Genomic DNA, 55,985 nt, shown 5'->3' on the forward strand with positions numbered 1-55,985 from the left:
GCTGACCGGCGCCCCCCACTGTGGCCTTCGGTGCGTTGAACGCACCGAAGGCCACATTGGGTGCGTTGAACGCAACCAAGGCCACATTGGGGCGGTCGGGCTCAGCTCAGCCCCGCACGAACCGCACCACGTGCCCGGCCAGTTCCTCGCCCGCGTCCTCCTGCAGGAAGTGCCCGGCGCCGGCGATCACCGGGTGCTCCAGCCCCTGCGCGCCCGGCATCGAGCGCCGCAGGATCGGCGCCATGCCTGCCGTGATCGGGTCGCCGTCGGAGAACGCCACCAGGAACGGGATGTCCAGCTCCGTCAACGTCTTCCAGGCCGCTCGGTTCGCCTCCGACGCCGGGTCGTCCGGCCGGTACGGCACCAGCGAAGGCATGGCCCGCGGGCCGGCCTTGTACATCTCGTTCGGGAACGGGGCGTCGTACGCGGCCCGCTCGGCAGCCGACAGCGAAGACCGGCAGCCCGACTGCACGAACCGGGCGACGTCCAGCACCGGCGCCTTCTGCACGGCCTCGCGGAACGAGTGCCACACCGGCGGCATGTCGACGTCGCCCGTCGGCAGGCCGGTGTTCGCCGCGACCACCCGCGCGAACCGGGACGGCTCCGCAGCGACCATCCGCAGCCCGATCAGACCGCCCCAGTCCTGGCCGATCAGCGTCACGTCGCGCAGGTCCAGGGCGTCGAACGCGAACCCGCGCATCCACTCGACGTGCCGGGCGTAGCTGTGGTCGGCCAGTGCGCCCGGCTTGTCGGAGCGGCCGAAGCCGACCAGGTCCGGTGCGATCGCGCGCAGTCCGGCCCCGGCCAGCACCGGCAGCATCTTGCGGTACAGGTACGACCAGCTGGGTTCGCCGTGCAGCAGGAGCACGACCGGACCGTCCGCCGGGCCCGCCTCGACGTAGCCGACTCTGATCACACCCCCGTGGGGGTCGGCGAGTTCGGCGTAGCGAGGCTCGAAGGGGAAGTCGGGCAGGTCCGTGAACCGGTCGTCCGGTGTCCTCAGCAGGCGCACGGACCCCACGCTAGTGCGAACGGGCGAACGCAGCCAGGCTCAGGAGATGCCGACCGCCACCACGAGACCCAGGCCGATGTGCGCCGCCGCGACGACGATGCTCACCGGGGCGAACTTCTCGCTCTCGATGGTCGAGGCCACGTCGATGCGGGTCGCCCACTCCAGCAGCCGGACCCCGACCACCTGGACGACGATCCCGAGCAGGCCGTAGACCAGCGACGTGATCAGGCCCTCGGTCAGGTCGCTCGCCGAGTTGAAGATCGCCACGACGACGATGAACGACATCGCGAGGAGCCCGGACGCGGTCACGATCACCGCGTTCGGCAGGCCCTGCGTCACCAGCTTCGACAGCTTGCCGGGCGTGGTCCAGTCGATCGCCCAGAAGCCGGCGAACATCAGCAGCAGGCCGATGACGCCGTACAGCAGGATCGCGCCGATCCCCCGCACGAGGTCGGAGCCGAACGTGTCGGACAGCGCAAGGGTCGTGTTCACGAATTGTCTCCCAGGGAAAAAGAGCTGATCAGCGACGGTGTTGTATCACGACTCGACGATGCGGTGTGGGACGAATGCCGCACCGTCGTCGGTGACCAGGCCGCCGGTTTCGCGGATGCCCAGCCCGGCGGAGCTGTCGCCGACGATCCACGCACCGAGCGCCGGCCGGTAGCCGTCGAACTCGGGCAGCGGGTCGAACGCCTGGTAGACGAAGCCTTCCGCGCCGTAGACGCCGTCGGTCTGGGTCTCGTAGCCGGTCGCGACGATCTGGACGTTCGCGCCCTCGCGGCCCAGCTTCGGCTTGCGGACGTACTCGGTGAGGATGCCGGGGTCGTCGGCGAACGCGGGCAGCAGGTTCGGGTGGCCCGGGTAGTTCTCCCACAGGATCGCCAGCAGCGTCTTGTTGGAGAGGATCATCTTCCACAGCGGCTCGATCCACAGCGTCCGCGGCAGCGACTCGACGGCGTGGCGGCCGAACTCCTCGTCGACCACCCACTCCCACGGGTACAGCTTCAGCACGGTCGCCATCCGCTGCTCTTCGAGGTCGACGAACCGCTTGAGCACCGGGTCCCAGCCGATCTCCTCGATCGCCAGCCCCACGGTGTCCAGGCCGGCTTCGGCCGCGGTCTCCTGCAGGTACGCCGTGGTGACGTTGTCCTCGCCGCTGGGGTCGGCCGCCGACCAGGTGAAGTGCAGCTCGTTGGACGGCAGCTTGTCCCGCAGCTGCGCCCAGCGCTCGACGAGCTTCTCGTGGATGGAGTTCCACTGGTCGTCGTCCGGGAAGACGTCGGTCTTCCAGTGCCACTGCAGCAGCGACGCCTCCAGCAGCGTGGTCGGCGTGTCCGCGTTGTACTCGAGCAGCTTCGCCGGCGACTTGCCGTCGTAGCGCAGGTCGAACCGGCCGTAGACGTGCGGGTCCTGCCGCTTCCACGACTCGGCGATGTGCGGCCAGACCCACTCGGGGATGCCGAACCGCTGGTAGCCCTCGGTGGTCACGACGTTGTCGACGGCTTCGAGGCACATCGAGTGCAGCAGCTCGACGTCGGCCTCGACCGAGAGGACCTCGTCCATGTCGAAGACGTAGTGCACCGACTCGTCCCAGTACGGCCGCACCCGGCCGCTGCTGTCGCGGGCCGGCGTGCCGTAGACGAGCCCCTGCTCCTCGACGATCCGCTGCCAGTCTCGCCGCGGCTCACGCCGGTCCCGGTACACCTACGATCCCCCGCTCTTGCCGCTGCCACCGGTACCCCCGGTGCCGCTGCTCTTGCCGCTGATGCCGAACCCGCCGCGCTGGACGGACTTGCCGGACTTCGTGTTGACGTTGCTGCGCGACGACGGCGGGTCGTAGGAGCCACCGGTCACCCGCTGCCCGACCACGCCGCTGCCGCCGTAGTTGTAGCGGTAGCTGTTGTAGCCGCCGCCCGGGATCGGCAGGAACAGGAAGCCACCGCTGTGGTAGCCGCCGTGGCTGGTCACGTAGTTCTCGTCGCAGTTGTCGTCGTTCTGGACGACGCCACTCGCGTCGGTGCAGACGGCCGTGACGTCGTTCGGCTTCGCGACCGTGTAGAAGGTCGCGACCAGGCCGACGAGCCCGACCGTGACGCCGCTGCCGATCAGGATCTTGCGCCGCGTCGCCGCCTTGGCGTCGGCCTGGCGGGCCAGCTCCTCGTCGCGTTCCTCCTGGACGACGGCCTGCCGCCGCGCCCGCTGTTCGGCCAGCGAAGGCTCGCGGGGCTGCGTGTTCGAGTCCTGGAACCTCATCGAGCCGCGCTTCGGCGGCTCGGGGGGCGGCTGGTCCCCAGTATTGTTGTCCTGCGTCATGTGCGCTCCGTAATCACCGGCCACCGCGAAACCGTGACCACCCTACTGTGCCGATTGTTGCTGATCCGACCACAGTCACGGCCGAACTGCTTCTCGGCCAAAGTTACTTGCCGCCGAGGGGGCCGGCCTGCTTTCGGCCGCATCAGCAACCCCCGGACCGCGCACGTCATGCGCGGCGCGGGCATCATGGACTGCGATGTCTCCCAGCGCCGATCGGTTCCCCACCGCCACGCAGACGTTGCGTACCCGCGTCGTGATGGGCGGGATCTTCGCGGGCGCGCTCATCGCGCTCGCGCTCAGCGCCGTGTTCTCCTGGAGCGGCGGCATCACCGGCGGGGCGGGCGGCGGCGCCGGCAGGCTCTCCGCGGCGGCCCAGGAGGCGTTCCACTCCCCGCCCGGCAGCTGCTTGACCTGGGACAACCCGGACGCGAGCGACGCGCGGAAGGTGGCCTGCACCCAGCCACACCTGTTCGAGGTGACCACGCTCGTGGACATCGGCGCCCAGTACCCGGCGGGCGCGCCGGTCCCGGGGCTGGACCACTGGCAGCAGATCGCGCAGCAGAAGTGCACCGCGGACGTGAAGCCGTACCTCGGGCACAAGCTCGACCCCTACGGCAAGCTCACGACGAACCTGCTCCGCCCGACGCCGTCGCAGTGGGAGGACGGCGACCGCCAGCTGCGGTGCGGCCTGCAGTGGGCGGGCCCCGGCGGCAAGCTGCTGCCGACGACCGGGCCGGCGAAGGACCAGGACCAGTCGCTGGTCTTCGAGCCGGGCACCTGCCTCGCGCTGCTCGGCAAGGGCGTCGGCGATCCGATCGACTGCACGAAACCGCACTCGTACGAGATCGTCGCGACCCTCGACCTCAAGTCGAAGTTCAAGGACGCCTACCCCTCCCAGGACGACCAGAAGGCCTGGCTCGACACCGAGTGCACCAAGGCCGCCGCCGACTACACCGGCGGCGCCGACCTCGACGCGAAGAAACTGATCCTGACCTGGGACCTGCGGGAGCAGGAGAGCTGGGACGCCGGCTCGAGCAAGGTCAACTGCAAGGTCGCGGCGGCCCTGCCCGACAAGAGCGGCCTGCAGGCGGTGACCGGCAGCCTCAAGGCTGCCCCGGCGGGTCCCGACGGCGGCCAGCCGCAGGACGGTGGCCCGCCGTCGGACGGCGGCGGTGGCCCCACCACGGCGAACTCCGCCCCTCCGTCGACGAAGCAGAACGGCTGATGCCCGTCGAAATGAGCCGGACGCGGTTCGAAGAACTGGTCTCGGAAGCCCTGGACGAGGTGCCGCCCGAGTTCGCCCGCGCGATGGACAACGTCGTCGTGCTGGTCGAGGAGTTCAACGACGAGGCGCCGGACATCCTCGGGCTCTACCACGGGATCGCGCTGACCGAGCGGACGTCGTCCTACGGCGGGGTGCTGCCCGATCGGATCTCCATCTACCGGCAGCCGATCCTGGCCATGTGCGAGGACGAGGACGAGGTCGTCGAGGAGGTCCTCATCACCGTCGTGCACGAGCTGGGCCACCACTTCGGCATCGACGACGCCCGGTTGCACGAACTCGGCTGGGGCTGAGCGCGCACCAGTAGTGACACCGTGACCACAATCGGGTGACGACGCCTTTATCCTGTACCCGAAGTCATTGGGTGACTGGGACAAGTGCCGGGGGCCCCGATGCACAACGCGCGAAGACTCACGTGGCTGCTGACCTCGAGCGCGGCGTCGCACCTGGGGGACGGCATCGGCAAGGTGGCCCTGCCCCTGCTGGCCACGACCCTGACCCGCGATCCGGTGCTCATCGCCGGGCTGTCCGCCACCCAGTTCCTGCCCTGGCTGCTGTTCGCCGCGGTGGCCGGCGCGCTGGTCGACCGGATCGACCGGCGGCGCGCGATGATCGTCGCGAACACCGCCCGCGCCGTCGCGGTCGGCGGGCTGGCCGTGCTCGTCGCCGCGGGCGCCATGACGATCTGGCTGGTCTACCTGACCGCCCTGGTCATCGGAACGGCCGAGACGATCGCGGACAGCGCGGCGAACGCGCTGATCCCGGCGGTCGTCGGCGACGGTTCGCTCGACGCGGCCAACAGCAAGCTGCAGGCCTGCGAGATCGTCGGCCAGACGTTCCTCGGCGGCCCGGTCGGCAGCTTGACGTTCGCGCTCTTCGCCTCCTTCCCGTTCATCCTCAACTCCGCGGGCTTCGCGATCGCGGCCGCGGTGCTGCTCGGCCTGGCGGGCACCTACCGCGGGAAGGCGGAGACGCCGGTCCGGCCGGCGAAACTGCGTACCGAGCTCGCCGAGGGCCTGCGCTGGCTGCGCGGGCACCCCCTGCTGCTGCGGCTGGTCGCCGTGGCCGGGCTGCTCAGCCTGGTCAGCGAGCTCGCGCAGGCGCAGCTGGTGCTGTACGCGCTCGAGGACCTCCACCTGTCCGACGCCACGTTCGGGTTCTTCGCGTTCGTCGGCGGGATCGGCGGGCTGCTCGGCGCGGGCGTCGCCCCACGGCTGGTGCGCGCGACCGGCCGGCTCCCGGTCGTCGTCGGCGGGATCGTCTGCTGCGGCCTCGGGTTCGGCGGGATGGGCCTGGTGCGCTCGCCGGTCGCCGGCGCGGCGCTGTTCGGCCTGTTCGCGGCGGCGGTGGTGGCGGTGAACGTCGTGCTCGCGACGGCCCGGCACACGCTCGTGCCCGGCGAGCTGCTCGGCCGGGTGCTCGGGGTGTGGCGCACGGTCGTCTGGGGCGCGATCCCGCTGGGCGCGCTGCTCGGTGGCGTGCTGACCGAGCGGCTCGGCGCGGCCGCGGGGACGTTCGCCGTGTCCGGCGTGGCGATGCTGGCGATCGCCGCCTTCGCGTTCGGCGCGCTGCGGCGCTTCTCCCTCGGTGACAAATCGGACTCAGCCGCGGCGCTGACGCACCACGACCGGTGATTGTGAGCTGAAATATCTGCTCACCCCCGTGGGGAGGAGGCAGCCATGCGCACTGTGGACCAGGGGACCGGCACCGAGGCCGATCCCGACTTCGACGAGTCTTCCGCCGGGTCCTCGCAGCCCGCGCCGTCACGCCGGTTGCCGGTGCTGTGCGCGGTGGCCGGGTTCGTGCTGGGCGGCAGCGTGCTCGGCCTCCTGTGGGGGCTGTCCGGGGTGCACGCCGGCGCACTCGAAGACGCCGTCGCGGCGTGCCAGGCGCTCGACCGCGTGGGCGAGCTGCCCGACACGAGCCGGGACACGCAGCCGGCGCTGACGCCAGGACTCTCCTCCGAGCGGCTGCACCGGATGGTGGCGGCGCGCGAGCTGTCCGCGGCCGCCGCCCAGGTGAACGCGAACTACCAGCCGCTGGCCGACCACATCGACGGGGTCAGCCGGATGGTGCTCAGCCTGCACTTCAACGACATCTCCGGCCAGCGGCACCTGACCGAGGCGAAGGAGATCTGCGCCCGGGTCTGACCAGGCCGGGTCAGGCGGGGTGGACCGTCTTCACCGAGAGCTGGTTGCCCGGGATGTTCGTGCCCGCACAGCCGGTGCCTTCGGTGGGCAGGAAGTTCGACGCGGTTTCCTGCGGCAGGTAGATCCGCAGGCCCTTCACCGGCGTCGGCTGGCAGGTGCCGGGGTCGAAGTTCTGGACGTTGACGAGCCGCAGGTCAGCGGCCGCGGTCTGGCCCGGGTTCAGCTTGACGGCGTTGCCCTTGGTGCCTTCGCGGAAGGCGTCCTTGCCGACCTGGTGCCCGTCCGCACCGGCCACGTAGGACACGCCGGGGAACCCCTGGATCGTGCAGGGCTTCGAGCTGGAGTTCGTGATGAGCAGCGGCCGGTAGACCGAGCCGGCACCCGCATCGCCCTGGCCGAGCGCGAGCTTGACGTCCCCGGACCTGCAGAGCCCGTTGTCGGCGGGCTGGGCGACCGGCGGCGCGGCGGCCGGCGTGCTGCCCGGGGTCGATGCGGTGGTGGTGACCGTGGTGGAGGTCGGCGACGCCGAGGTCGACGGCGTCGAGCTGCTCGCCGCGGGCGTCGTGCCGCCACTGCCGCAGGCGGCCAGCGCGAGAACGCCCGCCGAAGCCGCGACGACCGGGAACAACCGTGAGAGCTTCGTCCGAACCATGTCTATCGCCTCCCTGGTGTGGTGCTACTGGGTAGACGTACCGGATCGCGGGCAGGTTGGCCGGTTCCGAAAATTCCCCACCAGACGTGTTCTAAACGTGACGGAATCACACTTCGGTGATCTTCAGAGCGGGGTGTCGACCCAGGTCAGACACCGCCACTGGCCCTCCGGCCGCGCCACCAGCTCCACGAGACCCGTGTTCGGGATCAGGGCCGCGTTGGCGACGTCCGCGTGGACGTTCGGAGCCAGCCACTCCGCGGCCAGCCGGATCGCCCCGCCGTGGCTGACCAGCGCGATCACGCCGTCCGGGTCGGCCTGCTCGTGCTTGGCGCGCAGCCGGCCGACCGCGTCCAGCATCCGGGTGCGCACGCTCGTGCCGCTCTCGCCGCCGGGCAGCGCCGGGGGCAGCTCGCCGAGCGTCCAGCGCCGGACCGTGCCCATGTAGGTCCGGATCGACGCGTGGTCGGTCGCGCCCTCCAGGTCACCCGCGACGACCTCGTGCACGCCGTCGACGACCTGCACGTCGAGCGCGAACCGCGCGGCCAGCGGGGCCGCCGTCTGCTGGGCGCGCGTCGCCTGCGACGCGTAGACCGCGACGATCGGCTCCCCCGCCAGCCGCGCCGCGAGGTGGCCGGCCTGCGTGCGGCCGAGCTCGGTCAACGGCGGCCCGGGCAGGGCGGTGTCCAGCGCGCCGCGGACGTTCCCTTCGGTCTGACCGTGGCGGATGAGCAGCAGCCTCACGCCAGGTCCCCCTTGCGGACCGCGTCGGCCCACACGGCCGCTTCGATGAAGTCGTCGTTGCCGAAGCTGGGCTCGATCGTGGTGCGCGCTCCGTCGGCGCGCGGGTGTGAGCCGAGGAACCGCAGCTGGCGGCAGTGCCGGCGCAACGCCGTCAGTGCGTCCAGGATCCGCGGCTCGGCCACGTGGCCCTCGAAGTCGATGAAGAAGCGGTACTCGCCGAAGTTGCTGCGCGTCGGCCGGGCGTCGAGCCGGGTCAGGTTGATGCCGCGGGTGGCCAGCTCGGTGAGCAGCTCGGCGAGCGTGCCGGTGCGGTTCGCGGCCGCCGCGACCACGGACGTCCGGTCGGCGCCGGTCGGCTCCGGCAGCTCGCCCGGCGGGCGGACCAGCAGGAACCGCGTCGCCGCGTCGGTGACGTCGGCGACTTCGGTGGCCAGCACCTCGAGGGGGTAGTGCTCGACCGCGACCGGCGCGCAGACCGCCGCGTCGAAGTCGCCCTCCAGCACGCCGACCGCGGCGGCCGACGTCGACGACGACGCCACCGGGTGCGCGTCCGGCAGGTTCGCCTCGAGCCACTCGCGGACCTGGGCCAGCGCGTGCGGGTGGCTGGCGACGGTCCGGATCGCCCCACCTCCCGGCCGGGCCAGCACGCTGAAGTGGACCGGCAGGATGGCCTCGGCGACCGCGACCAGCGGGGTCGACTCGCTGAGCGCGTCCAGCGTGGCGGGCACCACGCCTTCGACCGAGTTCTCGATGGGGACGCACGCCGCGTCCACCTCGCCCGTGCGGACGGCCGTCATCGCCAGCCGGACGGTCTCGACCGGGAGCAGCTCATCGCCGGGGGCGAGCACCCGCGCGGCCTGTTCGGTGAAGGTTCCGCGGGGGCCGAAGTATGCGATCCGTGACACAGCTCCCAGGTTACGGGGCCGCACCGTGGCGACATTCACTCGGACAGCCGGTACGGGAACCGGTTACGCCGGGTGGCATTTTTTGCGATGCTGAGGGCGTGACCGCCGAATCGGGCACGCACGCCGGCCGTGAGGGCACCGGGTCAGCCGGTCTCTCCCCTCGCGCACCGGAGCTGGTGCTGTGCGCCGTCGATGAACCCCTCGCCGCCGCGTGGACGACGGCCACGCAGTCGGTGGCCGGCCGGGTCCGCGTGCACCGCGGGTCGGTGCTCGACGTCGCCGCCCAGGCCGTGGTCAGCCCGGCCAACTCCTACGGCTGGATGCGCGGCGGCATCGACGCCGTCTACGCGCGGGCGTTCCCGGGCGTGGAGCAGAGCGTCCGCAGCGCCGTCCTGGCCTTCCACGGCGGGGAACTGCCGATCGGCGACGCCGTGGTGGTGCCGACCGGCGAAGTTCAGCCGGCCTGGCTGATCAGCGCGCCGACCATGCGCGAACCCGGCGAACGGCTGCCCGCCGACACCGTCCACCCCTACCTCGCCGCCCGCGCGGTGTTCCTGACGTGGCGCGACGGCCGGCTCGACCACGGCCCGGTGCGGGAGTCCGTCGCCACGATCGCGATGCCGGGGCTGGGCACCGGCGTCGGCGGCGTCGACCCCGCGACCTGTGCCCGGCAGGTCGCGGCGGCGTGGGAAGAAGTCTTCCGGGAATCGTGACGCTCGGTGATCCACCCTGGATAGGGGGTGGACTACATCACAGCGCGTTCACGAGCCGTAAGCCCTACCGTTGACCGGGCAGGAGAACGTACGCCAGTGCAGGCGACGGCCGGAGGAGTATGCGATGACCCGGGTCCGCGAACTCAGCCCGTATGTCGAGCTGCACCGGGAACAATGGAAAGAACTACGCAGTTCGACGCCGCTGCCGCTGACCGCGGCCGAACTGCTGCGGCTGCGCGGCCTCGGTGAGCAGGTCGACCTGGCCGAGGTGGCCGACGTCTACCTGCCGCTGTCCCGCCTGATCAACCTGCAGGTCGCCGCGCGCCAGCGGCTCTACGAAGCGACGACGACGTTCCTCGGTGACGACTCCCGCGGCACGAAGGTCCCGTTCGTGATCGGCATCGCCGGGAGTGTGGCGGTCGGCAAGTCGACCACCGCCCGCCTCCTGCGCACGCTGCTCGCCCGCTGGCCGGACCACCCCCGCGTCGACCTGGTCACCACCGACGGCTTCCTGTACCCGCGCGCCGAGCTGATGCGACGCGGGATCATGCACCGCAAGGGCTTCCCGGAGAGCTACGACCGCCGGGCCCTGCTGCGGTTCGTCACGGAGGTCAAGTCGGGCGCCGAGCGCGTCGCCGCGCCGGTGTACTCGCACCTGGCCTACGACATCCTGCCCGGCCAGGAGCAGGTGGTGCAGCAGCCGGACATCCTCATCGTCGAAGGCCTGAACGTGCTGCAGCCCGGGCCGCGGCTGATGGTGTCCGACCTCTTCGACTTCTCCATCTACGTCGACGCGCACACCGACGACATCCAGCGCTGGTACATCGAGCGGTTCCTCGAGCTGCGGCACACGGCGTTCGCGGACCCGGCGTCCCACTTCCACCACTTCGCCGGCCTGCCCGACGACGAGGCCCGCGCCGAGGCCCGGCACCTGTGGCACTCGATCAACGAGCCGAACCTGATGGAGAACATCAAGCCGACGCGGCCGCGGGCGACGCTGGTGCTGCGCAAGGACTGCGACCACGCCATCAACCGGGTCCGCCTGCGCAAGCTCTGATTCGTCGGACCCGTCACACGGCCCGTCACCCACATGCCACGCATTCGCACGCTGAGCGAGTGCGCGGCCACGATTCGTCGCGACCCGGCGACTCTCCGCTCCGGATTCCGGCCGATCGGCCGAGGTGCGGTGTTCAGCCGTAACCGGTTGGCCGATATCCCCGGACGCTTGGGAAAGCGACCCTGAAGAAGCCAGGAAAACGGCTCTGAGCTGGGGAGGAGGCCCACGATGTTCACGATGATCCTCACGTGGGTCGGTGCGGTGCTCGGTTTGGCCTTGCTGCTCGCGATGGCCGCCGGAACGTTCGTCGTCGACTTCGACGACCGGCTGCAGGAGCGCCGGCGCAAGGCGAAGCCCGCCGAACAGGCGGGCCCGCTCCCCTAGCCGTCAGAGCTCGGCCAGCGCCTCGACGTAGGCGTCGGCGTCGTATTCCAGGTCGTCCCCGTCCAGCAGGCTGTTTTCCAGCGCGTCGATCAGCTGCTCGAAGATTTCGCCGCGGTCCAGCTCGCCTTCCTGCAGGCGCTCGACGGCCGGCCAGACCTCGGCGGGTTCGTTGTCCCACAGCTGGTCGACGATCGTCGCGCGCAGGATCAGCCGCTGCTCTTCCTCGTCCTCGTCGGCCTCGGCGATGACGAGCGCGCGGCGCTGGTCGGGGTCGCCCGGGTCGAGGTCGACCTCTTCCTCGTCGATTTCCGTCGTCAGCGACGGCACGGCGAACATCCGGCGCTCGAGCGCGTCGGCCAGTTCGGCCGGCGACAGGTCGCCGGTGTCGGCGAAGTAGCGCTCCAGCGGGGAGTCGTCTTCGTCGGCGTACTCGCTCAGGTAGTCGGCGACGGCCTCGTCGAGCCCGGCGATCGCGGTCTCGGTGAGCCCCGCCCGCTCGCCCGTCCACTGCACCCAGGCCAGCACGACCGGTTCCACGGCGTCCTCGTGGTCGGCGTCGAGGGCGTACTCCTCGCCCAGCAGGCCCTCGAGGAAGCGCGCGATCTTCTCCGGCCCGACGCGCAGCGGGTTGCCGGGGTCGGTGCGCAGGCCGTGCTCGAGCAGCAGGGCACCGAGCGCGCGGGCGGCGCCGGCGTCCTCACCGCTGGCCGCGACGAACTGCTCGACGACAGCGGCGCGTTCGGCGTCGGACCACTCGGCGATCTCGGGCACGAGCGCGGGCTCCGGCAGCGCGCGGCACCAGAGGAGCGCGACCGCGTGGAAGCGCGCGTAGTCCTCGCTGACGTCGGCTTCGTCGAGGTGGTCGGTCGCGGCGAGGCCGTCCGCGATCAGGCGGTGCGCCTCGGCGGGGTCGACCGCCTCGAAGACGACCAGCTCCGGGTCGGCGTCGGACTGCTGCCGCATTTCGGCTATGACATCGGCCGGCCCATCGATCACGACGAGGTCGCGCACCCGGCCGCCCTCGGTGAAGTCGAGCAGCGCGAGCAGGCCGTACGCCTGGTCGCCGTGGGAGAAGACGCAGAGCAGGGACGACTCGTCGCCGTAGACGTCACCGGTCCGCCAGCACTCGCCGGCGGTGATCCGGCCCAGCCCGCCGGCCCAGGCGGGCTCGGGGATGCCGCGGCCGAGGACGACCTGCAGCCCGGCGTCGGCGGCCTTGCGCTCGACGTCGGTCTCGGCGACGACCTTCAGCGCGGCCAGCAGCGCGGCGGCCCCCGGCGTGATCTTGCGCTGCGCGAAGGCGATGAGCTCCAGGCCGAGTGGCTCTTCGCCCTCCTCGACGGGCAGGTCGTGGAACTGGCCGAGCACCTCGGAGGCGAGCAGTTCGACATCGACCGGCGTGGGGTCGGCGCCCAACGCCGAGAAGTCGTTCAGGACGTCCTTGAACAGTCCGGTCACGCTGTGGGTGACGGGCTGCGGCGGCTTCTTGCGGGCGCGACTGACCGGGCTCATGCCTTCATGCTTTCACCTCGCCGGTTGCTCCCGGGGGTCCGGGTGGCACAGCCCCGGTTGTCACCGCGAGCCGGTCGCGGTGGCCCTGGCGCGGGTCCCGTCGCGTGCCGGCGGGGAGGCGCCGAGCGGAGCGACGGAACCGGGCCACCGCGACACTGGGCGCGCTCACGGTGTCCCGGTGCACGTGTAACACCGGTTCACCTGGGTCAACGAGGGGTGCGCGAGGAGGTTACGGCTTTCGGCAAGGCGATCCGAGCGGTCCGGATTTCCGTGATCAGCCGGGTTTTCCGCCGGTGGGTTTCCACCAACGCGGCCAGGTAGGCGGTGAACTCTTCGGCCGTTTCCGCGCGCTTGTGCAAGGTGCGCAACAGCTTCAGCCGGCGAGCGGCTTCCTGGTAGGCCTGCGGGTCCTTGCGCTCGATGAGCTCGTCGACGTGTTCGCGGAAGACCGGGATCGTCTCGGCCGGGTGCTCGGCCGCCCGTTGCTCCGCCAGCTCGAGCTTGAGCTCTCCGGACGCGCCGAACCGCACGCAGGCGCGCCACGCCTCGTCCGGGCGGCCGTCGTCGAGCAGCACGCGGACGAGTTCGCCGGCCTGCTCGACGCTCTCGGCGGCGCGTTCGCGCAGGCAGGCGAGAGCGTCCCGGCGCTGCGCCGTCCACTTCCCGGCGGCCTGCGCGGCTTCACGCAGCGCGGCGTACGTCTCGCGGTCCGGCCGGGCGTCGAACTCCTTGCGACGGCGCGACGTCTCGTCCTCGGGCTCAGGCGGCGGCTGCTTGTCGTGGGTCAGCGCGCGGGCGGCGTGCGCGATGGCCTCGCTGTGCCGCCCCGCGGCCCGCAGCACGCGGACGATCTTGAGGCTGACGTCCACGCGCGGCGGTTTGGCCGACAGGATCGCCACCAGCTCGTCGACGTCGCCGAGCACCTCGGCCAGCTGCTCACGCAGCCGTTCGGCCACGTCGCGGCGGTGCCCCGGCCCGTTCGCGGCGAGCACGTCGTCCACAGTGGACTTGATCCGGCGCAGACCGCGTTCGCCCAGCGCCGTCGCGAACTCGGCGAGGTCGATCACCGGACGGCCGGGCCCGTCGAACTCGACCTCGATGATCCAGTCGGCCAGCTTCTCCGGGTCCGGCGGCCGGGCGGTGCACGCGCGGGCGTACAGCTCCACGGCCCGGTCCAGCCGGTCGGCCAGGTCGCCGGCGTGGTCGCCGCACTGCTCCAGCACCTCGCTGATGTCGTCGACCGTGCGCCGGGCCAGCGGGGCCAGGTCGGCGCGGCTGCCGGCGTCGAGCATCCGCTGCAGCGTGTCCAGGACCGCGCCGACCTTCGCGGTGTACTCGGCGTTCCCGTCGGTCACCGCGGTGTCCAGCAGCCGGTGCGCCTCACTGACATCACCGGATTGGGTGGCGGCGCGCAGTTCGAGGGAATGCCACAGCTCGGGGTCGCGCTCGGCCTGGGCGTGCAGCAGGTCCGCCAGCGTCTCCGCGTCCAAAGTGCGCAGGTAGGGGCGAAGATCCGAGTGGGGACTCACGCGCACCAGTCTGCCTGACAGCCGCGGCCACGCGTGTGGGCCAACCGCGTGCTCTTTTCGGAGTAATCCATGACGTTGAGTGAGCGGCTCATGGAGACCGCAAGTCGTCGAGCACGGCTTTCAGCGGCCACGGTTCCGGGAGCCCCGGCCGTCGTGACCGTGCGTGGCGGGGACGCGGGATGGCCGCGCGGACGGTCGGCACCATGATCGGGACGACCGGAACCGGCACCCGCGCCACCAGCCGACGCACCACCACCATCAGGAGCCCGGCGAACAGCAGGAGCGCCGTCCCCGCCGCGAGGGCGCCGGCGAGCGTGCGGCGGCCGTCGTCGAGGGTCAGCTGCACGGCGTACTGGCTCTGCTGCGTGTACAGCAGGCCGAGCTGCGCGGAGACGGCGTAGGCGGCGCTGCGCCACGCGGACTCGGGCACGGGCAGCGGTTCAGCGGCGGTGAACGCATTCTCCGCGGCGGCCAGCCTGCTCCATTCGGCGCTGCGGGTGAGCGACTCGTACGCCATCCGGCCACTCTCGGTGAGCTGCGGGACGACCCGGGCCAGATCGGCCCGGTAGGAGGCGACGGCGGAGGTGAACGACCCCCGCGTCACGTTGTCGAGCCCGGCCAGAGCGAGGGAATCGGAGCGGTCCATGCCTTCGGCGACGGAAAGCAGTTCGACGGCGGTCGTCTGCTGGTAGGCGGACTCCGCATCCGGGGCGTGGCGCGCGTAGTCGCGCAGGCCGGCGATGACGGCTTCGATCCGCTGGGTGTAACTCGCGTACACGGCGCTCCGCTGGTCGGGCGCGGCCATCGCCGCACTCCGCTCCGCCTCCAGGGTGACCACCGCGCGGGCGGTCCGGTCCGCGACGGCCGCCGTCTCCATCGCCAGGTCGCGGGTCCGAACCGCTTGGTGGACCAGCAAAACCGCGATCACCGCGGCCACCACGACGAGCGCGCCGCCGGGGATGAAGGCGATGCCCAGCATGCGGCCGCGGACGGATCGCAGGTACTTCAAGACGTTCCTTTCCCAGCCTTGGGCCCCGCAAGCATCCCGACAAAGGGCAACCTATTGAGTGAGAGATTCACCGGTCAACGCCAATCCGCCATACGGCCGTTAGCGCACCGTGACCACCGGGACGTCGCTCCGGTCAGCGCCGGGATAATCGCGCCCGTGACCTTCGAAGACGTGACCCGGCGCCTCCGCGGCTTCGCGGCAGCCCGCGCCTGGGAGCCGTTCCACACCCCGAAGAACCTCGTGATGGCCCTTTCCGGCGAGGTCGGCGAGCTGACCTCGCTGTTCCAGTGGCTCACGCCGGAGGAATCCGACGCGTGGCGCGAGGACCCGTCGCTGGAGGGGAAGGTGCTCGACGAGATCGCGGACGTCACGCTGTACCTCCTGCAGCTGGCCGACCGCCTCGGCGTCGACCTGGCGGCCGCGGCGCACGCGAAGATCGACCGCAACGAGGTCCGCTTCCCGCCGCCTGCCTAGCCCCAGAACACGCCGTCCGGGTTGCGGTCGATCTCGGCGAGCAGCGCCGGCGGCGTGCTGGCGACCGGGGCGTCCGGGTAGCTCAGCCACCGCCCGTTCCGGTCGGCCCAGAACACCGACCAGATCCCGAACTCGTCGAGCCGCAGCTGCGCGATCTTCTGTTCGGTCCAGTCCGGCCCGGCCTGCGGCGCGCGGCGTTCGACGATGGTGACCGTGCGGCCCCGGGTCCGGCACTCCACCCGGATCCGGTCGTGCAGGTGCTCGGGGACGCGCCGCGCGCACCAGCGTTCGATCTGGCGCAGGGCGAGCTCCGGAATAGCCATGCCGTCCAGTGAACCGGACCGGCTCAGCCCGCGCGCAGGTGGGCGAGCACGGCTTCGCCGGTTTTCCCGGCCGGACGTCGTCGACGCCTGCGAGCGGTGATTTAACCTGGGCCGATGACCACCGCCGACGAACTGCTCGGCAGGCTCGCGGGCCTGGACAAGGACGCACTGGCGAAGGTGCTGGCCCACCGGCCGGACGTGCTGCAGGAGCCGTGGCCGCGGCGGCTCGACGTCGTCGCCGCGCGGCTGTCGTCGGCCGGGTCCGTCGATGCGGCGCTGGTCGGGTTGCCGATGCCGCTGGTGCAGGTCGTGCGGGCCGTCCAGTTGTTGTATGCACTGGGACGGCGGCCCGCGTCCGTCGGCGAAGTCGCCCGGCTGCTCGGCACGGACACCGGAACCATCGAGTCCTCAGTGGACGAATTGGCCGAGCGCGCCCTGCTGTGGCCGTCCCACGACGGCATCACCCTGCCGGAACTGCTGCACCGCACCGGCTTCCACGCCGAAGGGCTCGGCCAGCCGGTGGCGAACCTGCTCGGGGAGCTCGGTACCACCCGGCTGGCGAAGCTGGCGCGGGCGCTGGGATTGCCCGACACCGCCCGGAAGCCGGAGCTCCTGCTCGGGCTCGTGCGGTTCTTCCGGGACGGCGAGAGCGTCCGCGAACTCTTCGCCACCGCGCCCGAGGAGACGCGGAAGCTGTTGCTGGACATGGCCGACGGCGTTCCCGAGGTCGAGGGCCTCGCCCCGGCGGGCTGGGCGTTCGACCACGGCTTCCTGTTCGGGACCTACTTCGGCACCGTGGCCATGCCGATCGAGGTGTCGCTCGCGCTGCGCGGGCCGGACCACCAGCTGCCGTTCACGCCCGTGGAACCCGAGTACGCCGTCACCCACACCGGGGCGGACGCGGCCGAAGCGGCGTCGTCGGCCGCCGCGCTGCGGCTGCTCGACCGCGTGTCGGCGATCCTCGACCTGGCCGCCGCGGAACCGTTGCCGCTGCTCAAGGACGGCACGATCGGCGCCCGGCTGATCAAGAAGGTCGCCAAGGACACCGGCGGTACCCCCGCGGAGATCGAGCTGGCCATCGACCTCGCCGTGCAGGCCGGGCTGCTGCTCGCCGACGAGCCACCGCCGCCGCGTCGCGGGCAGAAGGCGCCCCCGCCCACGCTCGCGCCGGACCCGGACCTCGCCCGGCCCGCACCGGGATTGCTGTACCGCCTGCTGCTGACGACCTGGTGGGACCCGGAGCCACCGGAGTTCGAGACCGACGTCGAGGCGCTGGTGCGGCGGCTGGTCGTGCGGCTGCTGGCGCGACTCGGTCCCGGCGACGCGATCACCGACACCGCCGCGCTGACCCGGCTCGCCGGGTGGCACGCGCCGATGCTGCCGACCGACGACCTCGCCGGGCGCGTCGGGGACGCACTGTCCGAGGGCGAACTGCTCGGCGTCGTCGCGCACGGCGCGGCGACCGCGGCCGGCCGCGCCCTGCTCACCTCGGAAAGGCTCGTCGAAGTCACCGACGAACTCGTTTCCCGCGCGCGGACGACGGCGCTGTTCGGCACCGACCTGACCGCGATCGTGCCCGGCTCGCCCGACGCCCGGCTCGCCGCGCTGCTGGACCGCGTCGCCGACCGCGAAACCCAGGGCACCGCGACCAGCTGGCGCTTCTCCCCCGCGTCCGTGCGGCGGGCGTTCGACCAGGGCGCGACGGCCGCCGAACTGCTCGAGGACCTGGCCGCCATCGCCGCGGGCGAGCTGCCGCAGCCGCTGGTGTACCTGGTGAACGACGTCGCGCGGCGGCACGGTGAGGCACAGGTGATCGACGTCGCGAGCGTCGTCGTCGGGGACCCCGCCGTGCTGGCCGAACTCGCCGCGCACCGCAAGCTCGCCAAACTCGGCCTGCGCGCGGTGGCCCCGACCGTGTTGACGTCCGCTGTGGATGCTTTGCGCACCCTGGAAGCGTTGCGTGAAGCCGGTTACGCGCCGACCCGCCACACCGCGGACGGCAGCATCGTGCTGCCCGCCCGTGACCAGGCCGAGCCGACGGTGGTCGTCCGCGACCCCGAACCCGGCGAGCTGCCGCCCGATCCCGCCGCCCACGCCGAGCGGCTGCTGGCCGCCCCGGCGAGCGGTCCGGCCCTGCTGCGCGGCCAGCTCGCGCGGGCGATGAGCGACCGCTACTCGGGCCGGCTGACGCCGAAGCAGCAACAGCTCTGCTGGCAGCTGGAAGCCGGGCTCCCGGTGGACGTCACCTACCGCGGGGACGACACCGAGCACCTGGTGATCGCGTACCCCGAGCTCGACGGCGACGTCCTGGACGTCTGGTCGCTCGAGGAGCGCGCCTACCGGCGGCTCGAGCTGGCGCGGATCGAGCTGGCTCAGGCCTCGACGGCGGTGAGCCTCGCGTAGGCCACGACGTTGTCGAGGTAGTTGCCGCTCGCCCGGTCGAACGCCCCGCCGCAGGTGATGAGCCGCAGTTCGGGCGCCGGCGTGTCGCCGTACACCTGGTCGGTGGGGAACGCGGTCTTCGCGTAGCGGTCGACGCGGTAGACGGTGAAGACGGCGATCCGGCCGTCCGCGCGGCCGACCCTGGCCTGCTCGCCGGGGCGCAGGTCCTTCAGCCGGGAGAAGGCGCCGGGCACGTGCTTGTAGTCGACGTGCGCGGCCAGCACCGCCGGACCGGCCTCCCCGGGCGACGGCGCGCCGGTGAACCAGCCGACCGTCGTCGCGTCGGCCGGGACTTCCAGCGCACCTTCCGGCGTCAGCCCGAGATCCGTGATCCCGTCGGCCCGCACGCCGATCGCCGGGATGGTCAGGGACGCCGGTTTCGCCGCGGGGAGGCCGTCGGCGGTCTCAGCCGTGGTGCGCGCGATGCTCGCGGTGCCCCCCGGGTTCGTGGCGGCCGGGCTCGCCGGGGCGATCTCCTGCGGCGCCTTCGGCGACAGGACGAGGACGAGAGCCACGGCCAGTACCACGCCGAGCGCGGCGGCGACCGCCGTGACCGCGGGCCACAGGCGCGGGTGCCTCAACTCGGGCGCCGGCGCAGGTAGAGCACCATGCCGCCGGAGACCGCCGCGGCGAGCAGCGTGCCGCTGAGCACCAGGAAACCGGGGACGTCTTCCGCCGGCTCACCACCGCCGGTGGCGACGCCGCCGACCGGCTTGACCTTCACCTGGCTGCCGGTGGCGGGCTTCTTGGTGGCCGTCTTCGGCGCGGAATGGGTGGTGCTGACCGGCTTTTTCGACGTCGTCGTGGGGGTGCTCTGCTGGTGCGGGCGGTGCGGCAGCGTCTCGCAGGCGATTCCGTTCTTGTCGCGGTCCAGGTCGTTGGGGTCGCCCGGCGTCGCGTCGAGAACCGCCTGGGCTTCCTCCTGGTACTGGAAGTCCGCGCAGTTCTTGTCGCCGACGAGCGGCGTCGCGAGTTGCGCGGAAGCGAAGGGGACGGGACCGAGAAGAGCGAGCCCGGCGACGGCGACGGCCGCCGTCAGGGCACGACGAAACAGGGACAACGGAATTCCTTCCGAACGGAAGCGGGGGCGATTGCGTGGTTAGTATCGCCACCTCGGCGAAGCCGTTACGGACCATTCCGGAATTCCGGAAATGCCAGCGCCCCACCAAGCACGACGCGTCCCGTGATTCTTTCCCGATTCCACCGCGACCTGCGGATTCGCAACCCAGTAATGCGTACGGCCGGAATGTTACGGGTGCGAAGTCACACCTTTGAGGTAATTCACGTGTGACGGTGCCGACCGGCCGCCACCGCGGCGTCCGCGCACCCCGTAACCTCGGGGTATGCCGATCCAGGTACTGCTCGTCGACGACCACGAACTGGTCCGCCGCGGGCTCCGCGACCTCCTCGGCGACGAGCCCGACATCGAGGTCGTCGCCGAGGCCAGCAGCGTCGAAGAGGCGCTGGCGGTGGCGATGCACGTCGAGCCGGAGGTCGCGGTGGTCGACGTCCGCCTCGGCGATGGCGACGGCATCACGCTCTGCCGCGAACTGCGGTCGAAGCCGAACCCGCCGGCCTGCCTGATGCTCACCGCGTTCGACGACGAAGAGGCGATGGTCGGCGCGATCATGGCCGGCGCCGCGGGCTACCTGCTGAAGCAGGTGCGGGGGCAGGACGTGGTGACTGCGGTCCGCGAGGTGGCGGCCGGCCGGTCGCTGCTGGACCCGGTGAGCACCGCGCGCGTGCTGGACAAGATGCGGCACCCGCCGACGGACGAGCTCGCGACGCTGACCGAACGCGAACGCGACGTGCTCGAGCTGATCGGCCAGGGCCTGTCGAACCGCGAGATCGCCGAACGGCTGTTCCTCGCCGAGAAGACGGTCAAGAACTACGTCACGTCGGTGCTCGCGAAGCTCGGCATGCAGCGCCGGACGCAGGCAGCCGCCTGGATCGCGCGGCGCGAGAAGTAACCGCTCGTCCGCAATCCGCCGTTGGCTGCGACCTTTCCCGTGCTCGTCACGGTCCGCCATGTCGATCAGGCTTTCCCGGCCAGAGATTCACTCGAACGTGAGTCGAATATATGTTCGACGAGCCGGTACGATCATGGCGAGGGCGAGGAAGGGGGGCTGGATGACCCGAGAAGGATAGGTCGCGCAGGAGTACGGGTCAGTCGAGTGGAAGGTCGAACGCGACGAGCGTGCCGAGACTGGGTGAGGAGTTCAGGAAGAACTTCCCGCCCGCGGCGTCCGCGCGTTCGGCGAGATGACGCAGACCACGGGTGGCGACGCCTTGGGGCACGCCGGAACCGTTGTCCCGGACGCGGAGTTTCACGCCGCCGGAGTCCCTGGTCAGCGTCACGCGGGTTTCGCTGGCGCCGGAGTGCCTGACCACATTGGACAGTGCTTCGCGCAGGGCGGCCCGGATGTGGTCGGCGCGTTCCGCGGGGATGTCGGCGAATTCGCCGGACAGCTCCAGTGTCGGCGGATAGCCGAGCAGCTCGCCGGCGATGCGCACTTCGCCGCGAGCCGACTCGGCGAGATCGGTGGGCGTCCCGGTGTCATGGCGAGGCTCCGGTGACCGCAGCGCGCGCACGGTGCCACGGATTTCCTCGATGGTCTGGTCGAGCTGGTCGATCGCGTCGGACAGCCGGACCCCGTCGGCCTGGGCGAACCGCTTGCGCATGTTGCGCCGAACCCGGTCGAGCTGCATACCGGTGCCGTAGAGCCGCTGGACGATGACGTCATGGAGTTCGCGAGCGATGCGCTCCCGCTCTTCGTACAGCGCGACCCGGTGGCGTGCATTGGCTCCCTCGGCCAACGCGAGAACGACCCCGGCCTGCGCGGCGAAGGCGACGAGCATTTCGACGGTCCCGGCGGAGAACGGCTCCCGCCCCCGCTTCCGGTAGACGGTCAGCGCCCCGAGAACCCGCCCCCCAGACCCGAACGGCGCGGCCGCAAAGGGCCCGTAGCCGTGAAGTTCGGCGGGCACGTAGGGCGCGGTGCGCGGATCGACGGTGAAGTCCGCACTGGCAACGGGCTCACCGCCCCGGGCCACCCGCCCGGCCGCAGAGTCGGCGGACAGCGCAAGACCGCGCAGAGACGCCTCATCGTCGATGCGCGCTTCAGCGTCGAGGGCCGCTTCGACGGCGGCCGGGCCTTCGCTGCCGACCGCACCCAGGTCACCGGGCTGGGCGTATTCGTCGTCGGTCTGCTCGCTGGCGGCGTAGTGCGCTGACTCGACCACTACGCGGCCGTCCTCGGCGCTCACCATGGCCAGTCCGAGGTCCGCGTCGGCTAATTCGGCTGCCCGGGCGACGACCGTGTCCAGCACCGCTCCCGGGTCGTCGCCGGACAGGGCGGTGCTCGTGATTTCGGTGGCGGCGGACAGCGCCCGCGCGGCAAGCGTCGGATCCATGAGTTCCGTCATTATCGCGCGGCGCGGGGGCGGGGCGGCAAGGACACAGCGGGAATCGATCACGGGACCGGCACCCTCGTCACCACCCGGCCGTCGCGGACCTCGAGGACCACGTCCGCGCCCGCGGCCTCCTCGGCGAGGTGGGTCACGTGCACCACCGTCCGGCCCGCCAGCGCCTCGCGCAGGTGTGCGCGCACCGCCTGCGCCGTCGGCTCGTCGAGGTGGGCCGTGGGCTCGTCCAGCAGCACCAGTCCCGCCGACGGCGCGCCGAGCAGCGCCCGCGCCAACGCCACCCGCTGTGCCTGGCCGCCGGACAGTCCGCTGCCGCCGCTGCCGAGCACCGTCTCCGGCGGGACGTCGGGGAGCGCGGCCTGGCGCAGTGCCTCGCGCAGCTCGGCGTCGGTCGCCGCCGGGCGGGCCACCCTCAGGTTCTCGGCGACCGTCGTCGCCGCGAGCATCGGCTCCTGCGGTGCCCACGCCACCTCGTCCGGGACGGCGACCGCGCCGCTGCGGGGCGCGAGAAATCCCAGCAACGCGGCGACGAGCGTCGACTTGCCCGCCCCGCTCGGCCCGACCACCGCGGCGTACGTGCCCGGCGCCAGTTCCACGTCGACGTCGTGCAGCACCACCGGTCCGTCCGGCCAGCCGAAGTCCGCTCCACGCAGGGCGACCGTCGTCTCCGAAACCGGCGAAAACGGCTCTTCCGGCACGTCGGCCAACCGGCGACGAGCGCGCTGCAGCGTGTCCCAGTGCTGGGCCACCGGCGGGAGCAGCGCCAAGACCTCCGCCAGCGCGAGCGGCACCAGCGCCGGCAGCGGCGCCATGACCGGATCGAGCTGCCCGCGCGCGACGGCCTGGGCCGTGAGCGCCGTGCTGACGACCGCCGCCGCTCCGCACACCAGCGTGACCAGCGCTTCGGCCGCGCCCGCACCGAAAGCCTGCCGACGCGCTTGCGTGACCAAGCGGGTGTCGGCGGCCGCGAGGGCGCGCCGGTGATCCGCATCCCTCCCGAAGGCGAGCAGCTCGGCCGCCGCTTCGAAAACGACGAGCACCCGCGAGGCCACTTCGCGACGGCCGTCCGCGAGCGCCGACGTCGCCCGCCGTTCGGCGTGCAGGGCGACCCACGGCGCGCACAACCCGAGCGCCACCGCCGCCGCGAGCGTCAAGCCGGCCGCGGGCAGCACCGACGTCTGCACGGCGATCGCCCCGGCCGCGACCAGCGCCACCACCAGCGGCGGGGACACCACACGAGGCAGGAGGTCGCGCACGGTGTCGACGTCGGCGACCAATCGGCGTTGTCCCTCGCCCGCGCGCAGGCTCCGGGCGGGCCCCAGGCGAACCAGCGAGGTCCACAGCCGGACCCGGACGCGGCCGGCGATGCGGAACGCGGCGTCGTGCGTGACCAGCCGCTCGACGTACCTGAGGCCCGCGCGGCCGAGCCCGAACGCGCGGACGCCGACCACCGCGACCGTCAGGGTCAGGATCGGGGGCTGCTGGGACGCCCTGGCGATGAGCCAGCCCGACGTCGCCGTCAGCGCCACCCCGGCCAGCAGCGCGAGCGCGCCCAGCGCGGCGCCGCCGAAGAGCCGTCCGTCCAGGAGCGCGCGCCACCCCAGCGGCGCGCCGGGAGCGTCCACTGTGGACGTCTGGGGCGCCGTCGGGCCGTCGGACGGCAGGTCGACCGCCGCCGTGCGCTCGTGGGCCGCGATGATCGCCGCGGCGCCGTTGCCGACGGCGCGCCGCACCGCGTCGAGCACCAGCCGCACGCCGGCTTCGTCGAGGTGCGCGGTCGGCTCGTCGAGCAACAGCAGCCAAGCGCCGTTGCGCACCCGGTGCAGCGCACGGGCGACGGCGACTCGCTGACGTTGGCCCAGCGACAGCCGGGAAACCGGCCGGTCCCCGAGCCCGGCCAGGCCGAGTTCGGCGAGCACCGCGTCGGAGCCTGCTTCCTCGCGGGCCGTGCCGCCGGCGAACACCGGCGACTGCGGTACCCACGCGACCTGTTCGCGCCAGCGCGCGAGGTCGGCGTCGGCCAGATTCGCCGAGCCGACCGTGATGGCGCCGTCGTGCACCGGTACGAAGCCGAGCAACGCCGAGAGCGTCGTCGACTTGCCGCCGCCGCTCGGGGCGCGGAGCCAGACCGTCTCGCCGGGCCGGACCGCGAACGAATCGCCGTCCGGCGTGAACCCGCCGCGGCGCGCCACCCGGAGGGAAGACACCCGCAGCTCACCCGGCGCCGGGATCGCGGTTCCCTCGGCACGCACCGGGAGAGCCAGCAGGTCGGCGACGCGCCGGACCGCTTCGACGCCGTCCTCGCTGGCGTGGAACGCGGCGCCGACCGCGCGCAGCGGCTGGTAGCACTCCGGCGCGAGGATCAGCACGCCGAGGCCGATGGCCAGCGGCAAGTGGCCGCCCGCGAGCCGGACCCCGATCACAACCGCGACGAGCGCCACCGACAGCGTCGCGATCAGCTCGAGCACGAACGCCGAAGAAAAAGCGACTTTCAACGTCTTGAGCGTCGCGCGGCGGTGACGTTCGGACAGCCGGCGGACCGTCTCAGCCTGCGCAGCGGCCCGGCGGAACGCGGTCAGCACGGGCAGCACCCGAACCAGTTCCAGGAGCCGTTCGGACATCCGGTGCGTCGCGTCGGTCGCGCCGGCGACGCGGTCGGCGGTGGACTTGCCGACAAGAATGGCGAACACCGGCAGCAGCGGCACGGTCAGCGCGACGATCACGCCGGACGGCCAGTCGGCGAACAGGATCGCCACGCCGGCGCCGAGCGGCACGACGGCCGCCGTCACCAGGGCGGGAAGGTATTCGCGGAAGTAGGCGTCGAGCGCGTCGAGGCCGCGGGTGGTGAGCGCGGTCAGCTCGCCGTGGCCGCGCCGGGCGATCCACTCGGGGCCCAGGCGCAGGGCGTGGCCGACGGCCTGCGCCCGCAGTTCACGCTGCGCCGTCGCGGCCGCGCGGGCGGAAACCGTGCGCACCGCCCAGCCGGTCAGCGCGCGCGTCGCGACGAGCGCGAGCAGCACGGCCAGCTGGGCGGTGCGTCCCCCGGAACCTGCTCCGACGATCGCCGCGAGGACGTCGGCGAGCAGGAACGCCTGCGCCACCAGCGCGGCGGCGTGGAGGAACGACAGGAAGCCCACCAGGGCCAGCGCCCGGCGCACGGCAGGCACGAGGGCCGGCAGCGCGCCGAGCGGACCCTTTCCCGGGCGCGCCGAGTCCACTGTGGACTCCGAGGCGGGAAGAGGAGCGCGTCCGGGAAAGTTTGTCATGGCGCATGCACCGCGGGGATGTGCTGAGTACCGATGCGCTTGCGGAACACCCAGTACGTCCAGCCCTGGTAGATCAGCACCGCGGGCGCACCGAAGAGGGCCACCCACGTCATCACGGTCAGCGTGTACGGGCTCGACGCGGCGCCCGCGATGGTGAGGGTGTTGGCCGCGTCGAGGGTCGACGGCAGGACGTTCGGGAAGAGCGAGCCGAACATCGTGACGGCGGCTCCCGCGATGACCACGCCGAGCGCGGCGAACGCCTGCCCGTCGCGGTCGGCGTGCAGCCGCAGCCAGGCGACGACCGCGGCGGCGGCGCTGATCCCGAACGCGAGCAACGTCCACAGCGTCCCGGCGCGCCACTGGACGACCGCGAGGAACGCGACCATCGGCACCATGGCGACCGGCAGCAGCTTCAGCGCCAGGTGACGTGCCCGTTCCCGCAGGTCACCGCTGGTTTTGAGGGCGAGGAACGCGGCGCCGTGGGTGATCGAGAAGGCGGCGATCGCGAGCGCGCCGAGCAGGGTGTCCCAGCGGACGGCGGCGAACGCGGAGCCGACGCGGTTGCCGTCGGCGTCGAGGGGCAGGCCGAGGACGGTGGTGGCGAGGATGAGGCCGACACCCAGCGGCGGGATCCACGAGCCGATCATGATCACCCGGTCCCAGGTGCGCCGCCAGCGCTCGGAGTCGACCTTGCCGCGGTAGTCGAAGGCGACGCCGCGGCCGATGAGGGCGAGCAGCACGAGCAGGAGCGGCAGGTAGGCGGCCGAGAACAGCCCCGCGTACCAGGCCGGGAAGGCAGCGAACGTGGCGCCGGCGGCGACGATGAGCCAGACCTCGTTGCCGTCCCAGACGGGCCCGATGGTGTTGACCATGACGCGGCGCTCGGTGTTGTCGCGCCCGAGCACCGGCAGCAGCATGCCGACGCCGAAGTCGAAGCCTTCGAGGAAGAGGTAGCCGAGCCAGAAGAAGGCGATGACGACGAACCAGCCGGTGGCGAGGGTCATCGGGCACCTCCGGCCGGCCGATGGCCGTGAGTTATCCACAACGAGCGGAGTTGTCCACAGATGTGCTGTGGGTAACTCAGGCGAGTGATTGCATCGGCACTCATCGTCAACACCTCAGTAGGCGAAGGCGAGGGTGTCCTCGCCCGGTTTGTCGGAGTCCGCCGTCGTCTCCGGGGGCATCACCGCGTCGACGCCGCCGCGGATGTACTTGCGCATCAGGTACAGCTCCACCACCCCGAGGGCCGCGTACACGCTCGTCAGCGCGATCAGGGACGTCCACACCTCGCCCGTCGTCACGTGGGAGACCGCCTGGGCGGTGAACATCCACACGCCGTCGACGCCCGAGGGGTTCGGGACGACCACGAACGGCTGACGGCCCATCTCGGTGAAGATCCAGCCGGCGCTGTTGCCCAGGAACGGCGTCGCGATGCCGCCGAGGACCAGCCGGGGGAACCACCGGCTGCCCGGGGTGCGGCCGCGACGGGTCAGCCACAGGGCCAGGACGCCGATGCCCGCCGAAATCGCGCCGAAGCCGATCATCATGCGGAAGCCCCAGTACGTCACCGGGAGGTTGGGCACGTAGTCGATCGGCTTGCCCGCCAGCGAACCCAGCGCCGGGTCGTCCGGGTAGTTCGTGCCGTACTTGGCCTGGTACTCGGTGATCAGGTCCTCGACGCCCTTGACCTCGGTCCTGAAGTCGTTGTGCGCCAGGAACGACAGCAACGCAGGCACGGTGAACGTCTTGACGTCCTCGCAGTTCGACCCCGCGACGTCGCCGATCGCGATGATCGAGAAGCTCGCCGGCTTTTCCGTGTGGCACAACGCTTCCGCCGACGCCATCTTCATCGGCTGCTGCTCGAACATCAGCTTGCCCTGCGTGTCACCGGTGATCGCGAGGACCGCGAACGCCGCCACGCCGACCCAGCCACCCAGCCGCAGCGAGGAACGCCACACATCGGAGTGGTCGCCGCGCCGCCACAGGTGCCAGCCCGCGACGCCCACCAGGAACGCCGCCGCCACCGAGAACGCGCCGGCCAGGGTGTGCGGGATCGCGGCCAGCGCCGTGTTGTTCGTCAGCACCGCCCAGATCGAGTTCATGGTCGGCTTGCCGTTCTCGAACGTCACGCCCACCGGGTGCTGCATCCACGAGTTCGCGGCCAGGATGAAGTACGCCGAAGCCATCGTGGCCAGCGAAAACGCCCACGCGCACGCCAGGTGCACCTTCTTCGGCAGCCGGTCCCAGCCGAAGATCCACAGGCCGAGGAACGTCGATTCGACGAAGAACGCGACGAGCCCCTCCATCGCGAGCGGCGCGCCGAAGACGTCGCCGACGAACCGCGAGTAGGCGCTCCAGTTCATCCCGAACTGGAACTCCTGCACGATCCCGGTCACCACGCCCATGGCGAAGTTGACCAGCAGCAGCTTGCCCCAGAACTTCGTCATCTTCAGGTGCCGCAGCTCGCCGGTGCGGACCCAGCGGGTCTGCATCGCCGCGACCAGGATCGACAACCCGATGGTCAGCGGGACCATCAGGAAGTGGTAGACGGTGGTGATGCCGAACTGCCACCGCGCTAGCTCAAGGACCTCCACGTGGTCCAGCGTGCTCCGGGGCCCCGGCCACAGCCAGATCAACTGGTCCCGTCCGGCACAGGACCAACGTCCTGGGTGACTACAGCTGGTCGAGTGCCGTCCGCGCCTCGTCCGCCACGACCCGCCGCGGACCCTCGTCGCCGAGCTCGAGAACGTGCCGCAGGGCCAGCGCGTACGCGGTTTCGAACGCCTTGTCCGCGGCCACCGGGACGTCCGGAGCCACGCCGACGCCCTCCCAGTTGTCGCCTGCCTTCGGGTCGTACGAACGGGCGATCGACACCGTCACGTCCAGGTAGGTGTCCACTTTGTACTGTTCACGCGGGTGGGCGCCGCCCCGCGTCGCCTCGCCGACGGTCTTCGCGCGTCCCTGCCGCTGCAGCGAGAAGGCGAGGTCCTCGCCACCGGAGAACGTCGAGGGACCGGTGAGCACCCAGATCGGCTTGGTCCCGCCGAACTTCGGGCCCGGGACGTACGGCAGCGTCCACATCTGGGTGACGCTGTCGCCCTCGCGCTCGTAGATGTCGAGGTAGTGGGTCCGCTCGTCGACGAGGTAACTCTGCAGGAACGCGCTCGTGTCGGGCGTGCCGCCGCGATTGCGGCGCACGTCGAGCAGCAGCGCGTCGGCGGACGAGATCAGCGTCATCGCCGCCGAGATCGCCGGCGCCGCGAGGTCGAGCGGGTAGAGCAGGGTCGTGTCGACGTAGCCGACGTTGCCCGGGAGCCGCCGCACCGACGCGATCCCGAAGTTCTCCAGCTCGGCCGCGCGCCGGAAGTCCTCCGACGCGTGCTCCGCGTCACCGTCCTCGGCCACCGGCTCGGCGTGGTGGCGCAGCCGCAGGTGCTTGTCGTCGTTCACCGACTGCAGGTCGGTTGTGACGGCCGTCGCGAATTCCGCGTCCCCCAGGTCCACGTACGCGCCTTCGCCGAGACGCGCGCGAAGCACCTTCCCGAGCTTTGCCGCGACGTCCGGAAAGACGTAGTGGGCTTCCAGTCGGCGGATGACCTCTTCAACCTGCGCAGTACGTGCCTCTGACCCCATGGCGATCAACCTACCGCAGGCCACAACCGAGAATTCGGTGTGCCGAAGAAATTTGTGTGCCACCCCGGTACGTCAAATTCATGACCGCCGATCGGGCAATTTCGCGTTCGCCATCAGCTTGCGGTTTTCCGAAGCACCCCTTTATCGTTGCAGTGAAAGGGGCGAAAGAATACTCATGACTCCCGCTGTGGTGGCGCTGATCAGCGCGTTCGGCCTGGTTCTCGCCGTGGAACTGCCGGACAAGACGCTCGTCGCGACCCTGGTGCTGACCACCCGTTTCCGCGGTTGGCCGGTTTTCGCCGGCGTGTGCGCCGCGTTCGCCGTGCAATGCGTGATCGCGGTCGCGTTCGGCAGTGTGTTGACGCTGTTGCCGGACGTGGTCCTTTCGCTGGTCGTCGCCGCGATGTTCGGCCTCGGCGCTTTTCTGCTCCTTCGCGAGGGATTCAGCGAAGCCGACGAAGCCGGTGACGACGCTTCACGCGTCGGCCCCTCGCCGCTGTCCTTCCTGCGCTCGGCGATGACGTCGTTCGGGGTGCTGTTCGCCGCCGAGTGGGGCGACGCCTCCCAGCTCGCGACGGCGAGCCTCGCCGCCCGGATCGGCAACCCCTTCGCCGTCGGCGTCGGCGCCTTCAGCGCGCTCGTCGTGGTCGCCGGCCTCGCGGTGTTCATCGGCGGGAAGATCCGCAACCGGATCCGACCGAAGCTGATCCAGCGCTGCGCCGGGTTCGCGTTCGCCGGATTCGCGGCGTTCGCCCTGGTCCAGCTGGCCTTCTGACCGCTGCCTCACAGGTTCGCCAGGTAACCTTTCGGAAACGAAAGGGAGAGCGCCAGGTGAACAAGCCAGCGACCGCGGTCTCGCCGCTGCACGGCCGGATCGCGCTCGGCGGCATCGGCCTCGCCGTGGCCATCTCGATCGCGCTGCACTTGCGGCTGTCCGGCCAGGTCAGCCCCGTTTGGCAGACGCTCTCGGAGTACGTCTACGGCAAGTTCGGCACGTCCTCGGCCGCGCCGGTGTTCAGCGTGATGTGCCTGGCCTTGTCCCTTGGCTCGGTGGCGCTGCTCGCCGGCATCGCGAAGGCCCACCGCCGGGGCACCACCGCTGTCTGCGTGCTGCTCGGCGTCTGGTCGGCCGGGCTGCTCGTGTGCGGCCTCGTGCCGGTCGACCCGGACGGGCAGGCGCGTTCGCTGTCCGGACAGGTCCACAACTTCGCCGCGCTCACGGCGTTCGTCGCGCTGCCCGCCGCCGCCTTCGTGCTGACCAGGAAGGGCCGTGAGGGCTGCCCGTGGGAGCCCCGCCGGACGACGATCCGGCGCCTGGCCACAGCGAGCTTCGCCAGCGTGGGGATCGTGCTCGGCGGGTTCGTCCTCACGCTCGTCCTCGGCCCGGCGCACCAGGACGTCACGCTGGGCCTGTTCGAGCGTCTGCTGTTCACGATCGACGTCGCGCTGCTGCTGACGATGGTCCGGCCGCTGCGTTAGCCGTCCGTCTTCAGGATCTCGGTCAGCCGGGCGGCGGCCGCGACGACCTGGGGACCAACCTCGGGCGCCTTCAACGGCTCCAGCGACACGACCCCGACGCTCGCCTTCAGGCCCGGCACCCCGCGCACCGGAGCCGCGACGCCGGACGCGCCCGCCTCCAGCTCACCCGTCGACGTCACCCAGCCGTCGCCGCCCGGGCGCAGGCTCATCGCCTTGCCCGCCGCGCCGGACGTCAGCGAGTGCCGGCTCCCGACGCGGTAAGCGACGTGGAAACTGGTCCACGACGGCTCCACGACGGCCACCGCAAGCGCTTGCGGACCCTGCGCGACCGACAGGTGCGCGGTCGCGCCGACCTTCTCGGCCAGCTCGCGCAGGACCGGCCCGGCGGCGTCACGCAGCTGCGGCAGCACCTGCCCGGCCAGCCGGAGCAGCCCGACGCCGAGCCGGACCTTGGTGCCGTCGCGCCAGACCAGCCCGCGGTCCGACAGCGGCACCAGCAGCCGGTAGACGGCCGCACGGCTGGCCCCGATGGCCACGGCCAGCTCGGAGATGGTCGCCGCGTCGCCGCCGGCATCGGCCACTGCCTGCAGCAGTGCCAAGCCCCGGTCGAGCGTCAGCGACCCCTCCCGGCTGGTCACAGCAAGCCGAGTTCGCCCAGGTCGGCGACCGGCTCCTCGAACGATGCCGCCGCGTACGACGCGAAGAGCGCCCGGACGGCCTTAGCCGCCGGCTCGGACAGTGCCCGGGCTTCGTCGGCCAGCGCCTGGGCGTCGGTCGACTCCAGCGCCGCCCGGACGTCCCCGCCGGCGAGGCTGCGCGCGGAGGCCACGAGCAGGTTCAGGAAGCCGTGGTGCACGAAGCCGGTGCCGGGGTCGGTGTGCCGGACCGCGCGGTGCAGGCTGTTCGTCGCCTTGAACGACGCCCCGCTCGCCCCGCTGACGACGGCGAGGAAGTCCGCCACCTCGTCGACGCTCGGGAAGTTCTCGCCCGCCTTGCCGCCGCAGCGGATCTTTGGCCAGCTGCCGTGCTCGATGACCTTCCGCACGCCGTCCAGCCAGCCGACGCCGCGCCGCGGCTCGACCACGCGGATGACGTCCTCGGGGACGAACTCCGAGACGCGCTCGAGCCACACCTCGTCGACGTCCGACGGCGCCGGCATCTCGACCATCCGCAGCGCCAGCAGCTCGCTGCGCGATTCGACGATCGAGATCGCCTTCGGGACGCCGCCGAGACCGGTGTCGATGATCAGTGAAAGCGGCAGCGGCTGCTTCGGTTTGATCTTGATCAGCTCGGTGATCAGCTCCGGCAGCCGGGACGCCTGGCAGAGGAAAACCCCCAGTACACCGGCGTGTTCCGACCCCCGGCTCGCGAAGTGCGCGCGCAGTGCTTCGGGCATGGCCGCATCGCCCGGAGGGAACAGCGCCGAGTCGTCGACGAGCCTCGCGAACAGAGGAGGAATTCCACGGGGGCCGGGGGGAGTGAGTTCCACAGCGCTTGACACGACTGACACGCTAGTAGCGTACGACATGAGGACAAAATCGTTCGCACAACGGACACGTCAGAAGGGGACGTCGATGCCTTACTACCGGCGAGTAGGCGAGCTTCCGCACAAGCGGCACACCGCGTTCCGGAAGCCGGACGGCGGCCTCTACGCCGAGGAGCTGATGGGCGTCGAGGGCTTCTCCGCCGACTCCGCGCTGCTCTACCACCGCGGGTTGCCGACGGCGATCGTCGACGCCGTCGCGGTCGAGGAGGACCGCGGGTCCCTCACCCCGAACCACCCGCTCAAGCCGCGGGCGTTCCAGACCCAGGACCTCAAGTTCGGCGGCGAAGCCGACGCGGTGACCGACCGGCGGCGGCTGTTCGGCAACGCCGACGTCACCATCGGGTTCGTCGCGGCGACCGCGCCCAGCCCGCTCTACCGCAACGCGGCCGGCGACGAGCTGTTCTACGTCCACGGCGGTTCGGCGACCGTCGAGACGATCTACGGCCGCCTCGAGATCGGCGACGGCGACTACCTCGTGCTCCCGACGTCGTGCACCTACCGCGTCCTCCCCCACGGCGAGGTCAGCCTCTTCACCCTCGAAGCCCGCGGCCACATCGGGCCTCCGAAGCGCTACCTGTCGGCGAAGGGGCAGTTCCTGGAGCACTCGCCGTACTGCGAACGGGACATCCGCGGGCCGGCGGAGCCGCTGCTGGAAGACGGCGAGGACGTCGAGGTGCTCGTGCGGCACCGCGCCGGGCTGACCCGCTACACCTACGCGACGCACCCGTTCGACGTCGTCGGCTGGGACGGCTGCCTCTACCCGTGGGTGTTCAACATCGACGACTTCGAGCCGATCACCGGCCGCGTGCACCAGCCGCCGCCCGTGCACCAGACGTTCGAGGGCCCCAACTTCGTCGTCTGCTCCTTCTGCCCGCGGAAGGTCGACTACCGCGAAGGGGCGATCCCGGTGCCGTACAACCACGCGAACGTCGACTCCGACGAGCTGATGTTCTACGTGCGCGGCAACTACGAGGCCCGGAAGGGCTCGGGGATCGGGATCGGCTCGCTCTCGCTGCACCCGTCCGGCTTCACGCACGGCCCGCAGCCGGGCGCGGCGGAGGCGTCGATCGGCGCGGAGTTCTTCGACGAGACGGCGGTCATGGTCGACACCTTCGCGCCGCTGGAGCTCGGCGAAGCCGCCGACGCGTCCGAAGACTCCGGTTACGCCTGGACGTGGTCTCGCCGCGGCCCTAAGCAATAGTCAAGTTTGCGCAACGCGGCCCCGTCCCCGAACCGCGGCCCGGATAATGGAATTCCGGGTGGCGGATCGGGGAGGGTTCGATGATCAATTCCCAACCAGCACGGCGCAAGAGAAAGATCCTCCCGTTCGTGGCCGCGATCCTGGTCGCCGCCGGCCTGATCATCGGCATCCGGTACTGGACCAGCGGCTCGAGCGACGACGCCGACCAGCCGAAGTGCACGGGCTCGGACGCGATCGCGCTGACCATCGCGTCTTCGCCGGAAAAGGTGGGCATCGTCCAGGAGGCCGCCAAGGCTTACTCCGGCCGGTCGGTCGCCGGGCACTGCGTCGACGTCATCGTGAAGTCGAAGTCGTCCGGCGTGGCGATGCAGGCGCTGGCGAACGGCTGGAACGAGGCCACCGACGGACCGCGCCCGGACGTCTGGACACCGGCCGCGAGCGGCTGGGTCAACCTGCTGCGCGTCAACGCGAAGGGCGATTCGGCGTCGATCGTGCCGGACGGCGACCCGCAGTCGATCGCGAACTCGCCGCTGACCATCGCCATGCCGAAGCCGATGGCCGAAGCGCTGGGCTGGCCGGCGAAGCCGCTCGGCTGGAAGGACATCACGGCGCTGGCCACCGACCCGGCGGGCTGGGCGAAGTACGGCCACCCGGAGTGGGGCAAGTTCCGGCTGGGCAAGACGAACCCGAACATCTCCACCGCGGGACTGAACGCGACCATCGGCGCGTACTACGCGGCCACCGGCACGTCGTCCGACCTCACCGTGGCCGCGCTCGAAAAGCCCGCGGCCAAGCAGTTCGTCTCGAACCTCGAGCAGGCGATCGTGCACTACGGCGACAACACGCTGACGTTCCTGACGAACCTGCAGAAGGCGGACGACCGCGGCGCGGCGCTGTCCTACATCTCGGCGGTTACCGTCGAGGAGAGCTCGCTGATCGGCTACAACCAGGGCAACCCGACGAACGACCCGGCGAAGGTCGGCCAGCACGCGCCGCCGAAGGTGCCGATCGTCGCGATCTACCCGGCGGACGGCACGCTCAACTCCGACCACCCGTTCGTCACGCTGAACTGGGCCGACCAGACCCGCAAGCAGATCGCCGCGGACTTCCTGGGCTACCTTCGCGGCGCGGAGACGCAGGCGAAGTTCGCCGCGCTCGGCTTCCGGTCGTTCGAGGGCAAGCCGGGCCCGCAGGTGACGACCGCCAACGGCGTCCAGCCGGACGCGAAGATCACCTTCCTGCAGCCGCCGTCGCCATCGGTGCTGTCGAAGCTGCTGGCCTCCTGGACCGACCTGCGCAAGAAGGCGAACGTGCTGCTCGTGGTGGACGTCTCGGGCTCGATGGGCGACGAGGTGAAGGGCACCGGCAAGAGCAAGATCGACCTGGCGAAGCAGGCCGCGATCGACTCGCTCGGCCAGTTCGTGCCGCGGGACCAGGTCGGGCTCTGGCAGTTCTCGACCCACCTCGACGGCGACAAGGACTACCAGGAGCTGCTCCCGGTGCAGGCGCTCGGCAGCAGCGGCAAGGAAACCCTGGCGATGCGGCTGAGCGGGCTGACGCCGCAGTCCGGCACGGGGCTGTACGACTCGTCGCTGGCCGCGTACGAGTACATGAACGCCCACCTCGACCCGGCGGCGATCAACGCGGTCGTGGTGCTCACCGACGGCCGCAACGAGGACTCCGGCGGCGTCGACCTCGAGCACCTGGTGTCGCAGCTGCGGCCGGAGGGCAACGCGGAGTCGGTCCGGCTGTTCACCATCGCCTACGGCTCGGACGCCGACCAGAACGTGCTGAAGCAGATCGCCGAGACGACCGCGGGCTCGGAGTACGACTCGTCCAAACCGGACTCGATCAACCAGGTCTTCACCTCCGTGATCTCGAATTTCTGAGATCCTCCGGTGATGAAGTTCGTCCGTGAGCTCGCCCAGCCGTGGGGGCTGCTGCTCGCCGCCACGTCGGCCGGGGTGGCGTGGGCCGTGCAGCTGCCGGTCGTCGCGTCGGCCGGCGTCGGCGTCGCCGTCCTCGCGGCGTGGGCGGGCGTGGCCGTCGCAACCCGCGAGAAGGAGCCTTCACCGCGTGAGGCGCGGGTGCTCGACGTGGCCGCCGGGTCGGCCGAGGAGAACTGGCTGCGCCGGGCCCAGAGCGCGGCCGACGGGTTCGTCTCGCTCAGCGGCTCCCTGAGCGCCGGCCCGCTCGCCGAGCGGGTCGCGGACATGGAGCCGGTGGTCCACGAGACGCTGTCGACGCTCCGCAGCTTGGCCGGCCGCGCGTCGGCAACCGGCCAGGCGCTGGCCCGGGTCGATCTCGACGCCGTCGCGCACGAACGGCGCCGGCTCGACCGCGAGCTGCGCACGGCGAACCCGGAGGTGCGCGGCGACCTCGAACAGGCGCGAGCCGCGGTGCAGGCCCAGGCGGACGTGCACGCACGGCTCTCCGGCGCCCGGGACAAGCTGCTGGCCCAGCTGCAGTCCGGCGCGCTCGGGCTGGACAGCCTGGTGGCGCGGGTCGCGGAGCTGACGGCCGCGACGACGGACATCGCCGTCGACACCGGCGCGGTGCGGGAACTGAGCGACCAGCTGGAAGGCATCCGGCAGGGCGTGCTCGAGACCGAGCAGGCCACCCGGAGGTCGCTGGGTTAGGCGGCGACCGGCGTCCGGTCGTGGCGGGGCAGCAGCAGCGGCGTCACCAGGACCAGCACCCCGGCGATCCCGATCGCCACCCGCGGGCCGGTGAAGCCGGCGAGCAGGCCCCAGATCGCGGTCAGCGCGGCGATCGCCGCCTTGGTGGTCACCGACCACGCCGAGAGCGTCCGCGCGATGCGGTCCGCCGGGAGCTGCTCGAGCCGGTAGGTCGCGAGCACCGGGTTGAACACGCTGCAGCAGGCGATCAGGCCGAATTCGACGACCATGACGTACGCCAGCCCGCCGGGACCGTCCGGCAGGAAGGCCAGCGCGAGCAGCCAGCACGCCCGCAGCGCGCCCGCCGTCAGCAGCACGGGGTGCCGCCCGAACCGGCCGACGAGCCGCGGGGTCAGCCGCGAGCCGGCGAGCCCGCCGAGGCACGGGACGGCGAACGCGAGCCCGTACTGCCACGGCGCGAACCCGAGCTGGTTCAGCATCAGCACGGCGAGCAGCGGCTCGGTCCCCATGATCAGGCCGTTGAACAGCAGGACGTTGCCGAGCAGCGGCCGCAGCACCGGGTGCCGCAGCAGGAAGCGCCACCCGTCGGCCAGGTCACGCACGCGCAGCCGGGCGGTGGCCCGCGGGTGGGGTTCACCGTCGCCGATCGCGCGGATCCCCAGTGCGGAGAGCAGGAAGCTGACGGCGTTGGCGAGCACCGACGTCACCGGCCCGAGCAGCGCGAACGCGGCCCCGCCGAGCGGCGGGCCGAGCGCGGTGGCGGTCCAGTTCGTCGACTCGAACCGGCCGTTGGCCACGAGCAGGTCTTCCGGCGGCACCAGCCCCTTCAGGTAGGCGCCGCCGGCCGACGTGAAGGTGATGTCCGCCGCGGCGACGACCACCGAGACGACGAGCAGCTGGGCGAAGCCCAGCACCCCGAGGGCGTAGGCGGCCGGCACGCTGCTCAGCGCGGCGAACCGGACCAGATCCATGCCCATCAGCACCGGCCGCTTCCGGCGGCGATCGACCCACGGCCCCAGCGGCACGGCCACGAGCGCCCCGACGGCCGGCCCCACGGCGGCGAGCGCCGAGACCGCCACCGGCCCGACGTGCAGCACGAGGATGGCCAGCATGGGGAAGGCCCCGAACCCGAGCCAGGTCCCGAAGGCGCTCACGGCGTAGGCCGACCAAAGCCACCTGAACCGCGGCCCCAGCGACCGCCCGCGCATCACCGGGAGATCAAAGCGAGGAACGCCCTCCCGAAGCAAACAACCGACGCGGCGGCGAGCCACAACGCGGCGTTGTGGACCTAGAGTCGTTCGTCGTGGACCTCGACGCCGTGCGGACCTTCGTCACCGTCGTGGAGGCGGGCCGGTTCCAGGACGCCGCCACCGAGCTGGCGATCACGCAGCAAGCCGTCTCGAAGCGCGTCGCGGCGCTGGAGAAGGTCCTCGGGGTCCGGCTGTTCACCCGCACCGCCCGCGGCGCCGTGCTCACCGGGGACGGCAAGGCCTTCCTGCCGCACGCCCGCGAGCTGCTGTCGGCCGAGCGGCGAGCGCTCGCGTCGGTGCGCACCGGGTCGCTCCGGGTCGACGTCATCGGACGGCGGCTGTGCCCGGCCACGCTGCTGCACGGATTCCACCAGGCGCACCCGGACATCGCGCTGGAGGTCGTGACGCTCTTCGACACCGCGGTCGCCGCTGTCCGGGACGGCTCGATCGACGCGTCGTTCCGCGCGGTCGTCGCGCTGCCCGAAGACCTCGCTGCCCAGTGGGTGCTCGACGAGCCGATCCAGCTGTTGTGCGGACCCGCGCACCCGCTCGCCGGATCGCCTTCGGTGACGCCGGACGAGCTGGCCGGGCACCGGATCTGGCTGCCCGGCGTGGTGCCCGGGACCGAGTGGGGCGCGTACTACGCCGAGTTCGCGGCCGCGTTCGGCCTGTGGATCGACGCGGCCGGGCCGAATTTCGGCACCGAAGTGGTCCTCGACACGATCGCGGCGTCGGCGGAGGTGGCGACCCTGGTCGGGGCGGGGAGCCGGGTGCTGTGGCCGCCGGGGCACGACCTGCGGCGCGTGCCGATCGCGGAGCCCGTGCCGGTGTACCCGCATTCGCTGGTGTGGCGCCGGGGCAACCCACACCCCGGGCTCGCCGCGCTTCGGCGGCACCTCGCGAAGAGCGAGCGCGTCGCCGGCGCGTGGCGGCCGAGCTGGGCCGGTCAGCCGAGCCAGACCGTGCCCAGCACCGGATAGCCGGGCACGCCCGCCTTCGCCGCTCCGGGTGTCGGCACGCCCGCGACCCACAGCCGTCCCGTCGCCGCGATGTTGGCGGCCATCGACGGGTCCGCTTTGGGCAGGCGGAACGGGACCACCCGGCCGTCGGCCAGCATGGTCAGGCCGCTCAGCCTCGCCACGCCGTGGCGGCTCATGCGCACCGGGCCGTCGAGGACCGCCCGCAGCTCCGTCCAGTGGTCCGCCGGCAGCGGCCGGCGGGACGCGATCGCGCGGAGTCCGGTCACGAACGCTCCGAGCAGGGCCAGCACCGTGCACGCGGTGAACGCCGCGACGACGACCCGGCTGCCGTGGTCGTCCGCCGGGAAGTCGAGCCGGATCCACGTCGACAACGCGGCCATGACCAGCATGAACGCTGCTCCGGCGGCCAGCTCGGCCGCGATCCGCCGCCGGTGCGCGCCCAGCACCGGGTCCAGCCGCGGCGAGCCGGAGCGCCACGGGGCAGGCGGGAGCGCGACGGCGCCCGCGGGCGGCTCGTCGTGCACGCGGGCGCGGCGGACCGCCACCACACCCGGGAAGCCGACGAACACCTTCGGGCCCGAGCCCAGCAGCCACACGCGGCGGTGGCCCGCCAGCAGCAGGCGGAACGACTCGTCGAGGCGGACGCGCAGCCAGCGGCCGTCCGGCAGCCGCACCCCGACCGTGCGGCCGGCCGAGACCAGTCCGTCGGGGGCGATGTCGACCCGCCGGAACGGTTCGCGTTTCAGCCGTGACCCGGGCACCCGCGCGCGTCCCCGGCAGATCGCGGACACCCCGAAGAAGCCGAACATCGCGATGAGGCACACCGGCAGCGCAATGCCCGTCCCGGTGAAGAACTGCGAGACGCCCAGCAGCACGAACGGCCAGGACGTCAGCCGCTGGTTCGCCGTGTTCCGGCCCAGGCGGTCGAGGTACTCGCCGAAGATCGGCAGTGCGCCGGACGGCATGGCCGGGTCGAGTTCGAAAGCGCGGACGCGCTCGGGAACCGGGAAGATCTGCACGCGGAACCCCCACGGCGTCGGAGTCGTCACCCGCCTTTTCGGCAAACTGGGCATCGGCGTTACCGGATGCGCCGATCAGCGGAAGCGACGTGACCGCCACGACTGTCCAGATCGGCGAATTCAGGTTAGGCTCGCCTAACTAGGAGGTGAGCCGTGACCGAGGTCCCGACATCCGTCCGCCGCCCGCCGGCGCCGAACCCCGCCGAGCGCGCCAAGACGATCGCCGCCCGCAACGGCCCGGCGTCGTTGCTGCCCACCTGCGACCGCGCCGACCTGAACGGCGAGCGCGTCGTACCGGTCCTGCACCACGTGCACCCCAGCGGCAGCGTCAGCGTGCTGCTGCCCGACGACCACCGACTGGTCCACGCGGCGAAGCAGTCCGAGCGCGGGGAGCTGGCCGTGATGGTCGAGGTCGCCGACCAGGCCCCGGTCGCCCTGCGCGAACCGATCCGCGGGCTGCTGTGGATCACCGGCTGGCTACGGCCGCTCGCCCCGGTGCCGGCCCGCGCGCGGGCGGTCTCGATCGCCGAGTCGCGGCCGGACGAACGGCTCCTCGACGTCGGGCACGGCGTGACACTGCTGCGGCTCACCCCGGCGTCGCTCGTCCTCGCCGACGCCGAGGGCACGCATTCGCTGCGTCCGCACCTGTTCAGCGCCGCGCCGCCCGACCCGTTCCACGACTACGAGGCCCAGTGGCTGCGACACCTGGAGAACGACCACTCCGACGTCGTCGGGCAGCTGGCGAAGCACCTGCCGGCCGGACTGCGTGGCGGCCGGATCCGCCCGCTCGGGCTCGACCGCTTCGGGCTGCGGCTGCGTGTCGAATCCGACCGGGGCGACCACGACGTCCGGCTGGCGTTCTCGAAGCCGGTCGACAGCCCGGCGCAGCTCGCGCTGGAGCTGCGACGGCTGGTCGGCTGCCCGTTCCTGCGCGGGAGGTCAGGCTAGTTCGGCGGGAAAGCCGCCCTTCGCGATCGGCCCCCAGCTCTCGATCGTGACGCGGATGATGCTCTTGCCCTGCTTGACCATGGCTTCGCGGTACTCGGCCCAGTCCGGGTGTTCGCCCGAAATGCTCCGGAAGTACTCCACGAGCGGCTCGACCGAATCCGGGATGTCCAGCACCTCGGCGGTGCCGTTCAGCTGCACCCACCGGTCGTTCCACTCGTCGGACAGGATGCAGGCCGAGACCTTCGGGTTGCGCTTGACGTTCACGATCTTCGCGCGCTTCGGGTAGGTCGAAACGACCAGCCTGCCCTCGGCGTCGACACCGCAGGTGACCGGCGACAGCTGCGGGCTGCCGTCGGCCTTCGTGGTCAGCAGGATCGCGCGGTGGCGGGTGGACAGGAACTCGACCAGTTCGGCGCGGTCGACGGTTTCGTTGGTGGCGATGCTCCTCGGCATACCCCGAAGGTAGCGTGCGCTCATGACGTTCACCGCGCGATCGTGGCTGGCTCCGGACCGCCCCGGGTTCCCCGGGACGATCGAAGACCCCGCCGAGCGCCGCGCGGTCAAGCTCGAGCTGCTGATCGTCTTCGGGATCACGCTGGGCATGTCCGGCGTGCGCAGCCTGCTGTCCCTTGTGGACTCGCTGCTGCAGCCGGTGCCGCTGGCCCAGCAGCAGACCCAGCTGAACGTGCCGCAGGCCGCGGCGAGCCTGATCGACCTGCTCAAGCAGCTGCTGTCGGCGGCGCAACTGGTCGGCTGGGGCGCGCTGGGGCTGTACCTGCTCTGGCGCGCGGGCATCAAGATCACCCGGCTGGGGCTGGACCGCCGGGCGCCGGGCCGGGACGCGCTGCTGACCGTCGGACTCGCCGCGTTGATCGGGATCCCGGGTCTCGCGCTGTACTTCATCTCCTACCACCTGGGCTTCAGCCTGGCGGTGCAACCGTCCACTTTGGGCGACACGTGGTGGCGGCCGATCTCGCTGACGCTCTCGGCGTTCGGCAACGCCTTCGCCGAGGAAGTCCTGGTCATCGGCTACCTGCTGACCAGATTGCGGCAGCTCGGCGTCCGGGAGAACAACGCCGTGTTCGGCGCCGCCGTGCTGCGCGGGTCGTACCACCTCTACCAGGGGTTCGGCGGATTCGTCGGGAACTTCGTCATGGGCCTGGTGTTCGGGCGGCTGTGGCAGAAGACGAACCGGCTGTGGCCGCTGATCGCCGCGCACACGCTGTTCGACTTCGTGTCGTTCGTCGGATATGCCCTGCTGAAGGGGCACGTTTCCTGGCTCCCCTGACTAAGATCGGGGGGGTGATCGACGAAACGGCACCTCCCCGGGTGGACAGCGAAGTCGGACCCCTGCGCGCGGTGCTGCTGCACCGCCCCGGCAACGAGCTCAAAAGGCTGACGCCCCGCAACAACGACCAGCTCCTGTTCGACTCGATCCCGTGGGTCGACCGGGCCCAGGCCGAGCACGACGCGTTCGCCGAGGTGCTGCGCAGCCGCGGGGTCGACGTCCTGCTGCTGGCCGACGCGCTCCGGACGGCCCTCGAGGACGACCGGGCCCACGCGGCGGGTGTGCACGCGGCGGTCGACGACCGGCGGCTCGGCGGCGACCTGGCCGACTCGCTGCGGTCCCACCTGTCGAGCGTCGACGCGGCCGGCCTCGCCGAGGTGCTGATGGCCGGGATGACGTTCGAGGAGCTGCCGTCCGCCGAGGGCGCGTCGCTGGTGCGGATGATGAACCACCCGCACGACTTCGCCGTCGATCCGCTGCCGAACCTGCTGTTCACGCGCGACTCGTCGGCGTGGATCGCCGACCGGGTGGCGATCTCGTCGCTGACCATGCCCGCACGTCGCCGCGAGACCGCGGTGCTCGATCTGATCTACGCCTACCACCCGTACTTCCGGCACGCGGCCCGCGCGTACGGCGCCCACTCGGCCCCGATCGAAGGCGGCGACGTGATGCTGCTGGCGCCGGGCGTGCTCGCCATCGGCGTCGGCGAGCGGACGACGGCGGCCGGCGCGGAGTCGCTCGCCCGGTCGGTGTTCGCCGACGGCATCGCGCACACCGTGCTGGCGGTGCCGATCGAGCAGTCCCGCGCGACCATGCACCTGGACACGGTGTGCACGATGGTCGACGCCGACGCGGTGGTGATGTACCCGCTCGCGCGCGACCTGCTGACGGCGTTCACCATCCGCCCGACCGGCGACGGCGGCGTCAAGGTGGCCGGCCCGACGCCGTTCCTGGTGGCCGCGGCCGAGGCGATGGAGATCGACCGGCTGCGCGTCATCGACACCGGCCTCGACCCGGTGACCGCCGAACGCGAGCAGTGGGACGACGGCAACAACACCCTCGCCCTGGCACCCGGTGTGGTCGTCGGCTACGAGCGGAACGCCGAGACGAACGAGCGGCTGGAAGCGGCCGGCATCGAGGTGCTGCCGATCGCGGGCTCGGAGCTGGGCTCCGGCCGCGGCGGGCCGCGGTGCATGTCCTGCCCGGTCCGCCGCGATCCACTGGCGTGACGCGAAGCGAATAGAAGTAAGCCTTCCCTAAATTGTTGCACCCTTTTAGGGAAGGCTTACTTAAATTAGGTGAGTCTTCTTTAGGAATGGTAACCCTAATAGGGTGGAGATCACCAGTGGCCGGTGGCAATTCCGCCAATCTTGATCTATTCTGGTCTGCATGGCCCTCACCAAGAAAAAAGAGCCGCGCTCGAAGTTCTACGAACTGCTGCAGGCGCAGATCCACAACGAGTTCAACGCGTCCCAGCAGTACATCGCACTCGCGGTGTGGTTCGACGCCGAGGACCTGCCGCAGCTGGCGAAGCACTTCTACAAGCAGTCCGTCGAGGAGCGCAACCACGCGATGGCGCTCGTGCAGTACATGCTCGACCGCGACCACCACGTCGAGATCCCCGGCACCGGGGAGGTGCGCAACGACTTCTCCGGCGTCACCGAGCTCATCGAGCTCGCACTCGAGCAGGAGAAGGAGGTCGCCACCGACATCTCCGCGATGGTCAAGGCCGCGCGTGCCGAAGAGGACTACATCAGCGAGCAGTTCACGCAGTGGTTCCTCAAGGAGCAGGTCGAAGAGATCTCACAGATGAGCACCCTGCTGAACGTCGTCAAGCGCGCGAACGGCAACCTGTTCGAGGTCGAAGCGCACCTGTACCGCGAGTCCGTCGGCGACGGCGGCACCGACTCGCAGATGCCGCCGGTGGCCGGCGGCAAGCTCTGACGCTTTCCCGTACGAAGACCGGAAACCCGGGCTCTCCCCCTGCGGACAGCCCGGGTTTGCCGTATGCGGCCGGCTCTCAGCCGGCGCAGTCCTGGGTGACGCTCATCAGGCTCGTCTGCACGACCCCGGTCTCGTCGAGCCGGAAGTGGAATTCGGCGGCGGTACCGGCCGGGGCGACGACACCGCCGGAGTCCTCTTTGGCCGCGGGGTAGGCGGCGAGGATCTGGTCCTTCGTGGACCCGGCGCCGATGCCTTCGGCGGTGTGCACGGCGACGTCCGGGGTGACGACGACGAGCCCGGCCGCCTTCGAAATGACGACGCTCGCGGACGCGGGCACCCCGGTGCCCTGTGCTTTGTAGACGGTGCAGCTCGCGTCGGCCTGCGGGTCGCTGAGCGTGACGGCCTGCGCGTCGACGTCGGCTTCGGACATGCCGAGCCTGAGCTTGCCGAAGCCGTCGGCCGCGAGCAGCGGCCCGCTCGTCACCGCGGGAAGCGTGGACGGCCGCGCGGAGGACGACAGCCGCGGCGAGGCCGGCGTCGATGGGCCGACGCCCGGCGGCGCGGAATTCTGGATGCTGCGGGTGCTGGTCGGCTCAGGCGTCGAAGGCGCCGGCGGCCGGCCCTGCGTGAGGTTTTCGAGGGGTTTGACGCTGATCCCGGTCCCGTCGGCGTTCATCACCGCGGTGCCGTTCTCGGTGTGCAGCCGGATCATGGTCAGCCCACCCGCGACGGCGACCGCGGCGGCCGCCACCCCGGCCACGGCCTGCACGGCGTGGCGGCGACGGCGACGCCGTCGCGCACCGGCGACGATGACCGTGCCGGCGTCGGGCGGCGGAGGCAGGTCCAGCCGCTCGTCGGCGAACAGCGCACGCAGGCGCTGCTCCAGTTCGTCCTCGGAGATGTTCAACCCGCACCACTCCCTTCGCCTTCGCCTACGCCGTCGACCGACTTCAGCTTCATCCGCAGCGACGCGATCGCCTTGCTGGCCTGGCTCTTGACGGTGCCCTGGGTGACGCCGAGGGCACCGGCGATCTCCGCCTCGGAGAGACCTTCGTAGTAACGCAGCACCATCACGGCACGTTGTCTCGGCGGCAGCGTTCGTAACGCACGCCACAGCGGCTCGTGCTCGAACGGATCGGCCGGCACGTGCGGACTGGTGTCCGGCAGGTCCGCCACGAGGTTCTCGCGACGCGTCCGGCGCCAGCGGCTCACGTGGGCGTTCGCCATCGACCGGCGGACGTACGCCAGCGGGTCGCCCGTCTTCTCGTGGACGTACGCCCAGCGCGAACCCATCTTCTCCAGCACGGTCTGCACCAGGTCCGCGGCGTCGTGCGGGTTGCCGGTGAGCGCGTGGCCGTACCGCAGCAGGCCGGGCAGGGTGGCCTGCACGAAGTCGCCGAAGTCGACGAACTCGCCAGGCAACGTCGCAGCCCTCCCTCGGCCTGCGCTGGTCACCGGGGCGGCAAACCGGCCGAAAGCAGGCGGACACGGCCCGGAGACGCTCCGCTCGCCGGTATCCGTTCCGCCGTGGCTGCCGGTCGGACTGGTCCCGGTCGACACAGTGTCTCCCCCGGTGAAGACGGGTGCCGCAGCGGTCACCGTATCGCCTCCCATCGGGGTCGGGTAGCCAGAAGCCGAACCGCTTTCCTCCCCAACACGCATCACAGCCCCCTCAGGTTGCCCGCGTACCCGGCCCAATTCGCGATGGCGCGGCCGGGTGATGAATGGCCCACCTCAGCGGTGGGCGAGCGAGCCGGGCAGCCGGAAGCCGCCGCCGTCGGACTCGCGGAACTCGTGCACGCCGACAACGGCCGCGTGCGGGATCGGGCCGTACACGTGCGGGAACCAGATCCCCGCCGGATGCGGCGGCGCGCCGTCTTCCCAGCGCACCGGGGACCCGACCTTGGCCGGGTCGATTTCGAGGAGCACCAGATCGGTCCGACCTCGGTAGAGCACGTTGGCCGGCAGGTGCGCCGTGCCGAAGTCGGAACAGTGGATGAACCCGACTTCCCCCAGTGAAGGCGCCCGGTACTCCGCGCCTTCCCCCACTTCGGCCCAGTCGGCCGCCCCACAGATGTGAAGTATCACGCAGAGAATCGTCCCACCGGCGCGATCCGGCGGCGGTGTCTCGTGCGCCACATAATGCCTGGTTGAACGCTCATCGAGTGGGTGGAGGACCACCGGTTCGTACCGATGGTCCGGCACCTGCCGACGGAGATCAGCGCAGGGTCAGCTGACGGCCGACGAGGCCGTCCCGCGCGCGCCGCTCGGCCGCGTTCAGCGGCTCGTCGTCGAGCGACTTCAGCGCCGTCTCGAGCCGGGCACCGAGGGCGTCCTTCGCCTCCGCCCACTCACGCGCGTGCGCCTCGGGGTCGAGGTCCCAGACCGGGACGAGCAGACCGTGCGCCCGGAACGAACCCGCGTAGCGCGAGCCCTCGCCGAGGCCGAGCTCACCGGCCGCGGACAGCCGCGCCAGCGCCTGGAGCAGCAGGTTCTCCGGCTCCGGCCGCACCCAGCGTAGGTGCGCCTTCTCACCGGCGAGCACCCAGTAGGCGCCCGAGCCGAGCCGTTCGGTGGGCATGATCGCGGCGTTCGCGCGCTCGAGCGACACCGCGACGTCACCGGTCGCGTCCGCGTCCTCGGGCAGCCACCAGGCGAAGTCCTGGTGCAGCGTGACGTCGAGTTCGACGCCCGGGCTCAGCAGGTCCTGGAGCCGCGCGTGCTCGTCGGCGGACGGCGGGGTGGTGGTGTCCGGCACGCCGAGGACGTCCCCCTCCTTGGCGTCCAGCAGCCACTTCAGCGACCGGCCGAGGTCACGGCTGATGTCGGACGAACGGGTCTGCACCTGCAGGCCGAGGTAACGCCGGCCGTCCGAGCGGACGAAGGCGGCCGCAGCCATCGGCAGCACGGTCCCGAGGGTGACGTCACCGCCGTCGGCGAGGGTGAGCTGAGCCGTCGCGGACGGCACGAACTCGCGCAGCGCGATCAGCTCGGGCTCCGCCGCCAACCCTTCGAACGGCTGGCCGACGAAGACGTCGCGCACCTTTGGCTTACGGTCCGCCGCCTGCTTGGGACCCTTCTTGCGCGCGCCCTTGCCCACTGCTGCCTCCTCTGGCTCGGCTCCAGACGCTATCGAAGGGTTACTCTCGCGACGTGTTCGACCCCCGCGATCCCGCCTTTCTCGAAGACCCGTACCCGGCGTTCGCCGCCCTCCGCAAGCAGGGCGACGTCCACCACCACGACGGGCTGGGCCTCGCCATCGCGGTGTCGCACGCCGCGTCGTCGGCGGTGCTGCGCCACCGCGGGCTGGGCCGGATCTGGCAGGACGCCCAGCCCCTCGAACGGTTCGCCTCCTTCAACCTGCTCCACCGCAACTCGCTCCTGGAGAACGAGCCGCCTGCCCACACCCGCCTGCGCCGCCTGATCGCCGGCGCGTTCGGCCGCGGCCACGTGCAACGGCTGCGCCCGATGGTCGCGACGCTCGCCACCCGGATGGTCGACGACCTGGCGGCCGCGATCGCCGCCGACGGCAGTGCCGACCTGCTCGAACACCTCGCCCAGCCGCTGCCGGTCGCGGTGATCGCGGAGCTGCTGGGCGTCCCCGGCACCGACGGCCCCCGGATGGTCCAGCTGTCCAACGCCATCGTGAAGATGTACGAGTACGACCTCCCCGAGGAGGGACGCGACGCCGCCGAGCGGGCAGCCGCCGAGTTCGTCGCGTACGTCCGGTCGGTCGCCTCGGCCCGCGCGGACTCGCCGGGCGACGACATCATCAGCGACCTCCTCCGCAGCGAGCTGACGCCGGACGAGCTGGTGGCCACCGCGGTGCTGTTGCTGATGGCCGGCCACGAGGCGACGGTCAACGTGCTCGGCAACGGCATCACGGCCCTGCTCACGCACCGGGACCAGTGGGAACGCCTGCTGGCTTCACCTGCCCTTCTGGATTCGTGTGTCGAGGAGCTGATCAGGTTCGACGCGCCCTTGCAGTTGTTCGAGCGGACGGCGACCGAGGATGTGTCGATCGGCGGACATGTCGTCGAACGCGGACAGAAGATCGGCGCGTTGCTGGGCGCCGCGGCCCGCGATCCGAAGGTGTTCGACGAGCCGGACCGCCTCGACATCGGCCGCACGCCCAACGCCCATCTCGGGTTCGGCCTCGGGATTCACTACTGCGTGGGTGCTCCTCTCGCTCGGGTGGAGATCGCCGCCGCGCTGAGTGCGTTGGCGGAGAAACTGCCGGGGCTGCGCCTGGCCAAGACTCCGCGGCGACGGCCGGAGTTCGTGATCCGCGGGTTGCGGGAGCTCCGGGTCACCGCCTGACGGGCCCCCGCCCGGATCTCGCGTGATCCGGAGCGGATCTCGTGTGATTGAAGGCGGATGTCGCGTGATTGGCGACGACACTGTGGTCATGGGGTTACTCCCGTGAAGAGGTCGTCTTCGAGGTCGGGGCCGGGGGTGGGGTGGGCCAGGTGGTAGTCCTCGTAGGGCCAGACTTGCCGTTCGATTTCGCGTGAGTGGGCGAAGAACGGGTGTGCCGGGTCGACCTGGGTGGCGTGAGCCAGGAGGGCCCTGTCACGCGTGGCGAAGAATGCTTCGCAGCGGATTTTGGTGGTGACGGTGAGCTCGTCGTCGGCCGGGAGTTCGTCCAGGACCGCGCCCATCGACGACTCGAGGCCGGCGGCCAAGGTCGCGTCGTGCAACGCCTGGAACCAGGCTCGGCTCAGAGTGGCTTGGTAGTACAGCTTGTGCGGTCGCCACGGCTCGCCCGAGCCGGGATAGCGGGCGGGGTCGGCCGCCGCGGAGAAGGCTTCGACCGTCACCTCGTGGGTGCGGATGTGGTCCGGGTGCGGGTAGCCGCCGGTCTTGTCGTACGTGATCACCACGTGCGGGCGGAACTCGCGGATCAGCGCCACCAGCGGAGCCGCCGCCTCTGCCAGCGGAAGGGCGGCGAAACAGCCCTCGGGCAAGGGCTCGCCATCGGCGGGCAGGCCGGAATCGACCAAGCCCAGGAATCGCTGCCGCACGCCCAGGACCTCGGCGGCCGCGGCCATCTCGCGACGGCGGATCGCCGGGAGGTTCGCCCACGTCTCGGCGGTGTCCCACGCGGGGTTCAGGACGTCGCCGCGTTCGCCTCCGGTGCACGTGGCGACCAAGACGTCGATGCCTTCGGCGGCGTAGCGGGCCAACGTGGCTGCGCCCTTGCTGGATTCGTCGTCCGGGTGGGCGTGGACGCTCAGGAGGCGGAGAGTCAACGTGGGCTCCTCTGGGGAAAGAAAAGTGCGGGGACCAAGGTCAGCGCCGACAGCGCCAATGCCCACGAGAACGTGGTGCCGAACGCCGCCGGAGGTGGGGCGGCCGTGAGTTCGCGATGCAGAATCGCCGCCAGCAGGGCCGTGCCCAGTGCACCGCCGATGCGGTTGACGACGTTGAACGCGCTCGCCGCCCGGGGAATGCGAGAGCGCTCCAGCGAGCCGTACAGCGTTGTCATGCCGGGGGCCGTCGCGGCGCCCAAGCCAACGCCGCGAATCAGGAGGGACAGGGTCAGCGGGACACCGCCGGGCGCCGAAGCGAGCTGGGTGAACACGACCGTGCCCAGCAGGGACAGCCCGATCCCGGCCAGCAGCATCCGGCGAGGACCGAAGCGGGCCAACAGCCGGGCGCTCGCCAGCAGGACCGCCGCCGAGCCGAGCGCCTGAGGCGCCAGCAGCAGCCCTGCCCGCAACGCACTCGCGTGCTCGACCTGCTGGTAGTACAGCGGAAGCAGCAGCATCGAGCTGTACAGCGACGCCCCGAGCAGGAACGTGCTCACGCTCGCGACCGCGAACCCGTTGTTCCGGAACAGGTTCAGGTCGAGCACCGGCGAAGCCGCCCGGGAAGCGTGGACGCCGTACGCGAGGAGCAGCGCGGCCCCGGCCACCCAGGCGACGAGCACGCCCTCGGCCAGGCCGTAGACCAAAGCGGCGAGCCCGGGCGAGAGCAAGGCGATCCCGCGGACGTCCAAGGCCTCGCGCACCCCGGCGGGCTCTGGAGCCGGGAGGAGCCGGCGCGCGAAGAGAAACGTCGCCACGCCCAGCGGGACGATCCCGAAGAACATCCAGCGCCACCCGAAGTCCGCCACCAGCGCGCCGCCGAGCATCGGGCCCAGCACCGGGGCCACCGTCGCCGGCAGGGTGATCACGCCGATCATCCGGCCCAGCGCCGGGCCGGCCGCTTGCGCGAACACCGCCTGCCCGACCGGCTGCATCAGCCCGCCGCCCAGCCCGTGGAGCACCCGGAACGCGATCAGGGCCGTCGCGGACCAGGCGAAGCCGCACAGCAGCGTCCCGGCGGTGAAGATCGCCACCGCCGCCAGCCACACCGCGCGGCCGCCGAACCGGTCGGTCAGCCAGCCCGACAGCGGGATGGCCGCCGACGCCGCGAGCAGGTACGCGCTCGCCACCCACTGCACCGCGGTCAGCGGACTGCCCAGGTCACGGGCGATCGAGTCGATCCCGACCGTCACGATCGTGGCGTCGAGGATCGACAGCACCGCGCCCATGATCAGCACCCCACCGAGCCGCCACAGCGCCGCATCGGGCCGGACTGCCGTCGTCATGCTCACCCCATTCATTAGGTCGAACCTCAGATTAGGTTCAACCCAGCGATTGGGTCAAGCACAATCTTGGGTTCGACCCAGTAGAGTGATGCGCATGAGTGAGGGACTCCGGGCCCAGAAGAAGCACGAGACCAGGAGAGCGATCTCCGACGTGGCGACACGGCTGTTCATCCGCAACGGCTTCGAGGACGTGACGATCGCGGACATCGCCGCCGAGGCGCGGGTCGCCAAGATGACCGTGACGAACCACTTCCCGCGCAAGGAAGACCTGGTCTTCGACATCCGCGCCGACTTCGCGTCCTGGCCCGCCGCCCTGATCCGCGACAGCGCCTTCCACGACACGCGCGAGCTCTACTTCGAGGCGCTGGGCGCCGAGGACGCGCTGGTCGGCTTCTCGGGCCCCGGCTTCGTGCGGATGATCAAGGAGAGCCCGGTACTGACGAACGTGCTGCACGAGATGCACCGCGAGCGCGAGGCGGCGCTCATCCACCTCCTGGTCCGGCGCCACCCCGAAGAAGAACTCGGTCCCACGCTCGCCGCCGCCCACCTCGCCACGGTCCTGCGGGTGCTCTTCGAGGAGGTCTTCGACCGGACCCTCGAGAACGAGCAGGCGATCACCGACGAGCTGTGGCCCGTCGCGGAACAGGCCTTCGACCAGCTTGAACCGGTCTTCGGCGGCTACTAGCGCGCCGCGCCCGCGGGCCGCGAAGTCCGCAGTTCGGGTTCGGGCGCGCCGTGCACCTTCAGCACGCGCATCTCCCGCACGTCCCGGGCGTCCGAAGGCGCCAGCAGCGCGGAAAACCGCCGGACCACCAGGGCCGTCGTCACCGCGAGCCCGGCCGCGGCGAGGTCGGTCAGTGCGACCAGGACGACGCTGTCGGCCATCGACTGCACGTCGTCGCGGAAGCGCCAGAAGATCGACACGCCGAGCAGGACCCAGTTCAGCAGCCAGGCACCCCACCACACCAGCACCTGGCGTGACGGCTTCGGCCGGACGTCACGGGAGCGGCCCAGCACCGCGTGCTCCAGCTCGCCGGCGACCGACAGCGCCATCGGCAGGTTCGCCACCGGCACCAGCACACCGACCAGCACCTGCCACACCGGCCGCGGCGGGTCGTCGCCCGACACGTCCGCCGCCGCCTGGCGGGCGACCAGCAGCCACCAGAGCGACAGCCCGGCGGGCAGCAGCGCGAGGATCGAGGCCAGCAGGCCGGCCGTGAGCACGAAGCCGTCGGAGAACGCCACCACCGAGCGGGACAGTGCGGAGTCGCGGCCTTGGACGAGCAGCACGTACCGCCAGACCTCGGCGCCGGCGGCGACCACGGCGAGCACGGCGTACGCGAAGAGGACGGCGACCAGGCTGCGGCTGAGCACCGGTACCCGGTCGATCGGGCGGATCTCGTCGGACGCCGTGCCGGGCACCGACGTCGGGCGTCGCCAGACCAGGTTCGGGAACCCCCAGCGCGGCGGCACCGGGTACGACGGCGGGCCGAGGTACGGCTCGGGTGGCGCGACGCGGCGGCGCGGCCACGCACCGGGCGGCGGGGTCGCCACCCAACGCAGCTTCGGCCGGTGCGCGGGGCGGTGCTGGTAGGGGTACGGCTCCGGCTGGGCGGCCAGGGTCCGGCCGTGCAGCTGCCGGGCGGTCGGCGGCGGCGCCTGGCGCGGCCAGTACCCGGGCGGGTACGGCCGGCCCTGCGGAGGCTGCCCCGGGTGCAAGCTAGATCACTTCGGGTTCGATGCCGGGGTGCTCGCCGACCATCGGGCGGCCTTCGCGCTGCCACGCGCCCATCCCGCCGGCCACGTTCACCGCGTCCCAGCCGCTCTGGTTGAGCCACGCGGCCGCTCGCGCGGACCGGCCGCCGCTGCGGCAGATCACGTGGATCGGCTGGTCGTCGGGCAGGTCGGCCAGCTCGCCGACGCGCGCGGGCAGCTCCCCCATCGGGATGTGCACCGCGCCGGGCGCGTGCCCGGCGGCCCACTCGTCGTCTTCGCGGACGTCGAGCAGCACGAGGCCGTCCTTGGGCAGGTCGCGGACCTCGGCGGTCGGCAGTTCAGCAGGGCTCACCACGTTCTCCATGCTGCCACGTGCGGGGGTTGCCCGCGCGTGAGGTCGCCGAACGAGAGCAGGCGCGTCACTTGCGGTGCCGGCCGCGTCCGGGGAGCCGAGTCTTCTCTTCCGCCTGGCCGAACCGCGCGACGGCCCGGTCACGCATGAAGCCGAGCGGGTCGGGCGCGTGCAGCCGCAGCATGATGTCGTGGACGTGCTCCGGGCGGCCGTACCCGGTCACGCGGCTGACCAGGTAGGTCGTCACGAACGCGGCCGGGACGGTGATCAGCGCGGGCTGGTTGGCGAACCAGGGCGCCCAGTCACCGGTGTAGCCGCTCACCACGTTGACCACCAGCGCGGCCAGCACCAGGCCGCCGCCGACGATCATCCCGGCCAGCGCGCCGGGCCAGGACAGCTTGCGCCACCAGATGCCCAGCACCAGCAGCGGGCTGAAGGTCGACGCGGCGAGCGCGAACGTCAGCCCGATCGACAGCGAAATGTCCTCCGGCCGCAGCACGACCGCCAGCGCGATCGGGAACAGCGCGACCAGGCCGGCCGCCACGCGGAAGTCCCGCACCCGGCCGGGCAGCAGGTCGGTCGACACGACCCCGGCGACGCTCACCACCAGCCCGGACGTGCTGGAGAGGAACGCGGAGAAGGCACCGGCCGCGGTGACCGCGCCGAGGATCTGGCCACCGAGACCCGGCAGGATCGCCGACGGCAGCTGCAGGATCGCCGCGTCCGTCTTCCCGGTCACCAGCAGCTCGGGGACGTACATCCGGGACAGCGCGCCCAGCAGCGTCGGGAAGAGGTAGAACAGCCCCAGCAGCAGGAGGACGTGCACGGTGGTGCGGCGCGCGGCCTTGCCGTCGGGGTTGGTGTAGAAGCGGACCAGCACGTGCGGCAGGCCCATCGTCCCGAGGAACGTCGCGAACATCAGCGAGTACGTCTGGAGCAGGTCGGTGAGGCTGCCCGAGCCCGGGTGCAGCCAGTCCGCGTTGTCCGCGACGGAGTCGCTGACCACCGGCACCGGCGTGCCGGCCAGGAACTTCAGTTTGGTGCCTTCGGAAACCGTGTGGGGCGCCAGCGGGGTCCAGTGCGTCGGCCCGGCGGCCGGGCCGTTGTCGGTGCGGCCGTAGGCCCAGAAGTAGGTGTCGGTCCGGACGTGCAGCGTGACGTCGGTCTGCACGTCCACCGTGGTGTCGCTGACGAACACCGGCGGTGCGGGCGAGCCGAGCGGCCGGAACCCGTCCGGGCCGCCGCTGGTGAAGAAGACCGTGCACAGCACGAAGGCGGGCACCGCGATCGCAAACAGCTTGACCCAGTACTGGAACGCCTGGACCACGGTGATCGCGCGCATGCCGCCGGAGATCACGTTGAAGGTGACCACGATCATCACCGCGACCGCACCCGCCCACCCCGGCACGGGCAGGATCGTCGCGAGGGTCAGGCCGGCGCCCTGCAGCTGCGGAACCATGTACAGGATCCCGATGAACACGACGAACGCCGTGGAAAACCGGCGCAGCCCCTGCGAGCCGAGCCGCATTTCGACGAAGTCGGGCAGGGTGTACGCGCCGGAGCGGCGCAGCGGCGCCGCCACGAAGAGCATCAGTGCGAGGTAGCCGGCGGTGAAGCCGATCGGGAACCAGAGCGCGTCGGCGCCGTCCTTGAGCACGATCCCGGCGATGCCGAGGAACGACGCCGCGGACAGGTATTCGCCGGAGATCGCGGCGGCGTTGCGGCGGGACCGCACGGTGCGCCGCGCGACCAGGAAGTCGTGCGTGCTCGTCGCCGACCGCGAGGAACGGTGACCGAGGTAGGGCGTCACCACGGCGACCAGCACGATGCCGGTCAAGGCCCACGGGTTCAGCTGCACGGGGGGAATCCTCGCACGAGTGAGTGCGAAACTAGTTCTCGATCATGTCCACGAACGCGCGTTCATTGCGTTCGGCCAGCCGGTTGTACCAGATTCCGACGCCGAACAGGAACGGGAACGGCAGCACGCCGAGAATCAGCCAGGCCACCGGGATGCCCAGCAGGCTCGCCCGGGAAAAGCCGGGAAGCAGGTAGAACAGCACCGGCAGCGCGCCGAACACGCCGATGACGAGCAGCGCGAGCAGCAACGCCGTCCGCAGCTGCACCTTCACCAGGTGGTCGCGGACGAGCAGTTTCCCCCAGCTGGTCTGCTCCTCCAGCTCGACCCGGGCGCGCAGTGAGCCGCCGCCGCGGCGCGGGTCGGCGAGGATCACTCGCTCGCGCTTGGGTTTCGCGTGGTGTTCCGGCTTCGGCGGCGGCTCGTCCTCCGGCGCCGGCGGCAGCGGCTCGACGACGGCCCGGTCGGCCGGCTGCGGCAGCGGCCGCTGCCGGGGGCGCCTGCCGAGCGTCGGATCCGGTTCGCGGACACCGTTCGCGCGTCGCTCGTAGAAGTCGTCGGTCATGGCCGGTCCCGGCTCAGCCGTTCCGGCCCGAACCGACCAGCCGGTCCTTCAGCGCACGGGTGTGCCGCCTGCTCACCGGCAGCACCTTCTCCTCGTTGCCGATGACGACCTGGTAGCCGCCCTGGCCCATGCGCAGCTCGGTGATCAGCGGCAGCGCGACCAGGAACGACCGGTGGATGCGGACGAAGCCGGCCTTCTCCCAGCGCTCTTCGAGCTGGGCCAGCGGGATGCGGACCAGGTGGCTGCCTTCGGTGGTGAACAACCGCGCGTAGTCGCCCTGCGCCTCGACCCAGCGGACCGAGGAGCGCGGGATGAGCTTGGTGGTACCGGCCAGCTCGACCGGGATGACCTCGTCGTCGTTCTTGACCGGCTCGCCGCCCAGCGCGCCGGGCGGGGGCGCCGCGGCGGCGGCCAGCTTGTCGAGCACGCGCGAGATCGCGCGGTCGAGGCGGTCCTGCTGGTACGGCTTGAGCACGTAGTCGAGCGCGCCGAGGTCGAAGGCGTTGACGGCTTCTTCGGCGTGCCCGGTGACGAACACCAGCGCCGGCGATGGCCGCAGCGCCGCGAACACGCGGGACATCTCCATCCCGGACAACCCGGGCATGTCGATGTCCGCGAAGACGGCGTCGACGATCGGCAGGCCGCGGTCCTTGCGCTCGCGCAGCCGCGGGTCGTCGGTGGACAGCAACCGCAGCGCCTCGGAGGCGTCGATCGCCGGGAACACCTTCGCCACGTGCGGGCTGTTGCGCAGGCAGTGGACGAGTTCGTCAAGACCGTTCGGCTCGTCGTCCACGGCCAGGACCACGAGCTTCCGGGTGTCATCGTGAGCACTCACAGTGAAACGCATCCTGCCCATTGCCGAGTGCAATGTCCAGCCCCCGTCCGCCTTAAGTGAGCAGACCCGCGGGACGGCACCGCCGTCCCGCGGGGTCCCCGCTCTCAGTGCACGAACGTGAACCAGTTGAGGTTCACGAAGTCGGCGGGCTGGCCGCTGGTGAAGGTCACGTACACGTTGTGCACGCCGGTCACCCCGCTGATGTTCGCCGGGACGGTCCGCCAGCTCTGCCAGCCTCCGGTGTTCCCCACCGCGAAGCTGCCGATGGGGGCGTTGGACCGGCTGTCCAGCCGCACCTCGACCAGCCCGCTGACCCCGCCGGCGGCCCCGGAGGCCACGCGCGCCTGGAAGTTCGTCGCCGCGCTGCCGCCGAAGTCGACGTTCGGGTAGAGCGCCCAGTCGCCGTTGGCCGCCGCACCGACGTTCTGGCCGCCGCCGGTGTCCGTGGTGGCCTCGGTGATCAGACCGGACTGCTGGCTGTACGACTCCGCCTGGATCGCGCTGTAGGCGTTGCCGCCACCGGACGGCGGCGTGGTCGTGGTCGGCGGCGTCGTCGTGCCGCCACCGCCACCGCGCGTGGCCACCGTGACGTAGTCGACCACCATCGGGTGACCCGGCACGATGCCCGCTCCCGGCGTGGTCGTGCCGGAGTTGTTGTTCGGGAACGCGCCGCCGATCGCCAGGTTCAGGAGCACGAAGTAGCCCTGGTGCGTGGTCATGTTCGCCCACGTCGTCGCGTCGACCTGGTTCTGGCTCACCGAGTGGAACTGCTGGCCGTCGACGAACCAGCGGAACACCTGGGGGCTGGCGCTCGCGTCCCATTCGAAGCGGTAGGTGTGGAAGGCCGACTGGCAGCTGCTGCCGGGGCAGGCCCGGTTGTTCGGCAGGCCGGTCGTCTCGTTGCACGGGCCGCCCGGGTTGACCCCGCAGTGCAGGACGCCCCAGACGGA

Annotated in this window: 57 protein-coding genes (1 of these 57 running past the window's edge); 22 read left to right on the plus strand and 35 right to left on the minus strand. The window is 71.5% G+C overall.

Annotated elements, in window-relative coordinates; all coding sequences use genetic code 11:
* Positions 1 to 106: 106 nt before the first annotated feature.
* Genes AB0F15_RS29755 through AB0F15_RS29770 form a run of 4 tightly spaced genes read right to left on the minus strand, consistent with a single transcriptional unit; the run spans position 107 to position 3,325 of the window.
* Entirely contained in the window at positions 107 to 1,021 is a 915-nt protein-coding gene (locus tag AB0F15_RS29755) for a haloalkane dehalogenase (protein WP_360277289.1), read from the minus strand.
* 30 nt (positions 1,022 to 1,051) lie between these two features.
* Positions 1,052 to 1,504, minus strand: a complete 453-nt coding sequence (locus tag AB0F15_RS29760) for a DUF350 domain-containing protein (RefSeq protein ID WP_360277291.1) — start codon at positions 1,502 to 1,504, stop codon at positions 1,052 to 1,054.
* Positions 1,505 to 1,549: 45 nt separating this feature from the next.
* Positions 1,550 to 2,716 carry a glutathionylspermidine synthase family protein gene (locus AB0F15_RS29765; protein ID WP_360277293.1) on the minus strand — a complete coding sequence of 389 codons (1,167 nt, stop codon included), beginning with the start codon at positions 2,714 to 2,716 and terminating at the stop codon, positions 1,550 to 1,552.
* A complete protein-coding gene (locus AB0F15_RS29770; RefSeq protein ID WP_360277295.1) occupies positions 2,717 to 3,325 on the minus strand; it encodes a hypothetical protein in 609 nt (202 codons plus the stop codon).
* A gap of 196 nt (positions 3,326 to 3,521) precedes the next feature.
* Between AB0F15_RS29770 and AB0F15_RS29775 the strand changes: the two genes are divergently transcribed.
* From AB0F15_RS29775 to AB0F15_RS29790, 4 genes are all read left to right on the plus strand, one after another.
* Positions 3,522 to 4,550 carry a septum formation family protein gene (locus AB0F15_RS29775; RefSeq protein WP_360277297.1) on the plus strand — a complete coding sequence of 343 codons (1,029 nt, stop codon included), beginning with the start codon at positions 3,522 to 3,524 and terminating at the stop codon, positions 4,548 to 4,550.
* Positions 4,550 to 4,900 (plus strand): metallopeptidase family protein, encoded by a 351-nt coding sequence (locus tag AB0F15_RS29780; RefSeq protein WP_360277300.1) that lies wholly within the window; start codon positions 4,550 to 4,552, stop codon positions 4,898 to 4,900. The genes AB0F15_RS29775 and AB0F15_RS29780 overlap by 1 nt, the downstream gene beginning before the upstream one ends.
* Positions 4,901 to 4,999: 99 nt before the next feature.
* Positions 5,000 to 6,241, plus strand: coding sequence for an MFS transporter (locus tag AB0F15_RS29785; protein WP_360277303.1), 1,242 nt, complete (start codon positions 5,000 to 5,002; stop codon positions 6,239 to 6,241).
* Positions 6,242 to 6,286: 45 nt separating this feature from the next.
* Positions 6,287 to 6,757 (plus strand): hypothetical protein, encoded by a 471-nt coding sequence (locus AB0F15_RS29790; protein ID WP_360277306.1) that lies wholly within the window; start codon positions 6,287 to 6,289, stop codon positions 6,755 to 6,757.
* 10 nt (positions 6,758 to 6,767) lie between these two features.
* Here AB0F15_RS29790 and AB0F15_RS29795 read toward each other — a convergent pair whose 3' ends face one another.
* From AB0F15_RS29795 to pheA, 3 genes are all read right to left on the minus strand, one after another.
* Complete coding sequence (locus tag AB0F15_RS29795; protein WP_360277445.1) at positions 6,768 to 7,415, minus strand: DUF4232 domain-containing protein; 648 nt, start codon at positions 7,413 to 7,415, stop codon at positions 6,768 to 6,770.
* 117 nt (positions 7,416 to 7,532) lie between these two features.
* Positions 7,533 to 8,150, minus strand: a complete 618-nt coding sequence (locus AB0F15_RS29800; RefSeq protein WP_360277309.1) for a histidine phosphatase family protein — start codon at positions 8,148 to 8,150, stop codon at positions 7,533 to 7,535.
* Complete coding sequence (gene pheA, locus AB0F15_RS29805; RefSeq protein ID WP_360277312.1) at positions 8,147 to 9,055, minus strand: prephenate dehydratase; 909 nt, start codon at positions 9,053 to 9,055, stop codon at positions 8,147 to 8,149. Before pheA ends, AB0F15_RS29800 begins: the two co-directional genes overlap by 4 nt.
* A 98-nt stretch (positions 9,056 to 9,153) precedes the next feature.
* On the opposite strand from pheA, the gene AB0F15_RS29810 reads away from it, so the two are divergent.
* The 3 genes from AB0F15_RS29810 to AB0F15_RS29820 all read left to right on the plus strand — a co-directional run bounded on the left by AB0F15_RS29810 (position 9,154) and on the right by AB0F15_RS29820 (position 11,209).
* Positions 9,154 to 9,768 carry a macro domain-containing protein gene (locus AB0F15_RS29810; protein ID WP_360277315.1) on the plus strand — a complete coding sequence of 205 codons (615 nt, stop codon included), beginning with the start codon at positions 9,154 to 9,156 and terminating at the stop codon, positions 9,766 to 9,768.
* Between the two features lie 124 nt (positions 9,769 to 9,892).
* A complete protein-coding gene (gene coaA / locus AB0F15_RS29815; RefSeq protein ID WP_360277318.1) occupies positions 9,893 to 10,825 on the plus strand; it encodes a type I pantothenate kinase in 933 nt (310 codons plus the stop codon).
* Positions 10,826 to 11,053: 228 nt separating this feature from the next.
* The gene (locus AB0F15_RS29820; protein ID WP_360277321.1) at positions 11,054 to 11,209 is read left to right on the plus strand and encodes a hypothetical protein; all 156 of its coding nucleotides are present in this window, start codon (positions 11,054 to 11,056) and stop codon (positions 11,207 to 11,209) included.
* Positions 11,210 to 11,212: 3 nt separating this feature from the next.
* Here the strand turns inward: AB0F15_RS29820 and AB0F15_RS29825 are convergent, their stop codons facing one another.
* From AB0F15_RS29825 to AB0F15_RS29835, 3 genes are all read right to left on the minus strand, one after another.
* Positions 11,213 to 12,721, minus strand: a complete 1,509-nt coding sequence (locus AB0F15_RS29825; RefSeq protein WP_360277323.1) for a hypothetical protein — start codon at positions 12,719 to 12,721, stop codon at positions 11,213 to 11,215.
* A 206-nt stretch (positions 12,722 to 12,927) separates the two neighbouring features.
* Complete coding sequence (locus AB0F15_RS29830) at positions 12,928 to 14,250, minus strand: hypothetical protein (RefSeq protein ID WP_360277326.1); 1,323 nt, start codon at positions 14,248 to 14,250, stop codon at positions 12,928 to 12,930.
* A gap of 88 nt (positions 14,251 to 14,338) precedes the next feature.
* Complete coding sequence (locus AB0F15_RS29835) at positions 14,339 to 15,259, minus strand: nitrate- and nitrite sensing domain-containing protein (protein WP_360277328.1); 921 nt, start codon at positions 15,257 to 15,259, stop codon at positions 14,339 to 14,341.
* A gap of 156 nt (positions 15,260 to 15,415) precedes the next feature.
* Here AB0F15_RS29835 and AB0F15_RS29840 point away from each other — a divergent pair, with 156 nt between their 5' ends.
* Positions 15,416 to 15,733, plus strand: coding sequence for a nucleotide pyrophosphohydrolase (locus AB0F15_RS29840; protein WP_360277331.1), 318 nt, complete (start codon positions 15,416 to 15,418; stop codon positions 15,731 to 15,733).
* Here AB0F15_RS29840 and AB0F15_RS29845 read toward each other — a convergent pair.
* Positions 15,730 to 16,056, minus strand: coding sequence for a DUF3024 domain-containing protein (locus AB0F15_RS29845; protein ID WP_360277333.1), 327 nt, complete (start codon positions 16,054 to 16,056; stop codon positions 15,730 to 15,732). The two genes, AB0F15_RS29840 and AB0F15_RS29845, sit on opposite strands and share 4 nt — an antisense overlap.
* A gap of 114 nt (positions 16,057 to 16,170) precedes the next feature.
* Between AB0F15_RS29845 and AB0F15_RS29850 the strand changes: the two genes are divergently transcribed.
* Positions 16,171 to 18,459, plus strand: a complete 2,289-nt coding sequence (locus AB0F15_RS29850; protein WP_360277335.1) for a helicase-associated domain-containing protein — start codon at positions 16,171 to 16,173, stop codon at positions 18,457 to 18,459.
* Here the strand turns inward: AB0F15_RS29850 and AB0F15_RS29855 are convergent.
* On the minus strand, positions 18,429 to 19,079 hold the full coding sequence (locus AB0F15_RS29855; protein ID WP_360277337.1) for a class F sortase: 651 nt from the start codon (positions 19,077 to 19,079) through the stop codon (positions 18,429 to 18,431). The two genes, AB0F15_RS29850 and AB0F15_RS29855, sit on opposite strands and share 31 nt — an antisense overlap.
* Positions 19,076 to 19,558 carry an excalibur calcium-binding domain-containing protein gene (locus AB0F15_RS29860; protein WP_360277340.1) on the minus strand — a complete coding sequence of 161 codons (483 nt, stop codon included), beginning with the start codon at positions 19,556 to 19,558 and terminating at the stop codon, positions 19,076 to 19,078. The genes AB0F15_RS29855 and AB0F15_RS29860 overlap by 4 nt, the downstream gene beginning before the upstream one ends.
* Positions 19,559 to 19,841: 283 nt before the next feature.
* On the opposite strand from AB0F15_RS29860, the gene AB0F15_RS29865 reads away from it, so the two are divergent.
* Positions 19,842 to 20,468: a response regulator transcription factor gene (locus AB0F15_RS29865; protein ID WP_360277343.1), complete on the plus strand. Its 627-nt coding sequence runs from the start codon at positions 19,842 to 19,844 to the stop codon at positions 20,466 to 20,468.
* 196 nt (positions 20,469 to 20,664) lie between these two features.
* Here AB0F15_RS29865 and AB0F15_RS29870 read toward each other — a convergent pair whose 3' ends face one another.
* The 5 genes from AB0F15_RS29870 to AB0F15_RS29890 form a co-directional block, all read right to left on the minus strand.
* The gene (locus AB0F15_RS29870) at positions 20,665 to 21,912 is read right to left on the minus strand and encodes a histidine kinase (RefSeq protein WP_360277345.1); all 1,248 of its coding nucleotides are present in this window, start codon (positions 21,910 to 21,912) and stop codon (positions 20,665 to 20,667) included.
* A 59-nt stretch (positions 21,913 to 21,971) separates the two neighbouring features.
* The gene (gene cydC / locus AB0F15_RS29875) at positions 21,972 to 25,190 is read right to left on the minus strand and encodes a thiol reductant ABC exporter subunit CydC (protein WP_360277347.1); all 3,219 of its coding nucleotides are present in this window, start codon (positions 25,188 to 25,190) and stop codon (positions 21,972 to 21,974) included.
* A complete protein-coding gene (cydB, locus tag AB0F15_RS29880) occupies positions 25,187 to 26,194 on the minus strand; it encodes a cytochrome d ubiquinol oxidase subunit II (RefSeq protein WP_360277350.1) in 1,008 nt (335 codons plus the stop codon). Before cydB ends, cydC begins: the two co-directional genes overlap by 4 nt.
* 114 nt (positions 26,195 to 26,308) lie before the next feature.
* Positions 26,309 to 27,784 (minus strand): cytochrome ubiquinol oxidase subunit I, encoded by a 1,476-nt coding sequence (locus AB0F15_RS29885; RefSeq protein ID WP_360277353.1) that lies wholly within the window; start codon positions 27,782 to 27,784, stop codon positions 26,309 to 26,311.
* Positions 27,785 to 27,863: 79 nt separating this feature from the next.
* Positions 27,864 to 28,823, minus strand: coding sequence for a S41 family peptidase (locus AB0F15_RS29890; protein ID WP_360277356.1), 960 nt, complete (start codon positions 28,821 to 28,823; stop codon positions 27,864 to 27,866).
* Positions 28,824 to 29,010: 187 nt separating this feature from the next.
* Here AB0F15_RS29890 and AB0F15_RS29895 point away from each other — a divergent pair, with 187 nt between their 5' ends.
* Positions 29,011 to 29,598, plus strand: a complete 588-nt coding sequence (locus AB0F15_RS29895; protein ID WP_360277447.1) for a TMEM165/GDT1 family protein — start codon at positions 29,011 to 29,013, stop codon at positions 29,596 to 29,598.
* A 56-nt stretch (positions 29,599 to 29,654) separates the two neighbouring features.
* The gene (locus AB0F15_RS29900; RefSeq protein ID WP_360277359.1) at positions 29,655 to 30,302 is read left to right on the plus strand and encodes a DUF998 domain-containing protein; all 648 of its coding nucleotides are present in this window, start codon (positions 29,655 to 29,657) and stop codon (positions 30,300 to 30,302) included.
* Here AB0F15_RS29900 and AB0F15_RS29905 read toward each other — a convergent pair.
* Both AB0F15_RS29905 and AB0F15_RS29910 read right to left on the minus strand, forming a co-directional pair.
* Positions 30,299 to 30,940 (minus strand): helix-turn-helix domain-containing protein, encoded by a 642-nt coding sequence (locus tag AB0F15_RS29905; protein ID WP_360277361.1) that lies wholly within the window; start codon positions 30,938 to 30,940, stop codon positions 30,299 to 30,301. The genes AB0F15_RS29900 and AB0F15_RS29905 overlap by 4 nt on opposite strands.
* Positions 30,937 to 31,791 carry a hypothetical protein gene (locus AB0F15_RS29910; RefSeq protein WP_360277450.1) on the minus strand — a complete coding sequence of 285 codons (855 nt, stop codon included), beginning with the start codon at positions 31,789 to 31,791 and terminating at the stop codon, positions 30,937 to 30,939. Before AB0F15_RS29910 ends, AB0F15_RS29905 begins: the two co-directional genes overlap by 4 nt.
* A gap of 85 nt (positions 31,792 to 31,876) precedes the next feature.
* Here AB0F15_RS29910 and AB0F15_RS29915 point away from each other — a divergent pair, with 85 nt between their 5' ends.
* The 3 genes from AB0F15_RS29915 to AB0F15_RS29925 all read left to right on the plus strand — a co-directional run bounded on the left by AB0F15_RS29915 (position 31,877) and on the right by AB0F15_RS29925 (position 35,688).
* Positions 31,877 to 33,049 carry a homogentisate 1,2-dioxygenase domain-containing protein gene (locus AB0F15_RS29915; protein WP_360277364.1) on the plus strand — a complete coding sequence of 391 codons (1,173 nt, stop codon included), beginning with the start codon at positions 31,877 to 31,879 and terminating at the stop codon, positions 33,047 to 33,049.
* An 80-nt stretch (positions 33,050 to 33,129) separates the two neighbouring features.
* Entirely contained in the window at positions 33,130 to 34,938 is a 1,809-nt protein-coding gene (locus tag AB0F15_RS29920) for a substrate-binding and VWA domain-containing protein (RefSeq protein WP_360277367.1), read from the plus strand.
* A 12-nt stretch (positions 34,939 to 34,950) separates the two neighbouring features.
* Positions 34,951 to 35,688, plus strand: coding sequence for a hypothetical protein (locus AB0F15_RS29925; RefSeq protein ID WP_360277369.1), 738 nt, complete (start codon positions 34,951 to 34,953; stop codon positions 35,686 to 35,688).
* Here AB0F15_RS29925 and AB0F15_RS29930 read toward each other — a convergent pair.
* The gene (locus AB0F15_RS29930; RefSeq protein WP_360277372.1) at positions 35,685 to 36,899 is read right to left on the minus strand and encodes an MFS transporter; all 1,215 of its coding nucleotides are present in this window, start codon (positions 36,897 to 36,899) and stop codon (positions 35,685 to 35,687) included. The genes AB0F15_RS29925 and AB0F15_RS29930 overlap by 4 nt on opposite strands.
* A gap of 92 nt (positions 36,900 to 36,991) precedes the next feature.
* Here AB0F15_RS29930 and AB0F15_RS29935 point away from each other — a divergent pair, with 92 nt between their 5' ends.
* Positions 36,992 to 37,918, plus strand: a complete 927-nt coding sequence (locus tag AB0F15_RS29935) for a LysR family transcriptional regulator (RefSeq protein ID WP_360277375.1) — start codon at positions 36,992 to 36,994, stop codon at positions 37,916 to 37,918.
* Here AB0F15_RS29935 and AB0F15_RS29940 read toward each other — a convergent pair.
* Positions 37,885 to 38,967 (minus strand): hypothetical protein, encoded by a 1,083-nt coding sequence (locus AB0F15_RS29940; RefSeq protein ID WP_360277378.1) that lies wholly within the window; start codon positions 38,965 to 38,967, stop codon positions 37,885 to 37,887. The two genes, AB0F15_RS29935 and AB0F15_RS29940, sit on opposite strands and share 34 nt — an antisense overlap.
* 123 nt (positions 38,968 to 39,090) lie before the next feature.
* Between AB0F15_RS29940 and AB0F15_RS29945 the strand changes: the two genes are divergently transcribed.
* Positions 39,091 to 39,885, plus strand: a complete 795-nt coding sequence (locus AB0F15_RS29945; protein WP_360277381.1) for a DUF2470 domain-containing protein — start codon at positions 39,091 to 39,093, stop codon at positions 39,883 to 39,885.
* Here AB0F15_RS29945 and AB0F15_RS29950 read toward each other — a convergent pair.
* On the minus strand, positions 39,877 to 40,338 hold the full coding sequence (locus AB0F15_RS29950; protein WP_360277384.1) for a PPOX class F420-dependent oxidoreductase: 462 nt from the start codon (positions 40,336 to 40,338) through the stop codon (positions 39,877 to 39,879). The genes AB0F15_RS29945 and AB0F15_RS29950 overlap by 9 nt on opposite strands.
* A 22-nt stretch (positions 40,339 to 40,360) precedes the next feature.
* On the opposite strand from AB0F15_RS29950, the gene AB0F15_RS29955 reads away from it, so the two are divergent.
* From AB0F15_RS29955 to AB0F15_RS29965, 3 genes are all read left to right on the plus strand, one after another.
* Positions 40,361 to 41,173 (plus strand): CPBP family intramembrane glutamic endopeptidase, encoded by an 813-nt coding sequence (locus AB0F15_RS29955; RefSeq protein ID WP_360277387.1) that lies wholly within the window; start codon positions 40,361 to 40,363, stop codon positions 41,171 to 41,173.
* 41 nt (positions 41,174 to 41,214) lie between these two features.
* Positions 41,215 to 42,402, plus strand: coding sequence for an arginine deiminase (locus tag AB0F15_RS29960; RefSeq protein ID WP_360277452.1), 1,188 nt, complete (start codon positions 41,215 to 41,217; stop codon positions 42,400 to 42,402).
* A gap of 160 nt (positions 42,403 to 42,562) precedes the next feature.
* Positions 42,563 to 43,117, plus strand: a complete 555-nt coding sequence (locus tag AB0F15_RS29965; protein ID WP_360277390.1) for a ferritin — start codon at positions 42,563 to 42,565, stop codon at positions 43,115 to 43,117.
* Between the two features lie 76 nt (positions 43,118 to 43,193).
* Here AB0F15_RS29965 and AB0F15_RS29970 read toward each other — a convergent pair whose 3' ends face one another.
* The 4 genes from AB0F15_RS29970 to AB0F15_RS29985 all read right to left on the minus strand — a co-directional run bounded on the left by AB0F15_RS29970 (position 43,194) and on the right by AB0F15_RS29985 (position 46,217).
* Positions 43,194 to 44,024 (minus strand): hypothetical protein, encoded by an 831-nt coding sequence (locus AB0F15_RS29970; RefSeq protein WP_360277393.1) that lies wholly within the window; start codon positions 44,022 to 44,024, stop codon positions 43,194 to 43,196.
* The gene (locus AB0F15_RS29975; RefSeq protein WP_360277396.1) at positions 44,021 to 44,539 is read right to left on the minus strand and encodes a SigE family RNA polymerase sigma factor; all 519 of its coding nucleotides are present in this window, start codon (positions 44,537 to 44,539) and stop codon (positions 44,021 to 44,023) included. The genes AB0F15_RS29970 and AB0F15_RS29975 overlap by 4 nt, the downstream gene beginning before the upstream one ends.
* Positions 44,540 to 44,851: 312 nt before the next feature.
* The gene (locus AB0F15_RS29980) at positions 44,852 to 45,205 is read right to left on the minus strand and encodes a DUF952 domain-containing protein (RefSeq protein ID WP_360277399.1); all 354 of its coding nucleotides are present in this window, start codon (positions 45,203 to 45,205) and stop codon (positions 44,852 to 44,854) included.
* A 130-nt stretch (positions 45,206 to 45,335) separates the two neighbouring features.
* Complete coding sequence (locus tag AB0F15_RS29985; RefSeq protein ID WP_360277402.1) at positions 45,336 to 46,217, minus strand: DUF5926 family protein; 882 nt, start codon at positions 46,215 to 46,217, stop codon at positions 45,336 to 45,338.
* 53 nt (positions 46,218 to 46,270) lie between these two features.
* Between AB0F15_RS29985 and AB0F15_RS29990 the strand changes: the two genes are divergently transcribed.
* Positions 46,271 to 47,437: a cytochrome P450 gene (locus AB0F15_RS29990; RefSeq protein ID WP_360277405.1), complete on the plus strand. Its 1,167-nt coding sequence runs from the start codon at positions 46,271 to 46,273 to the stop codon at positions 47,435 to 47,437.
* 86 nt (positions 47,438 to 47,523) lie between these two features.
* On the opposite strand, the gene mca is transcribed toward AB0F15_RS29990, so the two are convergent.
* On the minus strand, positions 47,524 to 48,369 hold the full coding sequence (gene mca / locus AB0F15_RS29995) for a mycothiol conjugate amidase Mca (protein WP_360277407.1): 846 nt from the start codon (positions 48,367 to 48,369) through the stop codon (positions 47,524 to 47,526).
* Complete coding sequence (locus AB0F15_RS30000; RefSeq protein ID WP_360277409.1) at positions 48,366 to 49,712, minus strand: DHA2 family efflux MFS transporter permease subunit; 1,347 nt, start codon at positions 49,710 to 49,712, stop codon at positions 48,366 to 48,368. Before AB0F15_RS30000 ends, mca begins: the two co-directional genes overlap by 4 nt.
* Positions 49,713 to 49,806: 94 nt before the next feature.
* On the opposite strand from AB0F15_RS30000, the gene AB0F15_RS30005 reads away from it, so the two are divergent.
* Entirely contained in the window at positions 49,807 to 50,397 is a 591-nt protein-coding gene (locus AB0F15_RS30005; RefSeq protein ID WP_360277411.1) for a TetR/AcrR family transcriptional regulator, read from the plus strand.
* Here the strand turns inward: AB0F15_RS30005 and AB0F15_RS30010 are convergent.
* From AB0F15_RS30010 to AB0F15_RS30035, 6 genes are all read right to left on the minus strand, one after another.
* Entirely contained in the window at positions 50,394 to 51,431 is a 1,038-nt protein-coding gene (locus AB0F15_RS30010; RefSeq protein WP_360277413.1) for a DUF4328 domain-containing protein, read from the minus strand. The genes AB0F15_RS30005 and AB0F15_RS30010 overlap by 4 nt on opposite strands.
* 1 nt (position 51,432) lies before the next feature.
* A complete protein-coding gene (locus AB0F15_RS30015) occupies positions 51,433 to 51,792 on the minus strand; it encodes a rhodanese-like domain-containing protein (protein WP_360277416.1) in 360 nt (119 codons plus the stop codon).
* A gap of 55 nt (positions 51,793 to 51,847) precedes the next feature.
* Positions 51,848 to 53,638 carry a cation acetate symporter gene (locus AB0F15_RS30020; RefSeq protein WP_360277418.1) on the minus strand — a complete coding sequence of 597 codons (1,791 nt, stop codon included), beginning with the start codon at positions 53,636 to 53,638 and terminating at the stop codon, positions 51,848 to 51,850.
* Positions 53,639 to 53,669: 31 nt separating this feature from the next.
* Entirely contained in the window at positions 53,670 to 54,200 is a 531-nt protein-coding gene (locus tag AB0F15_RS30025; protein WP_360277421.1) for a hypothetical protein, read from the minus strand.
* Between the two features lie 13 nt (positions 54,201 to 54,213).
* Positions 54,214 to 55,047 carry a LytTR family DNA-binding domain-containing protein gene (locus tag AB0F15_RS30030; RefSeq protein WP_043792552.1) on the minus strand — a complete coding sequence of 278 codons (834 nt, stop codon included), beginning with the start codon at positions 55,045 to 55,047 and terminating at the stop codon, positions 54,214 to 54,216.
* A 92-nt stretch (positions 55,048 to 55,139) separates the two neighbouring features.
* On the minus strand, positions 55,140 to 55,985 hold the 3' portion of the coding sequence (locus AB0F15_RS30035) for a glycoside hydrolase family 16 protein (protein WP_360277424.1). The gene runs 546 nt beyond the window's last position; 846 of the gene's 1,392 nt are visible here — the last part of the coding sequence; its start codon lies beyond the right edge, outside the window; the stop codon is at positions 55,140 to 55,142.

It is taken from the genome of Amycolatopsis sp. NPDC026612, from assembly GCF_040638285.1.
In the GTDB taxonomy this organism is placed as follows: domain Bacteria; phylum Actinomycetota; class Actinomycetes; order Mycobacteriales; family Pseudonocardiaceae; genus Amycolatopsis.

Coding starts and splice junctions, on each gene's coding strand:
- AB0F15_RS30005 (WP_360277411.1), top strand. CDS start 49,807: ATGAGTGAGGGACTCCGGGCCCAGAAGAAGCACGAGACCAGGAGAGCG.
- cydC (WP_360277347.1), bottom strand. CDS start 25,190: ATGACAAACTTTCCCGGACGCGCTCCTCTTCCCGCCTCGGAGTCCACA.
- AB0F15_RS30000 (WP_360277409.1), bottom strand. CDS start 49,712: ATGACGACGGCAGTCCGGCCCGATGCGGCGCTGTGGCGGCTCGGTGGG.
- AB0F15_RS29870 (WP_360277345.1), bottom strand. CDS start 21,912: ATGGATCCGACGCTTGCCGCGCGGGCGCTGTCCGCCGCCACCGAAATC.
- AB0F15_RS29920 (WP_360277367.1), top strand. CDS start 33,130: ATGATCAATTCCCAACCAGCACGGCGCAAGAGAAAGATCCTCCCGTTC.
- AB0F15_RS29950 (WP_360277384.1), bottom strand. CDS start 40,338: ATGCCGAGGAGCATCGCCACCAACGAAACCGTCGACCGCGCCGAACTG.
- AB0F15_RS29850 (WP_360277335.1), top strand. CDS start 16,171: ATGACCACCGCCGACGAACTGCTCGGCAGGCTCGCGGGCCTGGACAAG.
- AB0F15_RS29780 (WP_360277300.1), top strand. CDS start 4,550: ATGCCCGTCGAAATGAGCCGGACGCGGTTCGAAGAACTGGTCTCGGAA.
- AB0F15_RS30025 (WP_360277421.1), bottom strand. CDS start 54,200: ATGACCGACGACTTCTACGAGCGACGCGCGAACGGTGTCCGCGAACCG.
- AB0F15_RS29785 (WP_360277303.1), top strand. CDS start 5,000: ATGCACAACGCGCGAAGACTCACGTGGCTGCTGACCTCGAGCGCGGCG.
- AB0F15_RS29925 (WP_360277369.1), top strand. CDS start 34,951: ATGAAGTTCGTCCGTGAGCTCGCCCAGCCGTGGGGGCTGCTGCTCGCC.
- AB0F15_RS29915 (WP_360277364.1), top strand. CDS start 31,877: ATGCCTTACTACCGGCGAGTAGGCGAGCTTCCGCACAAGCGGCACACC.
- AB0F15_RS29770 (WP_360277295.1), bottom strand. CDS start 3,325: ATGACGCAGGACAACAATACTGGGGACCAGCCGCCCCCCGAGCCGCCG.
- AB0F15_RS29845 (WP_360277333.1), bottom strand. CDS start 16,056: ATGGCTATTCCGGAGCTCGCCCTGCGCCAGATCGAACGCTGGTGCGCG.
- AB0F15_RS29790 (WP_360277306.1), top strand. CDS start 6,287: ATGCGCACTGTGGACCAGGGGACCGGCACCGAGGCCGATCCCGACTTC.
- AB0F15_RS29890 (WP_360277356.1), bottom strand. CDS start 28,823: ATGGGGTCAGAGGCACGTACTGCGCAGGTTGAAGAGGTCATCCGCCGA.
- cydB (WP_360277350.1), bottom strand. CDS start 26,194: ATGACCCTCGCCACCGGCTGGTTCGTCGTCATCGCCTTCTTCTGGCTC.
- AB0F15_RS29820 (WP_360277321.1), top strand. CDS start 11,054: ATGTTCACGATGATCCTCACGTGGGTCGGTGCGGTGCTCGGTTTGGCC.
- coaA (WP_360277318.1), top strand. CDS start 9,893: ATGACCCGGGTCCGCGAACTCAGCCCGTATGTCGAGCTGCACCGGGAA.
- AB0F15_RS29955 (WP_360277387.1), top strand. CDS start 40,361: ATGACGTTCACCGCGCGATCGTGGCTGGCTCCGGACCGCCCCGGGTTC.
- AB0F15_RS30015 (WP_360277416.1), bottom strand. CDS start 51,792: ATGGAGAACGTGGTGAGCCCTGCTGAACTGCCGACCGCCGAGGTCCGC.
- AB0F15_RS29965 (WP_360277390.1), top strand. CDS start 42,563: ATGGCCCTCACCAAGAAAAAAGAGCCGCGCTCGAAGTTCTACGAACTG.
- AB0F15_RS29825 (WP_360277323.1), bottom strand. CDS start 12,721: ATGAGCCCGGTCAGTCGCGCCCGCAAGAAGCCGCCGCAGCCCGTCACC.
- AB0F15_RS30030 (WP_043792552.1), bottom strand. CDS start 55,047: ATGCGTTTCACTGTGAGTGCTCACGATGACACCCGGAAGCTCGTGGTC.
- AB0F15_RS29775 (WP_360277297.1), top strand. CDS start 3,522: ATGTCTCCCAGCGCCGATCGGTTCCCCACCGCCACGCAGACGTTGCGT.
- AB0F15_RS29865 (WP_360277343.1), top strand. CDS start 19,842: ATGCCGATCCAGGTACTGCTCGTCGACGACCACGAACTGGTCCGCCGC.